Genomic DNA, 54,913 nt, shown 5'->3' with positions numbered 1-54,913 from the left:
CCGACGGCGGGGAGTGCGCGCCGCCGGCGGACCTGTCCTGCTTGGACCGGTCGTCGCTCTTTAGGGGTAATGAGTGGCATATATCGGATAAGTCAGACCATGCTGGGGAATTGGCCAACGGCCTCACCTGGTCCTTTCCGGTCGTCGGTCCACTTCTCCCGAAAGGCGGGTATGACATGACCGCCCCCAACCACCGGCTGTCCACGCGCCACGGCATTCTCGTGGTGACCACCGACGCGGTCTACGGCCGCGCCATCCACCAAGTCCTGGGCCAGGTTCTCGGCATCGCGGCACGGTCGAAGAACCCTTACGGCGAAGGTTTCGTCTCCCTGCGCACGGGCGGCAGCAACGGGGCGGACGTGCGCCGGGATCTGCTCGTCGCCTGCCGGTGGGAGGCCGTCGACGACATGACGGCCGCCGCCGCGCAGTTCGGGGCGGACGCGGTCGTCGCCATGCGCTTCGACCATCGGCAAGTCACCGAGAGCTGGTTCGAGGTGTGCGCGTACGGGACCGCCGTCGTGCTCGCCCCGGCGTCGTCGGAGATTCCGGCTGCTCGCCGGGCGCCCGCGTACGCCGACGCCACCCGTCCGGCGTGATTCGTTCCGCCTTTTCGCCAAGTGCGGTTTGCCGCGAAACCGCATGGGGTACCCGCGCTCGCGTTCGGGCTCACGGTTCCGCACGGATCGTGACCCGATTGTCATGGAAAGTAGTACCTCGACCGGCATATGAGAAAGCCGTAGATCGCCGCTATTGTCGGCATGCGGCGGCCTACGCGTCATGGCGGTGGCGCGTTCATCGGGGGTGAACGGGAGGAGCGGGCGACCATGTCTGACCGAGCGGACGGTGGCTCCACAGCCGACCGCGAAGCAGGAGCGCGTCTGGTGCCCGAGCAGGCCGAAAGCCTCCTCGACACTGGATTCTCGGCGGGCCAGCTGTACCAGGTACGGCAGACCGTCGTCGCGCACGCCCAGTCGGGCGGGGCCGGGCCGACGACGGTCGAGGCGATTCTGCTGATCGCGAGCGAACTGGCGGTCAACGTGATCCGGCACGGTGGCGGACGCGGGCGGCTACGGCTATGGCGTACCGGTGACGCGGTCTACTGCCAAGTCCAGGATTACGGCCCCGGCATCGCCGAGCCGGAGACGGCCGGAGCCGATCCGTCCGCCGCCGACGACGGTGCGGTGGACCGGCCCGGCCGTCGCGGACTGTGGATCGTCCGCATGGTCGCCGACGACCTCGACATCGAGACCGGCTCGGCGGGCACCACGGTCACCACCCGCGTACGCCTGCGGGGGCCCGGCGATCGCAATCACGGGCGCGGCGGGATGCGTACGGCGATGCTGGACTCGCGCGCCCGAGCCTGAACCCTCAGTCCTTGCCCTTCCCGCCCTTGCCTTTGCCCTTGCCGTTGGTCACCTTCGACGGCGGCTGCACCAGCTGGGTCTGCGCCGGCGTCGTCACGGTCGGCGACGGTGCCACGACTCCGAGCACGGTGGGTACACAGTTCGCCTCGGCGGACGCGTCCTGCAGTGTGAACGCGATCGGCAGCTGGTTGCCGCCGGTGTAGCGACCGGTCACGGACAGCTTCGCGGTCGCTCCGGCCGCCAATGCCTGCGTCTGAACGCGTGAACTGACCGTCGTGCCGTCCTGCTCCCACCACTGGGCGAGCGCCTCGTCCACCTGCTGCCGCCCAGGTAGCTGGAAGCTCAGCCGCCAGTCGCGTACCGGCTGGGCCCCCGTGTTGGTCACGGCGACCGCGGCGGTGAAGCGGTCGCCGGTGTCGTCGAGCACCCGGTAGGTGACCTGGCAGGCCGGGATCTCGGGCGGTGCCGTCCACTCCGGACCTCCGGCGGCCTGTGGGCCGGTCGCGGGCAGCCGGGCGGCGGCGAACCAGACGAGCGCGGCCACCGCGACGGCGGCGACTGATCCAACGACCGTCCGCCCGGGACGCCGCGCCGATCGGGTCCGCACCAGCGTCGGCCACGCCAGCACTCGGGTGACGGTCTCGGCCGGCTCGCCGACCGGATGAGTGTCCAGGAGGGCGAGTCCGTCCGGCGGCGCCGCGTCGCTCAAGACGCGCGCCAGGTCGGCAGCGGCCGGACGGTCGGCGGGGTCTTTCGCGAGGCACGCCCGGCACACGTCAGCCACCGATTCCGGCAGCCCGTCGATGTCGGGCAACGGCTCGGGCGCCCGGCTCCGGTGCGCCGACAGCAGATCCAGCAGCGACGAGGGCTGCCACGGCAGCCGCCCGGCGAGCATCAGATGGAGCATGATGCCGACGGCGTACACGTCGGCCGAGGGGTGCACGGGTGCGCCGTCGAGCCGCTCCGGGGCGGTGTAGGCGGGGGTACCGACGACCTCCGCGCCCGGCTGCCCGTCCGGTTCGTCCTGGAAGGCGCTGATGCCGAAGTCGATCACCTTGACGCCGCCGGACGTCAGCAGCACGTTGCGCGGGCTGACATCGCGATGCACCACACCGCGGGAATGGGCGGCCGCGAGCGCCTCGGCCATCTGCGCGGCCACCGTCACCGCCGACGGCCAGGGCAGCGACCGCCCGGCGAGGAGGTCGGCCAGCGGCACGCCGTCGACGACCTCCATCACGAGGAACGGCACGGCCTGACCGGTCCGGGTCGACGCGGCCACGCCGTAGTCGTGGATCACCGCGATGGCGGGATGGGACAGCCGCGCCAGCACCCGGGCCTCCGCGCCCAGCCGCGCCCGCGACACCGGGTCGCTGAGCAGCTTGCGGTCGAGGGCCTTCACCGCCACGACCCGGCCCAGCCGCTCGTCGCGCGCCCGCCAGACGGTCGCCATGCCGCCGGACGCGATCGGCTCGATCAGCCGGTAGCGGTCCTCCAGCAGATCGCCCGCCTCGAAGATCTCCTCTGGTACGCCGGACATCGCGCTCCTCCACCGAATCGTGCCACCCGGCGCGCCAAGTACCCGGTGATCGGCGTGGTACACGATTCGGTGGAGGATTCGTCCGAACGACCTGACGCCTTGCCCCGGGCGCAGCCGGCTGTAGCGTCCCGGGCAGCTCGGACCGGATGGTCAGAAGACCGGGCCGTGACCGATCGCTCCGGTGATCGTGATGATCATGATGGTGCGGCGGCGACGCCGGGTCATCACGGCGAACACGGCGGTGAGCACCACCAGTTCGAGGTCCGGCCAGTCACCGGTGACCTCGACCTCGGCCTCGCCCCGGGAGAACGCCGGCAGCCGCAGGGCGATGCTCCGGCCGTCGCGCTCCAAGCGGGCGCCCCGGCGGCCGATCTGCCACCGGACCGGGCCGCCGGGACCGGGCACGTGCGACTTCTGCGGATGCAGCCGCACGGCCGGGCCGCTGCCCGCCTGCGCCGCCACGCCGATCCGATAGCGGTCGGTGGGATGGACTGTCCATTCGCGCTCACCGAGCCGGATGACGGCCCGCCGCCACCCCACTCCCGTACGCAGCGTCGCCGCGCCGAAGTGATACACCCCGTGGCTCTTGCGTACCTGGTTCATCGGGCGCTCCACGTTCATCGGGCGCTCCACCGCAGGCCCGGGATCACCACAGCGCCGACCGCGAGGTGCAGCGCGGCCAGGCCGAGCTTCGCCGAACCGGACACCCCCGCGGTCGGCCCGAGCAGGACCGACAGCGCAAGGAATCCGGCGGCGATGACCGTCCAGATCGTCAAAGCCTTGGCAGTCAGGCGTTCCAGCAGCGCGAGAAGCCCCCAGCCGGCGAGAGCGGTGACAGCGGCCGCGCCCAACGCCCAGGCGAGCGTCACCTCCTGCGTCGAAGTGCCGGTTCGAGCGGCGAGGTGGATTCCGGCCGGTCCGGACAGCAGGGCGTACCCGGCTCCGGCGACGGCGACAGCGGCGGCGGTGATGGTGAGGCGGCGTACTGATTTCGTCATGGCGGCAGCTTGGCCCGAGCACCGCCGACGGGTCATCGGTCCGCGGGCCGCCCGATCCACTGCTTTAGTCGCGCGCCTACTTCTTTAGTAGGTGGTCGGCCGGCTGCGTCCCTGGTTAGCCTGCCTGCGTGAACGCCCGAAAAGCCGGCCTGACGATCACCCTCGTGGTGATCGGCGGCCTGATCGCGTACGCCCTCTATGGTGCGCGCCAATCCGACCCCGACAGCTTCCCGCTCGACACGATCGTCGCGCTCATGTCCCTCGGGGTCACGGCGTGGGTTTACCGACAGCCGTTCGCCGGTGGCGTGGTCGCCGCGATACTCGCCGCGGTCTCGCCGGTCGCGACGCCGGTCGCCAGCTTCGCCGCGTTCCACACTGCCCGGCGACGCCCGTTCCGCGAGGCGCTCGTCGTCACCGTGCTCGGCGTCCTCGCGCAGGCCGTGCAGGGGATCTGGCGTACTCCGGCGGGGGTGTCCTACCGCTGGTGGCTGCTGCTGATGGCGGCGGCGTACGCGGCCCTGCTCGGCTGGGGAACCTGGGCGCAGGCTCGCGCCAACCTGCTCAAGGAGTTAAGGGACCGGGCTCAGCGGGCCGAGGAGGAACAGGAACGCCGCATCCTCGAAGCGCGCCGGGCCGAACGCAACCGCATCGCTCGCGAGATGCACGACGTCCTCGCTCACCGCCTGTCGCTGCTGGCCACTTACGCGGGCGCGGTGGAGTACCGCCCGGACGCGCCGCCCGAGCGGCTGACCGAGGCCGCCCGGGTCATCCGGGCGGGCGCCCACCAAGCCCTCGAAGACCTGCGCGAGGTCATCACCCTCATGCGCTCGGACGACGACGGCGATCCGGACGCGCCCGCCGGGCAGACCCTCGCCGACCTGCCCGGCCTGCTCGCCGAGGCGCGGGCGGCCGGCCAGCGCGTCGACCTGGACGACGGGCCCGACCTGGCCGACCTCCCACCGGCGCTCGGGCGGTGTGCGTATCGCGTGGTCCAGGAAGGACTGACGAACGCGCGCAAGCACGCCCCCGGGCAGGCGGTGAGGCTCCGGCTCGCGTCCCACCCGGCGACCATCGTGGTACGCAATCAGACGGTCCCGGGTGAGCCGGGACCGGGCGCCGGAACCGGGCTCGCGGGCCTGGCCGAGCGGGTTTCCCTCGTCGGCGGCGAGCTGGAGCACGAGATCGACGCCGACGGCGAATTCCGGCTGACCGTGCGACTACCGTGGCCCTCATGATCCGAGTGGTGATCGTCGACGACGATCCGTTGGTTCGCGGCGCGCTGACGATGATGCTCGACGGGGCGGACGGGATCGCGGTCGTCGGTGAGGCCGCCGACGGCGCGCAGGCGCTGCTGGCGGTCGAGCGGCACGGCCCGGACGTGGTGCTGATGGACATCCGCATGCCGGGGGTGAGCGGCATCGCGGCGACCGAGCGGATTCGGCGGCGGGCCCGGCCGCCGGAGATCATCATGCTGACCACGTTCGACTCCGACGACCACATCGTGCGGGCGCTGCGCGCGGGCGCGAGCGGCTTCCTGCTCAAGGACACCCCGCCGGAGCGCATCGCAGCCGCCGTACGAAGCGTCGCGGCGGGGGAGCCGATCCTCTCGCCGAGCGTGACGCGCCGGCTGGTCGACCAGGTGACGAGCGGAGCGGCGAGCGGGGAACGCGCCCGGACGGCGCTGAGCGCCCTCACACCCCGCGAGCGGGACGTCGTCGTCGCCGTCGCGCAGGGGCGCTCGAACGCCGAGATCGCCGAGGATCTGCTGATGAGTCTGACGACGGTGAAGGCGCACGTGTCGCACATCCTGACCAAACTGGATCTGACCAACCGTACGCAGATCGCGTTGCTCGCTCATGACGCCGGACTGATCTGAGGAGGAACGTCGTGGAGGACCGAGCGGCCCAGCTGGCCCAGGCGTGGACCGACGCGGCCCGCGGCTACGAGGAGTACTTCGTGCCCCGGTTCGCGCCTTGGGTCGAGCTGGCGGTGAACGCTCTGGGTGGGGATCTTCCGGACGGCCCGATCCTCGTCCCGTGTTGCGGAACCTTCCCCGAGCTGCCGTTGCTCGGGGCGGCCTACCCGGGTCGCGCCATCGTGGGCGTCGACCTGTCACCCGGCATGGTGACCCTCGCGGCCGGTCGTGCCGCCTCGTGGCCTCAGGCTCAGGCGATCGTCGGCGACGCCTGCGCGGTCGGGCCGGAGTGGACCGGACGCTGTGCGGCCGTGCTGTCGGTCTTCGGGCTGCAGCAACTGCCTGATCCGGCGGCGACGCTGGCGTCCTGGGCCGGCCTGCTCCGTCCCGGCGGCCGGCTGTCGGTGGTGTTCTGGCCGGAGATCGTGGAGGAGGAGGGCCCGTTCGCGCTCAGCCGGCGTGCCTTGGATCGCCCTGCTCCCCTCGGCGACGAGGAGGATCGGCTGGCCGAAGCGATCACGGCGGCGGGCGCGGTGGTGACGGCCGACCGGGAAGTCTCCTACGTGATGGAGCACCCCGACGCTGCCACGGTTTGGGCGGCTATGGTCGATAGTGGGCCGTTACGGGCGGTAGCGTTGTCCAGTGGGGAGGCTGTGCTGGCGGAGGCGGGCCGCCGCTTCCTGGCCGCCGCGCCCAGCGATCGGCCCTGGCGGCATACGCCGCGCGCCCGGCTGCTGACCGCGATCTTTCCGCCGAAACCGTCTCGGCCGCCAGCCTGATGATCTAGCGTCGGATGCATGCTAGGCACGATTCTGTGGGGGATCATCGGCGGCGCCATCGTGGGCATCCTCGCCCGCCTGCTGCTGCCCGGCAAGCAGCATATATCCATGCTCGTCACAGTGATCGTCGGTATCATCGCGGCGACGCTGGGCGGCCTGATCGCCGACTGGCTCGGGGTAGGCGACACCAAGGGCATCGACTGGATCCGGCACTTCATCCAGATCGCCCTGGCCATCCTGTTCGTCTGGCTGGCCGACCGCATGTTCGGCCGGCGTACGCCACCGGCCGTGCCCGCCCGCTGACTCCGGTGCGGGCAGATCACGATTCGTGACCTGCCCGAAGACGCGTTCACCAGGTCTTGCCGGCCTGCTCCCGGATCGTTCGGTTGATCCGGTTGAAGAAGTTGGTCAGCGCGATGTTCATGATGATCGCCGACAGCTGCCTGTCCTCGAAATGGGCGGCGGCGTCCGCCCAGATCTCGTCGGTCACGCCCGCGGCGCCGTCCTGAATCCGGGTGGCGGCCTCGGTCAACGCCAGCGCCGCCCGCTCCTGGTCGGTGAAGAACGGCGTCTCCCGCCACGTGACCACGTTGTGCAGCCGCTCGTCGGTCTCCCCGTTCTTCTTCGCCGTCGCGACCGCCGCGTACACGCACGGGCTGCACCCGTTGATCTGACTGGCCCGCAGATGCACCAGCTCCAGGACGCGCGGATCGACGCCGCCCGCGTGAATCGCCTTGTACAGGTGCTGGATGGCAGTCATCACATCCGGATTCGCCGCGCTCTTCAGCCGTGCTTCCATCGAACCTGCTCCTCATCGGTTACCTGAGCCCCTCGGGGCACGTCATCACCCATGACGGAGCGGTTCCGAGGAAGGTAACAACATGTCCGACAACACCCCGGCCGATCTGGTCGTGACGGCGTTCGAAGCCAACCGAGACCGGATGCACGCGGTCGCGTACCGGATGCTCGGGTCGCACGCCGACGCCGACGACGTCGTGCAGGAAGCGTGGCTGCGGCTGTCCCGCCAGGACCCGGCGGCCATTCAGAACCTGGCGGCCTGGCTGACCACCGTGGTGGGCCGGATCAGCCTCGACGTTCTGCGTACGCGGCAGGCCCGGCCCGAGGCGTCCTTCGACGGGCTGCCGGATCTCGTGGTGACCGCCGACGATCACGACCCCGAAGGCGACGCGGCGCTGGCCGATTCGGTCGGGCTGGCGCTGCTGGTGGTCCTCGAATCCCTCGGGCCGAGCGAGCGGCTGGCGTTCGTGCTGCACGACCTGTTCGGGGTGCCGTTCGACGAGATCGCCCAGATCCTCGGCAAGTCCGTCGACGCCGCCAAGATGATGGCCAGCCGGGCCCGCAAGAAGGTTCGCACGACCGAGCGTCCACAGGCGGCTGGACGGCACCAGCGTGAGGTGGTTCAGGCCTTCCTCGCGGCGGCCCGCCGGGGCGACTTCGATGAACTGCTCCGCGTTCTCGATCCCGAGGTGAAGCTGACCATCGACGGTCCCGACGGCGAGATCGTCGTCCTCGGCGCGACCAAGGTGGCCGGCGGCGCCAGGATCGGCGGGGGAGCCGCGACGCTCGCCCGGACCGTGCTCGTCAACGGCCTGCCCGGCCTCGTGGCCTGGCGCCCGGACGGCACACCGCTGTCGCTGCTCGCGTTCACCGTCGTCGGCGACCGGATCGCTGGCATCCTCGCCGTCACCGATCCGGTGCGACTGGCCCGGCTGGACCTCCCGGATCGGAGCAGCTAGGACTACCGTGCGCGTTCATGGGCTACGTCTTCCTGCTCGGCGCGATCGCCGCCGAGGTCGTCGCGACCAGTCTGCTGAAGGCGACCGAGGGCTTCTCCAAGCTGTGGCCGACCGTCGCGGTCATGGTCGGCTACATCCTTGCCTTCATCGCACTGTCCCAAGTGGTCAAATCGGTCCCGGTCGGCGTCGCGTACGCGGTCTGGTCGGGCCTGGGCACGGCGGCGATCGTCGCCATCGGCGCGGTCTTCCTCGGTGAGCCGATCACCGTCGTGAAGGTGCTCGGCATCGGCCTGATCGTGGCCGGAGTCGTGATCCTCAACGTGGGTGGCGCGACGGCCCACTGAGTATCAGGGTCCTGGCCTGCGCAAATCGGGGATGCGAACGCCGTGTGGCCGATACCGTGAGGGCATGCGGGCTTTGCAGCTGGTCTCACCCGGCAAGATCGAGGTACGCGACGTCGACGTGCCGGAGATCGCCTCCGACGAGGTGCTCGTGAAGGTGGCTGGAGCCGGGCTGTGCCACTCCGACATCCACGTGCTGCACGCGCCGGAGTGGCCGATCCCGAACATGACCTTGGGTCATGAGACGTCCGGGCACGTCGAGCAGCTCGGCGACACGGTCACGGGGTTCGCCCGGGGCGACGCCGTGCTCGTCTACCTGATCTGGGCCTGCGGCGTCTGCCGGCCGTGCATCGAGGGGCGCGACAACGTCTGCGTGAACCAGGGCGGCCGGTACGCGTACCCGCCGTGCCCGGGGCTGGGGCCGAACGGCGGCATGGCGGAGTACATGCGGGTCAAGGCGCGCTACCTCGAACCGCTCGGCGACCTCGATCCGGTGCAGGCGGCTCCGCTGGCCGACGCCGGGCTCACCCCGATGCACGCGATCAACGGGGCACGGCACCGGCTCGGGCCGGGCTCGACGGCGGTCGTCATCGCGGTCGGCGGTCTGGGCCATGTCGGGCTGCAGATCCTCGCGGCGACCACGTCGGCGCGCATCATCGCCGTCGACTCCAGCGAGCAGAAGCTGGAGATCGCCAAGGAGCATGGGGCGGACCTCGTCCTCTCCAGCGACGAGTCGGCGGTGAAGCGGATCCTGGAGGAGACCGGCGGCTACGGGGCCGACGCCGTCTTCGACTTCGTGGGCGTCCAGCCGACGATCGACCTGGCCACGCACACGATCGCCCCGGACGGCGCGCTGCGGTTCGTCGGGCTCGGCGGCGGCTCGTTCACCTACGAGGCCAACGGGGCGGCCGAACCGCTGCCCTGGGGTGTCGACGTACGCCGCTCGTTCGGCGGTACGCGTACCGACCAGCGGCAGGTCATCTCGCTCGCGCAGGAGGGCAAGATCACCGTCGACGTGAAGACGTATCCGCTGGCCGACGGGTTGCAGGCGTTCGCCGACCTGGAGGCGGGCACGGTGCCGGGCCGGGCCGTCCTCGTGCCCTGACGAGCGCATAGGAAGCGAGTGAGCCCGGTCACGCGGGCTTAACAAACCGTACGTCCGTACTGTTACGCTCCCGGCGTGCTGCTCCCACCCCGCGGCAACGCCCGCATCCTCATCGGCGCCCACTTCGTCAACACCCTCGGCAACGGGGCGTACCTGACGACGAGCACGCTCTTCCTGACGCGCTCGATCGGGCTGAGCCCGGCCGAGGTCGCGCTCGGCCTGGCGATCGCGGCCGGCGCGGGCATGGCGCTGAGCACCCCGATGGGCTACGTCGCCGACAAGTACGGCCCGAAGCGCGTCATGCTCGGCCTGCTGATCCTGCAGGCGGCGTGCTTCGCCGGGCTCATCGGCGTACGCGGGCTGTGGTCGTTCGCCCCGATCGCCTGCCTGATCGCGATCGGCGAGGCGGGCGCGAAGGCGGCGAACGGCGCCATGATCGCCGCGGCCGTCGAACCCGGGCAGCGGCTACGCGTACGCGCGTTCCTGCGCTCGGCGAACAACGCCGGGATCGGCCTGGGGGCGTTGATCGGCAGCATCCCGCTGATGCTGGACACGCGATCGGCGTACGCGGTGATGCTGCTAGGCAACGCGATCACGTTCCTGCTGGCGGCAGTGGTCCTCACCCGGGTGCACCTGGAACAGCCGGTCGTCGAGCGGCCGGCCGAGCAGCCGCGCCTGGTCGCGTTGCGAGATCGCCCGTTCCTCAGCTTCGCCCTGGTCGACGGGCTCGTCGCCGCGCTCTACAACGAACTGCTGACGATCGGGCTGCCGTTGTGGCTGACCGTGCACACCAGCGGTCCACTGTGGCTGGTCTCGGCGGCGTTGCTCATCAACACGACCGGCTGCGTCCTGCTGCAGGTGTGGGCGTCCGGCGGCACCGACGGCCTGGCGAGCGCCGCGCGTACGGGCCGTCGCGGTGCGCTGATCATCGCCGTCGCCTGTGTCCTGTTCGGAGCGTCCACCGGTATGCCCACCTGGGCGGTCTGTGTCGGAGTGCTGGCCGCGGCGTGCGTACACGTGCTGGGTGAGCTGTTCAGCTCCACAGCCACGTGGGCAGTCATCTTCGGGCTGGCCCCGGACTGGGCGCAGGGCCAGTACCAAGGCGCCTACCTGACCGGGCGGCAGATCGGCAACATGGTCACGCCACCGCTCCTCACGGCCCTCGTCGTGGGCGGTGGCGGACCCGGCTGGCTCGCTGTCGCCGTCGTCTTCGCGGCCGCTGGTATGGCGTACCCCTCGCTCGTGCGGTGGGGCGTGCGGACCCGCAGCGAGCCGATTCCGGCCTGACGGCTAAGCGTGATCATCGCGTCAGCGATGCTGTTTCAACGGACATTTCGCCGCCTGAAACAGCATGGCTGACGCGATGATCACGCCGAGCGGGCCGCAATGAGCAGAGCGGGCGCGCAAGGGGCGGTGTGCGATCATGGGGGACCGGCGAGGCGAGAGGGGCTGATCGAGGTGGAGGTCGAGCGGACGGCGCTTCCGGGCATCGGGCTGCGGCACGAGTTCCGGACGGCGCGCGGGCAGCACGCCGCGGTCGTCTCCCACCACAACGGTCGCCGGGACCTGGTCGTCTACGACCCGCGAGATCCCGATACCACCCTGGCGACCCTCGCGCTGACGGGCGAGGAAGCCAACGGAGTCGCCGAGTTGCTCGGCACGGCCCGGCTCGTCGAGCGGCTGGCGGACCTGCAGCGGCAGGTGACCGGTCTGGTCACGATCCAGGTGCAGGTGGCCGACGGCTCGCCTTACGCCGGTCGCTTCATGGGCGACGCCCGGGTGCGGACCCGCACCGGCGCGTCGATCGTCGCGATCGTGCGGGACGCGGAGGTCGTCGCGAGCCCCGGCCCGGACACCCGCCTGCGCGGCGGCGATCTCGTGGTGCTGGTCGGCACGGCCGACGGCACCGCGGCCGCCGCCGAGATCTTCACGCGCGGATAGGGCCGCCTATGCACGCCGCCTTCACGCTGATCGAGATCGGCGCCATCATCCTTGCCCTCGGGCTGCTCGGCGCGTTGTCGCTGCGCTTCAGCATCTCTCCGATCCCGCTCTATCTGCTGGCCGGTCTGGCCTTCGGCCACGGCGGCATCCTGCCGCTCACGACGAGCGAGGAGTTCACCGCGACCGGCGCCGAGATCGGCGTCATCCTCCTGCTGTTCACCCTGGGCCTGGAGTACACCGCGCCCGAACTCGTGGGCACGTTGCGCACCAACGCACCGGCCGGTCTGGTCGACCTCGTGCTCAACTCGCTGCCCGGCGTCGCCGTCGCGCTGCTCATGGGCTGGGGTCCCGTCGCGGCCGTTGCGCTCGGCGGCATCACCTATGTGACGTCGTCCGGCATCACCGCCAAGGTGATGGCCGACCTGGACTGGCTGGGCAACCGCGAAGTCCCGGTCGTGCTGTCGCTGCTGGTCTTCGAAGACCTCACGATGGCCGTCTACCTGCCGATCCTGACCGCCATGCTGGCCGGGGCCGGGTTCCTCACCGGCGCGATCACCCTCGGCATCGCCGCGGCCACCATCACCGTGATCCTCATCGTGGCGCTGCGGTTCGGCCACATCGTGGAGAAGCTGGTCGCCTCGCCCAGCCAGGAAGTGCTGCTGCTCAAGGTGCTCGGCCTGACCGTCCTGGTCGCCGGGGTCGCGCAGATGCTGCAGGTCTCGGCGGCGGTCGGCGCGTTCCTGGTCGGCATCGCGCTGTCCGGGCCGCTCGCGCACCAGGCCCGCGAACTGCTCACACCGCTGCGGGACCTGTTCGCGGCGGTGTTCTTCGTCTTCTTCGGCCTGCACACCGATCCGGGCGATCTGCCGCCGGTGGCCGGCATAGCGATCGCGCTCGCGGTCGTGGGCATGCTGACGAAGATGGCCACCGGCTGGTGGGCCGCGCGCCGGGCCGGCGTCTCGACGCTCGGCCGCTTGCGTGCCGGGGCGGCGTTGCTGCCGCGCGGGGAGTTCAACATCGTCATCGCCGGGCTGGCGGTCACCGCCGGGGTCAATTCCGAACTCGGCCCGCTGGCGGCGGCGTACGTGCTGGTGCTCGCGGTCACCGGCCCGCTCACTGCCCGCGCCATCGTTCCGCTTGCCAAGCGGTACGCCGTCCGGCGTGGCCCGGTTCAGCCGAGTCTGCCGGTGCCACACCAGGCCGCTGCCCCCGAGGAGTTGACGCCGGATCGCAGCCCGAGCTAGGTCGTGTACGCTTTTGTATACGATTTGCCCCTCTGGCAGGAATGGGACCTGAATGGCCGCGCGCAGCACCGAGTTCGTGGCGGACGTCGTGCACGAGCGGCTCCGTGAGGCGATCCTGTCCGCGCAGTTCCGCCCGAACCACCGCCTCGTCGAGGAGGAGCTGGCGGACTGGCTGAAGGTCAGCCGCACCCCCGTCCGCGAGGCACTGCTGCGGCTGCGCCAGGAGGGGCTGGTCGAACAGCGCCGGGGCTGGATCGTGCGCGATCACGCCCCGGAGGAGATGCTGGAGATCATCGAGGCGCGGGCCGGCGTCGAGGCGCACGCGGCGTACCTGGCCGCCGGTCGCCTCAAGCAGGACGACTTCGCCCGGCTCGACGAGCTGATCGAGCTGATGGAGGACCCGGCGGCGTCCCGGGCCCGGCTGACCGAGCTGAACAACGAGTTCCACGACCTCGTCACCAAGGCGGCCGGTAACAGCCTGGTGAGCCAGTTCTTCCGGCGCACCAAGGTGAACTACTGGAACTTCCACCAGCCGGTCGTCTTCACCCCGGCCGACGACGAGATCGTGAACCGGCAGCACCGGGACCTCGTGGCGGCGTTGCGGGCGCAGGACGCCGAGACCGCCGCCAAGATCGCCCGCGAGCACGTCGAGAACACGGCCCGCATCATCATGTCGGCCCTCGGGCGCTGACACCGTTTTAACGTCGGCGTCGGTACGCTCGGCCCGGTGAACCGCCGCCGCATGATCTGGACGATCGCCATCGCCGCCGCCACCACGGTGCTGACCGCCGCCGCGTTCGTGGTCGTCCCGATGCTGTTGCCGCCCGGGCCACGCCCGCTGTTCCAGCTGCCGGTCGCCTGTGGCGAGACCTGGGAGCTCGGCACCTACCCCGGCCACGACGACTTCGACCTCGACATGTTCCCCGCCAAGGGATCGGCCTGGGGCCGTCCGGTGTTCGCCTCCTACGGCGGCACCGTCATCGAGTCCGGGATCAACGGCGAACTGGGCGGGCGTACGCCCAAGAACCCGAAGGGGCCGAAGGGCCGCGGCGGCGGCTACTGGGTGAAGATCGACCACGGCCGGAAGTGGACGACGCAGTACCTGCACATGCTCGAACCGCCGCTCGTCGAAGTCGGCGACAAGGTCGTGCAGGGCCAGCAGCTCGGCAAGGTCGGCAGCACCGGCAACTCGGGCGCGCCGCACCTGCATTATGAGCAGCATCGCGGCTGGGAGAAGGTGGAGGCCTACTTCGACGGCCAGCCGTCCGGGATCACCACCGACGATCACGAGTACACGGTCAGGCGTACGAGCAAGAACTGCCCGGCGGTATCCTCCCCGGGTGTCTCTGACTGATCATGGAGTCGCGCTCGCGGCGGCCGAAGCCGGTGCCGCGATCGTCCGGGCGAAGTTCGGCGGTTCGCTGATCCGTCAGGCCAAGGCCCCCGGTGACTTCGCGACCGAGGCCGACCTCGCCGCCGAGCAGGCGATCCTCGGCGTACTGCGGGAGACGCGGCCCGACGACGCCGTGCTCGGTGAGGAGACCGGCGGCACGATCGGCGACCGCACCTGGTTCGTCGATCCGCTGTGCGGCACCCTCAACTACGCCGCCGAGACGACCATGGTCGCCGTCAACGTCGCGCTGCGTACGGGATCGCGGGTCACCGCGGCCGCCAGCGCCGACCCGTTCACCGGCGAAGTCTTCTGGACCGACGGCGAACACGCCTCGGTACGCCGAAACGGCGAAGACCGGCCCGCCGTCCCGTCAGCCGATTCGCGTCTGGTCGACATCAATCTCGATCCGCATCCGGACAGCCCCGAGTTCTCGGCGACCGCCCTGCTGGCCGACGCCGTGTTCAACCAGCGCTTCCGCCCCCGCGTCCTGTCCACCACACTCGCGGTCGCCTGGGTCGGCGCGGGACGGCGGGCGGCGTACCTGACGGCGGGGGACCTGCGCGACAGCGTGCACTTCGCGGCGGGCATCGCGTTCTGCCAGGCAGCCGGCTGCGTGGTCACGGGCATCCAGGGCCAGCCGCTGCACACCGGCGTCGGCGGGCTCCTCGTCGCCGCCGACGAAGCGACCCACGAGGCTCTGCTGTCGCTGCTGCGTTAACCGGCACGCAGCGTGCGTACCAGGAACCCCGCGAGGCTGAGGCTGCCCGGCTTGAGGTCGGCCGCGATCTCGATGTCGTCGACCTCGGTGTCCGTCCAGTGCGGCTCGGCGAACTTCGCCCGCAGGTACGCCTCGGTCACGCCCCAGCCCTGGGCGGCCGTCACCGACATCGCCAGCACGAACACCGTCGCGCCGGGCGCGGCCAACCCGGGCAGCAGCGCCAGATAGCGGTCCGCTTCGGCTTCGCCGACCCGGAGCAGACTATGCAACAAGCCCGAGTCGAAGACGGAGTCGAACGGTGCTGGCGGCAACGACAGCGTGGTCGCGTCCTGAACCTCGAAGTGGACGGCCACCCCCGCGTTCGCCGCCCGCGTACGCGCGATGTCGATCGCCACCGGCGAGACGTCGACCGCCGTCACGTCGAATCCGTGGCGGGCGAGCGCGATCGCGAGATCCCCGGGACCGCAGCCGACGTCGAGCACGCGCGGCCCTCGGACCCGCCCCTCGGCGAGCATCCGCGCCAGGGCCGGCTGCGGCGCGCCGAGGTCCCACGGTGGTGCGACCGGTGCGCGATATACCTCGTCGTACGCGTTGCTCGCCATCGATCAAGCCTAAGCCCATGGAAGGCGGGCCGCCCGGGGTCGGCCGCCCGGTGTCGCGACCATGATCCAGATCCCGTCCTGTGTCGAGATCCGGCCCGCTCGCGACACTTTTGGGGATGCTGATCTTCGTGCGCCCGCCTGCGGAGGCTTGAACGGGATCGATGTCGGCACGTCGGCTTCGGTCTGGCGGTACATTCCGCATTGTGGTGGAGATAAAGCGCATATATGACCCGCCCGCCGACGACGACGGCCGGCGGGTGCTGGCCGACCGGCTCTGGCCGCGCGGGATCAGCAAGGACGAGGCTGACATCGACGAGTGGGTCAAGGACGTCACGCCGTCGACGGAGCTGCGCAAGTGGTATCACGAGGATCCGCAGGCCCGGCACGCCGAGTTCGTCAAACGGTACGAACGGGAACTGACCGGCCCCGAGCAGCGGGCGGCGCTCGAACAGCTCCGCGACCTGGCGGCCAAGGGGCCGGTGACTCTGCTGACGTCGGCGAAGGATCTGTCGCACAGTCATCTCGCGGTGCTCGCCGACCTCCTCAAGCAGTAATGCAGGTGGCATCATCAGCGCATGATCGATGGGGAGGCCCGCGTCGCCGCTTTCTGGGACCCAGGCCGGCCAGGCTGAGCTGGGGGAGGAGCACGCCGACGCGCGTACGGCGTTTCTTGCGTTGGCGCTGACCGACGCGGGGCGGCCGGCGGAAGGCGCGGCGCGGGCGCTGCTGGCGTTGTCGAACCACCTGACGCGATACCGGCGCGCGGTGCGGCACTAAGCGGAGGAGGAGCTGGCCCGCAGGTAGGCCAGCACCGCGAGCACTCGCCGGTGGTCTTCGTCGGAGGCGGAGGCGGCCAGCCCGAGCTTGTTCATGATCGAGCCGATGTGTGTCTCGACGGTGCGATCGGTCAGCCACAGCCGCCGGGCGATCCCGACGTTGGTCCGGCCTTCGGCCATCAGGGCCAGTACTTCGCGTTCGCGGGCGGTCAGGCCGGGCAGCGGTGGTCCGCCGAGCAGGCGGGCGACGACTTCGGGGTCGAGCGCGCAGCCGCCCGCGGCTACCCGGCGCAAGGCTTCCAGGAAGTCGTCGACGTCGAAGACCCGGTCTTTGAGCAGGTAGCCGAAGCCGCCGCGGGCCACCAGCTCGACGCTGTGCCGGGTCTCGATCTGCTGGGACAGCAGCAGAATGCCCAGCTTCGGCCACCGGTCGCGGAGCGTACGCGCGGCGCGGGCGCCGTCGTCGGTGTGGTCCGGCGGCATCCGGATGTCCACAATGGCCAGATCCGGCTCGTGCGCGGCGACCGCCTCGACGAGCGCCACGGCGTCGCCGGTCTTCGCGACGATCTCGTGCCCGGCGTCGGCCAGCAGCCGGGCCAGGCCCTCCCGGAACAGGGCGGAGTCCTCGCCGATCACGATGCGCACGGCAGCACCGCCTGAATCGTGGTGCCGCGCCCGCTCGGACTGTGCACCTGGAGCGCCCCGCCCGCGGCGGCCACCCGATCGGCCAGGCCGGCCAGCCCGGACCCCGGTCGCAGCAGCGCCCCACCCCGGCCGTCGTCGCGTACTTGCACGGACAGGGTGGCGTCCTCCCGGACGAGTCGCAGCCCGATCCAGCCCGCCTCGGCGTGCTTCATCGCGTTCGTCACCGCCTCACTGACCACGTAATAAGCGGTCGTGGCGAGGTCGTCGGCGATCGGCCCGGTCGACACCTCGACCGTGACCGGCAACCGCAGCGATCCGGCGAGCGTGCGCACCGCGACGTCCAGCCCGTCGTCGAGGCTGCTCGGGCGCAGCCCGTGGGCGATCGCACGCAGCTCGGCGACGGCGGTGCCCAGTTCGGCGACGCTCTGGTCGAGCAACCCGTCCACGTCCACTGTGCCGTCCGCGAGGTGCCGTTGGGCCAGCCGCAACGCCAGACCGAGGGAGACGAGCCGTTGCTGCGCGCCGTCGTGCAGGTCGCGTTCGAGCCGCCGCCGCTCGGAGTAGCCCGCCGCCAGCAGTCGCGCCCGGCTCGACGCCACGTCGCGCAACGCCGCCGACAACCCGATCCGCAGCCGGGTCACCTCCACCAGCAGCGCGCTCGCCGCCGCGATCTCGCGGGTCAGCTCGCGGCTCGTGGCGTCGCCGCCCCGGATCACCGCGCCGATCTCCTGGCCGCGCAACACGATCGGTGTCGCCTGCTCCGGGTCCGCGATCGGCTCACCGGCCGCGTCGACGAGCTGTTGTTCGCCAGGCAGCTTGTACGCCAAGAGCAGCGCCCGGTCCGCCAAAGCGGTTCGCAGCACCGCCTGCAACTCCTCCGGCTGACTGTCGCCGGTGTCGATGCGTTGCCGTAACGCGGCGATGGCGTCGAGCGCGGCGCGGCGTTGCGGATACAGCCGCCGGTCGACGAGGCGCTGAACCCGTGATCGCACCGGACTCAGCGCCGCCGCGCAGACGGCGGTCGCACCCGCCGCGACGACCGCGCTGCCGCCGCCGGCCACGAGCCCGCCGGTGAACGAGATCGCGGTGTACAGCCCCAGCAGCACGGTCGTCACGGTGCTGTAGGTGACGGTCGCGGCGATCGCCTTGTCGACGTCGTAGAGGTCGTGCCGCAGCAGGGCGATCGTGGTGCCGACCGGGATCGTGATGAACAGTCCGAACAGGCCGATCATGGCCAGGTCCGGCATTCCCAGCAGCAGGTAGCTCGTCCAGCACAACAGCAGCGACACCGGCAGCCACAGGCCGGCGAGGGCGAACCACTTCAGCTGAGCGCGTTCGCTCGGCCGGCTCGCGCGGCGGAACCGCCCGATCATCGACCCGGCGCTGGCGATCAGGAGCGCGAGCAGCAGGAACGGCAGCACCAGGACGAACGGGAACGCGGCGTCGGGCAGGACGCCGAGCGCGTGCGGGGCGTTCTCGAACGGCGGTGGGTACGCCTCCGGCGTCATCCCGGCCAGGGCGACGAACGCCGGGAGGACGAAACCGAGCCCACCGGCCACCCATCGCCAGCCCGGCCCGGGCAGTCGTCCCTCGGGGAAGTACAGCACCAGCAGGGCGACCGGTACATACATGAGCATCCAGGAGCCCTGGTCCAGCGTCCCGACGAGGCCGGGCAGCGGCAGATCGGTGGCGTACGCCGCGGTCGCGTAGGTCTCGACGGACGGGATCACGGCGATCGACAACCCGACGAGGGCCAGCAGCGCGCCGACCGGGTTCTCCGGCCGTCGTCGTGCGATCACGTGACCGAGCGCGAGCGAGGGCAGGCTGAGCACGACGCCCGTGGCGTACCAGAGGACGACGAACAGTCCGGCGCCGGTGCCGAGCCGGATCAGGGCGACGGCTCCGGCAGCGAGGAACGCGCCGGCTACTGCGGCGATCGCGACGCTCACCCGGCGATACATGCGCTCAGCGTACGGATCGACGGGCTTGGCGACATCCGTGCTAGCCCGGACGAGTCTTCCGGGGTCGCTCCGATGTGCGACGCGGCCCGGTGGCCGGACGCTGTCTCCCAACGATCTCAAGTCGAGGAGGAACTCATGAACAAGGTGTGGGGAAGCGTCGGAATCGCCGCTGCCGTGCTCTGGGCGGCCGGCATCCTGCTCCAGTACGCCGACGCCGACAGCACGCCCGGTGAGCTGCTGATCGACGTCGGCTTCATCGGCATCGCCGCGATGATCGCCGGTATGCTCGCCGCGGGCGTCGCCGGTCGGGGCGTGTTCCCGGCGATCGGGCTGGGCGTGTGGTCGTTCGGGCACTTGAGCATCGCCCTCGGTGGGTTCGTCGAGCTGGCCACGGGCAACGCCGACAACGCGTTCTACCCGCTCGGCGGGCTCTCCCAGATCATCGGCGGCGTTCTGGCGGCGGTCGCGCTGGCTCGGGCGGGCGTGCTGACCGGGTGGCGGCGCTGGACGCCGGTCGCCTGGGTGGTGACGTATCTGGCGGTGTTCGCGACGTTGTTCACCACGACCGACGAGGTGCAGGCGTGGCAGCTCGTGCCGTTCGCCCTGTGGCTGGCCTCGATCGCGCTGACCGGGGCCGCCGTCGCGACCACGGCTCCGCCGGCCGGCGCGGTGGCGCGTACGGCGTGATCGTCGACTGTGGAATCCGACTCCGGGGAGGATGGACGCTCCGTCTTGCGGCGGAGCGTCCTTCGGGTGGAAGTGCGCCCAATCCACATGGGAGTGTCCACTTCCCGCCGGATCAGGGATCCCGGTCGAATCTTGGGCCAAGATTCGACCCGGAACCCTGATCCGGCGCTGCACGGGCGGCCGGCTCCGGGCGGCCGAGGCCGGTCGTTCAGCCGGTGTAGTCGGTGCTGTGCGCCGAGTTCGACGGCCACAGGTACTTGCCGTTGTCGGCCACCTTGAAGTGCGGGTTGTCGTCGCCGGAGCGTACTTGGAGCCGGTTGTTCCGCCAGGTCGAGCCGTGGGATCTGCCGCCCCAGATGCCGCCGTAGTTGAACCCGTAGAGCTGGCTCAGCTCCGCCGAGAAGACGTTCCCGGTGACGGTGATGTTCGTGGCGTTGTTCCGGGTCCCGATGCAGACGGCGTAGCCCCAGCCCGAGACGTAGTTGTTCGTGAACGACACGTGGTCGTAGACGCCGGTGCCCTGCAACGCCAGGCCGTTGGTGTTGCCGAGCGATGCGATCGTGTTGTGGTCGACGATCATCGGCCCGCCGTCACCCTCGCTCTGCGGCCCGATCCCGTCGTGGTGGTACTCGTCGTGCGCGGTGTCGGCCAGATCGTGCAGGTAGTTGTTCGTCCAGCGGGACGGCTTGCCGGGTCGCCCCGTCGTCATCTCCAGACCGGCGTTGCCCCAGATGTCGTTGTGGTCCATCGTGGCCACCGCGCCGTTCATCGTGGTGACGAGCTGCCAGGACTTGTCGAACGGCGTACCGGGTGGGGCGGGGGCCGAGGACACCTTGCCGTTGTTGCCGGGTGGCCGGGCGTACGAGGCGGGTTTGAACGTCGAGTAACGGAACGTGATCGAGGTGTCGGCGTAGATCTGGACGAGGTTGTCGTTCGGGATGGTGCCCTCGAAGAGGCAGCCGACGAAGGTCAGGTTGTCGCCGTAGATGGTGATCTTCAGGGCGAGGAACCGCTGGAAGGCGATCACGCTGTTGTCGGGGAACTCCAGGCGTAACGGCTTCGACGTGCTCATGCCGGCCGCGTGGTCCTTCAGCTTTCCCGGGTACGCGCCCTTGCCGAGCCCGCCCGCGTTCGCGGGGGTGCGGGCGTACCCGGTGTTGGAGAAGTCGGGCCAGTACCCCGTGCCGTCGTTGGGCCGGGACCCCAGCGCGGAGCCCTTCTTCGTCACCGAAGGTGACGGCGAGGCGGACGCCGACGCGGACGCCGAAGGGGTGGCCGACAAGTCGGCCGGCCCTGCCGATCCCGATACGCCGGCGTCCGGCGCAGCCCCAATCCGGATGTCGGACCCGGAGTCGTGCGCGGTGACGTATCCGGCGCCCGCGCCGATCACGACGGCGGCCACCGCCCCCGCGGCCAGCCAGCGCATGGATCGCCGCATAGTGCCTCCGATCAGTCCGAACGCCGCAGACCGGCGTCCGTCGAGGTTGGACAGAGCAGGCTGAGGATACTCGGCCCGACCCGTACGCCGTCCGGCTCGTTCCGCGTCACCCGGTCAGCTCGCCGCGCCCCGGCCGAACGGTTCCGGTCAGCATTCTTACCAACCCGGTTTCTGAAGGTTCTCGCAGCTCAGCGTGGGTGATGATCAAGTAACGGTAAGGAAACTTTACGAGAGCTATTGACAAATATGGCCTGTCAGTAAGAACTTTTACCGCAACAGTTAACAGTCCTTGCCATTATCACGTATGTATACCCGTGAAGGGGCGTGCCAGCGATGGATCGCGAGGTGACCGTCAGCGCGGCGCACGACGACGCCGACGCGCTGCTGCCCCTGATCCAGGTACGCCTGACCGAGTTCACGGGGGCGTTGCGGCGGGTGGCCGATCATGTTTTGGCGGATCCGGCGGCGGCGGCGCGGGCGACGATCGTGGAGTTGGCGGAGCGTAGTGGGACGTCGCCGGCGACGGTGACCCGGTTCTGCCGGGCGTTGGGTTTCGACGGGTACGCGGATCTGCGGTTGGGGATCGCGGGGGAGACCGGGCGGTTGGCTCGGTCGGCCGGGTGGCAGGTCGACATCGGGCGGGAGATTCAGCCGACGGATCCGTTGGAGCGGGTGTTGTCGCAGTTGATGGCGGCGGACACCCTCGCCATGCGGGATACGGCGGCGCGGATCGATCTGGGTGCGGTGGAGCGGGCGGCGGACGCGATCGCGGCGGCGTCGCGGGTGGACATCTACGGGGCGTCGGGTAGTGCCCTGGTGGGTGAGGAGCTGCAGTTCTCGTTGCATCGGATCGGGATCGCGGCGTGGGCGTGGACCGACATTCACAACGGGTTGGCCAGTGCGGCGCTGTTGGGTCCGGGTGATGTGGCGTTGGGGATCTCGCATTCGGGGCAGACCCGGGAGACGATCGAGATGATCGCCGAGGCGGGCAGCCATGGTGCGACGACGATCGCATTGACGAGCTTCCCGCGTTCACCCCTGGCCGACGTCGCCGACGATCTTCTTCTCACCGCCACCCAGGCGACGACCTTCCGCCCGGACGCGTTGTCGGCGCGGCATCCGCAGCTGGTGGTGCTGGACCTGTTGTACATCGCGGTGGCGCAGCGCACGCATGAGCGCTCGCACGCGGCCTTTCAGCGTACGGCGCGTGCGGTGGAGGCCCATCGGATCAAGGAGGTCGCCGAATGAAGACCTCCCTCGTAGAAGCTTCGGCGCGGCGGCCTGCCGAGCCGGGAACCCCCACCAACGAATCCCTTACTGAGGAGACACCATGTCCCACACCAGCCTGAGCCGCCGCACGGTGCTGCGCCGTGCCGCGGCCGCGGGTCTGCTGGCGACGCCGGCCGCCGGGTTCCTCGCGGCCTGCGCCTCCAGCGACACCTCCGGTGACACCGGCAGCGGCACCACCGCCAAGTCGAAGGACAACCCCTTCGGCGTCGACGCCAAGAAGAACGTCGACGCGGTCGTCTTCGACGGCGGCTTCGGCCAGGAGTACGCGAAGGGCTACGCGTCGCTCTACGAGCAGAAGTACAGCGGCTCCAAGGTCGGCATCACCTGGTCCAAGGAGATCCTGACCGACATGCAGCCCCGGTTCACGGGGAACACCGCGCCGGACGTCATCAACAACTCGTCGCCGAAGACGCTCGACCTGGCGACCATCGTCGACCAGCTCACCGACCTCACCGAGCTGTACGACGCGCCGAGCGTCGACGACCCGAACGTGAAGATCCGCGACACCCTGCTCGCCGGCACCATCGAGTCGGGCCTGTTCAACGACAAGCCCTACACGCTGAACGCCGCCTACACGGTGTACGGCTTCTTCCACGACCAGACCCTGTTCGACTCCAAGGGCTGGAAGGTGCCGACCACGTGGGAGGAGTTCCTGGCGCTGGCCGAGAACGCCAAGAAGGAGGGCATCGCCGCCTTCACCCACCAGGGCAAGTACCCGTGGTACATGTACAACGTCATCACCGACTGGATCTGGAAGGTGGGCGGCAAGGAGGCGATCTTCGCGATCGACAACCTGGAGCCGGGCGCCTGGCAGTCCGACGCGGTGAAGACCGTCATCGACCACATCCACGAGATGCTGGGCAAGGGCTACGTCCAGGCCGGTGCGGCCGCCCTCGACCACACCACCACCCAGCAGGCGGTCATCGACCGCAAGGCGCTGTTCATCCCCTGCGGGACCTGGCTCGAGGGTGAGATGGCCAAGACCCTGCGGCCGGACACCAAGCTCGAGGTCAGCGCGCAGTGGAGCCTGACGGCGTCGGACAAGAGCCCCTACGGCACCGTCCGCGCGGCCGCCGGTGAAGGCTGGATCGTCCCGAAGACCGGCAAGAACCCGGCCGGTGGCCTGGAGTTCCTGCGGATCATGCTGTCGAAGGCCGGCGCCCGCAAGTTCGCCGAACTGACCAAGTCGCTGCCGGTCGTCAAGGGCGCGGCCGACGGCCTCACCGGTTCGTCGCAGTTCGTCTCGGCGAACAAGGTCCTGGCCGCCGCCAACGGCAACGTGGTCAGCGTCCGCTTCGACGGCTGGTACAAGGACCTCTACACCGCGCTGGAAGGTGCGATCACCAACCTGATGTCGGGCAAGGGCGGCACCGCCGAGTTCACGACGGCGATGCAGAAGGCGGCCGACAAGATCGCGGCCGACCCCAACATCAAGAAGCAGCCGAAGCGCACGGCTTAGCTCATCGGCTGGATCAGGGTTCCGGGTCGAATCATGGGTCAAGATTCGACCCGGAACCCTGATCCAGCGCCAAAGAAGACCCGACCTAAGGATTCGCCATGAACCACGGCAGAGCCCGCTTCATCGTGGGCTTCCTGTTCTTCCCCGTGCTGCTGTACGTGGTCTATGTGATCTGGCCGTACCTCCAGACCATCGGCTACTCGCTGACGGACTGGAACGGCTTCACGCCGGAGGTGCCGTACGCCGGCTTCGGCAACTACGCCGATCTGCTCAAAGACGAGACCTTCCTGCGGTCGCTCTATCACAACGCCGTGATCCTCGTGGTCTATCCGATCGTCACCATCCTGCTGGCGCTGTTCTTCGCGTTCATGCTCAACGTCGGCGGGCGCGGGGACAAGGCGGGCGTACGCGGAGTGGCCGGATCCGGCCTCTACAAGACCATCTTCTTCTTCCCGCAGCTGCTGTCGATCGCGATCGTGGCGATCCTGTGGAGCCGCGTCTTCGAGAGCTCCACCGACACCGGCTTCCTCAACGCGCTGCTGGCGAAGATCGGCATCGTGGACCCGCAACATCCGCTGCTGTTCCTCGGCGAGACGAACTCGTGGCTGCTGCCCAGCATCCCGTTCGGCGACACCGTCCTGGACGCGCCCGTCGTCCTCTGGTGTCTCATCGCCATCGCCGTCTGGGGCGGCGTCGGGTTCTATCTCGTGCTCTTCTCGGCCGGCATGCAGTCCATCCCGAAGGACATCTTCGAGGCCGCGCTGCTCGACGGCTCCACCCGGGGCCAGACCTTCTTCCGGATCACGCTGCCGCTGCTGTGGGAGCAGATCTCGGTCGCCTGGGTCTACCTGGGCATCGCCGCGCTGGACTTCTTCCTCCTCGCGTACGCGATCGCGCCGCCGAGCATGCAGGCGACCGGGGCCAGCCACGTGATGAGTTCGTGGATCTACCACACCGCCTTCGGCAGCAGCCGGTACGACAAGTTCGGGTACGCCTGCGCGATGGCGGTCGCGATGGCGGCGTTCACCTTCATCTTCGCGCTGATCCAGCTGCGGATCACGCGCCGGGAAAAGATCGAGTTCTAGGGCGGCCGCAGATGACGACGACAACCTCGAAACACGCGCTGCCGACCGCGCCCGCGCCGGCGGCGCCGCCGGAGCGGAGCAAGCGCGAGGGCCGCCTGCTGACCGGGTTCTCCCACGTGTTCCTCGCCGTGTGGGGTCTCATGGTCGGCGTACCGCTGATCTGGGCGACGATCCAGTCGTTCCGGTCCGACGACGAGATCCTGCACCAGCCGCTGAGCCTGCCGAGTTCCTGGCACCTCGGCGCGTTCGGCCGAGCCTGGACGAAGGGGCACATCGGCGAGTACTTCTTCAACACCATCGTCGTGATGGCCTTCAGCGTGACGCTGAGCATGCTGCTCGGCGCGATGGTGGCCTACGTCCTGGCCCGGTATCGCTTTCCCGGCAACCGGATCGTCTACTACCTGTTCTTCACCGGGCTGGTCATGCCGATCTTCCTCGGCCTGATCCCGCTCTACAAGACGGTGCAGAACCTGGCCGCGATGCTCGGCCTGTCCAGCGTCATCGGCCTGAACACCTACGGCGGGCTGATCCTCGTCTACATCGCGTACTCGTTGCCGTTCACGGTGTTCTTCCTGCACTCGTTCTTCCGTACGCTGTCGACCGACGTCGCCGAGGCGGGCCTGATCGACGGAGCGAGCCACACGACGCTGTTCTTCCGCGTGATGCTGCCGATGGCCAAGCCGGGCCTGGTCAGCATCGGCCTGTTCAACATCATCGGCCAGTGGAACCAGTTCATCCTGCCCAACCTGCTCATGAAGCCGCAGAGCGGCTTCGAGGAGGGCAAGTTCGTCCTGACCCAGGGCCTGCTGAACCTCGTGAACAACTCGAAGTACGAGACCGACTGGGCTCGGCTGTTCGCCGGCATGACGCTGGCGATGCTGCCGATCCTGGTGACCTACCTCGTCTTCAACCGCCAGATCCAGGCCGGCCTCACCGGCTCGATCACCAAATAGCGCGGACGCTGTGCCCGGCTCACAGGCTGGGCACAGCTATCCCTTAGCGGGCGCATACGCGACTCCGGGATCGTCGACGGCGTGAAGATGAAGCGCTGGTGGGCCGACGTGGCGGGATTCGCGGCCGGGTCAACCGTGATCGTCGTCGTAGCGCTGTGGGTCGCGCAGGGCGGCGTACAGGAGGTCGCCGGGGGCGGCTGGGGCGCGGTCGCGGCGATCGGGCGGCTGAGCGGGCTGGTCGCCTCGGACCTGATGCTGCTGCAGGTGCTGCTGCTCGCCCGGATTCCGTGGGTCGAGCGGGCTTTCGGGCAGGATCAACTGGCGCGCTGGCATCGCTGGGTCGGGTTCACCTCGTTCCACCTCATGCTGGCGCACATCGTGCTCATCACGCTCGGCTACGCCGGGCCGGTTCACGACAACGTCCTGCACACCTTCTGGGACCTCGTCACGACCTATCCCGGGATGCTGCTGGCGGTGGCGGGTGCGGCGGCGATCGTCATGGTCGTGGTTACGTCGATCAAGGCGGCGCGGCGGCGGCTGCGCTACGAGTCGTGGCACCTGCTGCACCTTTATGCATACCTCGGGGTGGGGCTGGCGTTGCCACATCAGTTGTGGACCGGCGCCGACTTCCTCGCCTCGCCGGTCGCCCGCGTCTACTGGTGGACGTTGTGGGCGGCGACGGCCGCGGCGATCCTTTTCTTCCGCGTCGGGCTCCCGGCCTGGCGTACCGCCCGGCATCGGCTGGAGGTCGCCGAGGTCGTCCCGGAAGGGCCGGGGCTCACCTCGGTCTATCTCAAGGGCCGTTCGCTGGAGCGGCTGCCGGTGCGGGCCGGGCAGTTCTTCCAGTGGCGGTTCCTCGACGGCCCGGGCTGGTCGCGGGCGCATCCGTACTCGTTGTCGGGGCCGCCGCGGAGGGATCGGCTGCGGATCACGGTCAAGGATCTCGGGGACGGCAGCGCGCGCGTCGCCACTCTGCGGCCCGGGACCCGAGTCCTGGTCGAGGGTCCGTACGGCCGGCTCACCGGCGAGGCGTACCACGGTGGCCCGGTCACGATGATCGCCTGCGGCATCGGCATCACGCCGCTCCTCGCGCTGCTGTGGGACCTGCCGTATCGCGACGGCGAGGCGACGCTCGTCTATCGCGCACGGTCCGCGGCGGAGATCGCCTTCCGGTCCGAGATCGAGTGGCTCGCCGCGCGTCGCGGGGTCCGCGTCGTCACGCTCCTCGGCCCGCGCGCCCAGGATTCCTGGTTGCCTCAGGGGTACGCCGAGAGCAGCGGCCGATCCGGTGACTTGGCCGCGCTGCGACGCATCGTCGCGGACCTGCGGGGTCAGCATCTCTACATCTGTGGTCCGGACGACTGGACGGCTCGGGTGCGGCGGACGGCGGCCGAGGCCGGCGTCGCGCCGGACCGGATCCACCTCGAGCACTTCGCCTGGTAGACACACTTCGCCTGGAAAAGAGGAAGACTGATGCGGCGGATCACGTTGTGGCTGCTGTCCACGGTGGCGGCGGTGGTGCTGTTGTTCAGCTACCGCACCAGCACGATGGGCGCGGGCGGCGGTGACACGGTCGCGGTGACGCCCGCGAACAACACGGGCGCCGCCGGATCGGGTTCGGCCGGGCAGCAGCCGACGAACAACGGCAGTACCAACAGCGGCACCACCAACGGCACCACGAGCGGCACGACCACCACCTCCGGGAGCAAGACCTACGACGGTTCGGTGGCGCAGACCCGCTGGGGTCCGGTGCAAGTGCGGATCACCGTCGCGAACGGCAAGATCACCGACGTGGAGGCGGTCGAGTACCCGACCGAGAACCACCGCGACCAGGAGATCAACCAGTACGCCCTGCCCATCCTGCACGATTCGGTGATCTCGCAGCAGAGCGCGAAGATCGACACGGTCTCGGGCGCGACGGTCACCAGCGAGGGCTACATCGAGTCGTTGCAGGCGGCGCTGGACGCCGCCCACCTGTCATGACCGCCCCGGCTGCGGCGTACGCCCAGCGGGCCTGGGTGGAGCAGATCATGGGGCTGCCGATCAGCGTGCACCTGCGGGGACCCGAACCGGCTACGCCGGCTGTCGTGGCCGGGGTGGCGGCGTACTTCGCCGACCTGCGGCGGATCGACGAGATCTTCAGCACCTATCGGCCCGACAGCGAGATCAGCCGCTGGCAGCGGGGCGAGCTGACGCCGGCCGCGGCGGATCCACTGCTCGGCCGGGTGCTGGCGATGTGCGATCACGCCTTTGTGCGTACAAGTGGATTCTTCGACGCGCGATCCCTGCCCGACCCGCTCGGCGGAGCACCGCGGACCGATCCTTCCGGCCTGGTGAAGGGGTGGGCCGTGGAGCGGGCCACGCGGCATCTGCCGACCGGCCACGGCTGGTGCGTCAACGCGGGCGGCGACGTGCGGGTCCACGCGCCCGGCGGTCTGCCCGCGTGGCGGATCGGCATCGAGGACCCGGCGCGGGACGGCCGGATCCTGCGGGCGGTGACCTTGCGGGACGGCGCGGTCGCGACGTCCGGGACCCGCCATCGCGGTACGCACATCGTCGACCCGCGGACCGGGCGTCCCCCGACCGGCCTGGCGCAGGTCAGCGTGCTCGGCCCCGAGCTGCTCTGGGCCGACGTGTACGCCACCGCGGCGTTCGCGCGGGGCCGGAGTGCACTGGAGTGGCTGGCCACGCTGGGCGGATATGAGGGGCTGGTGGTGACGGCGGACGGCCGGATCGCGACGACGCCCGGCTGGCCGATCGCGTGAACCGCGGCGCGAGCGGTGGCGCGGCGCGGCGGACGGGCGCAGACTGAGGTTTGAGCGGCGACGACCGAGGAAAGGGGTCGTCATGACTAGTGTTCTGCCTGCTCCGAGCGCCACTTCGCGGACCGGTTCGACCACCGCCGAGGCCGACGTGCGGGCGATGCTGCGACTGTGGACCACGGCCGAGTACCGCGGTCTGGTCGACGTGGTCGAGGAGATGCTGACCGACGACTTCCTGGGGGTCGACCGGGCCGGACAGGTGCTCGACAAGCCGGCCTGGGTGGCCCGCCGGCGAGACGGCCGGCTGTTCCACACCACGTTCACCGTCGACCATGTCGACCTGCGCCTGCACGGGGACTCGGCGATCGCGATCGGCGACCACGAGTGCGCCGGGCACGACCAGGGCGAGACGTTCGGGCGGCGCTGCCGGATCACCGCGGTCGGCGTACGCGACGGGCGGCTGTGGAAGCTGGCGTCGGTGCACATCAGCGAGGCCCCTGACCAGTCCGGCAGCTCCAGATGAGCGGACGGCTCTCCGCCGGGGACGTGATGACCGGCGATCCGGTGACGATCGAGGCGACCGACTCGATTGTGCACGCGGCGCGGCTGATGCGCGACCACGACATCGGCGATCTCCTCGTGGCCGACCGAGGGCACCTAGTCGGCATAGTCACTGATCGGGACATCGTCATCCGGGGCATCGCGGAGTCGCGGGGCGTCGAGACCACTCACGTCGGCGAGGTGTGCAGCCGAGACGTGGTGACCGTGGCTCCCGACGACGATCTGGAGCAGGTCGTCGCGATCATGTGCGAACACGCCGTACGCCGGATGCCGGTGGTCGAGGCAGGCCGCGTCGTCGGCGTGATCTCCCTCGGCGATCTCGCTCAGGAAGACGGCGAACTCGCACTGACCGACGCGAAGTCCGTCCTCACGGAGATCAGCCTGGCCCGCCCCAATCACTGATCACCAATCACTGATCAACAGTGTCGGGTCCCTGCTGGGCGGGTACAGCCGTGGGGAACGGAGGCCCGAAACAATGGAAGAGATCCTGATGACCGGACCGCCGGCGATCGATTCCCGGCCCGCGATCGCCACGACCGGTCTCACGCGTTACCTGACACTCGACGGCCACGGCGCGCCGGACGCCTTTCCCGCGTACGCCGACGCGTTGCGCCGGGTCGCCGTCGCCCTGAGACTCGCGGTGCACCCGACCGAGGCGTTGTGGTGGTCGGCCGACGGCGGCCCGATGCGCCCGGAGCGGATGCATGCCTGGCGCTGGACGTTGCTGCAACAGGTGCCGCTGGAAACCGGGACCGCCGATGTCGCCAAGGCCTCGGCCACCCTGCGGGGCATCGTTCCCGAGGGACTGCTGTCGGACATGGGGGTGACCAGTCTCGACGAAGGCACGGTGGCCCAGGTCCTCTACACCGGGTCGCTGCGCGACAAGGCGCCCGCGTTGCGGATGCTGCGCGATTTCGCCCGTACGCACGGCTATGCGGTCAAAGGGAAGTATCACGAGATCTATCTGGACGATCCGGGACCACATTCGCCGCCGGACGCCCGGACGATTCTCCGGCTGCCCCTCGTCCGGACGGCCTGATTCGCGGCACGGCTCCCACCTGCCCCTCGTTGACAAGGGGAAGGCTGCCCACCCCGGGCAGCGTGGATGAGCAGTGCGAATGCGAACAGGGAGGGCCGTGATGGCTCGCAAACGACGGACGGCGGTGGCGGCCGCCGTCCCACCACCACCGGTGGAGCGCAGTCCGGTCGTGGCACCGGACAGTCCACTGGCGGTGACCGCCCGCGAACTGCTGGCGGCGCACACTCCGCCGGAAGGAAGCACTACCTGCCCGAGGTGTGAGGTGCCGGACCCGTGCGCGATCGCGCGGCACGCCAGCATCGTGTGCCTGGCGGCGCGGGATCCGGCGGAGGAGACCGCACTGGCTCCGGCCGGGTGACCGACGGCCGGCCCCGGTCGCTGGGCGACGCGCTTCGCGTGGTCGCTCAGCGGCCGGGGCGTTTCAGCTCTTTCGCCTCACGAGCCGCCTTCGCCTCCTGGTCGACTCGGGCGCGGAACTCCGGGTCGGCGCAGTAGACCGCCAGCATCGCGCGCAAGCGGGAGGCGGGGGAGACGCCGTCGCCGAGCCGGAAGCTCTTCAGCGCGAGATCCTCCTCGACGGTCAGCGTGACGCTGACCCGCTCGGGGCGCCGGGCCATCGGCCGCGGTTCGCGCAGCGACCGCCGGATCTGCGTCGCGTCGAGGAAACCGCGTTGGTAGTCCCGCCCGTGCCGGGCGGACAGGGCACGCATCGCGTCCCGCAGCGAGGACGTGCCCCCACCTAGTCCGTGCCGCCAGCGCTGCCCGTCGTCGGTCTGCAGCCAGGCTCGTCCCATCCGGCTGCCGGCGTCGTACTCGTCGGTCGTCACGGAGTCCGCCGCTACCCGGGACGCACGCGGCTGAAACGTGCTGACACTCGAAAGTGGGACGACGCGGGATTACAGTCAGGACATCCATCGCCGTCCACTCCCGCCGGACGGGCCCGGCTCCGCCCAGAGCCGAGGACGGCGCGACCGGAAAGGAAGTCCCCGTGCGCGTGCCTCGATCGAGGCGCGTGACCCTGCTGCGCTCCACGGTTCTCGCGGCTGTCCTGCTCGTCGTCGGCTACGCCGGCGCCGCGCTCGCGCTGCCCGATCCGCCTGCGCCGGTCACCGCCAACGCCACCTGGTTCGACGCCCTCGGTTCGCCCTACGGCGGCTGCGGGATGCCTCAGGCCAATTTGGACAGTCAAGACTTCGTCGCGCTCAACGTGTTCAACACCCCGGGCGACTACGCGTACTCGACGCGGCCGGTGCCCGACGCCGCCAAGACCGGCATGTGGGAGAACGGACGCAACTGCGGACGCTGGGTCCAGGTCTCAGTCGCCGACTACTGCACGGGCGTCAACGACGGCGCGCCGAACCAGGCGTTCTGCCGCAATGGGTCCTGGGTCGCCGACGCGTACAACGGCGGCACGCTGACCATGCTGGTCGCCGACAGCTGCGGCGACGGCAACGCCTGGTGCCGCGACGATCCGTACCACCTCGACCTCTCCAAGGGATCGCTGAACAAGTTCGTCAAGAACGGCGCCACCCTGACCGACCTCTACCCGGACCACTGGAACAACCGGCACATCAGCTGGCAGTTCGTGCCCGCGCCCAACTACAGCGGCGACATCAAGATCGGTTTCCTGCAGGGGGCGCAGCAGTGGTGGCCGGCCATCGCGGTGTCCCACCTCGCCAACGGCATCCACGGCGTCGAGTACCTCGCCGACGGGACCTGGCACGCCGCCGCCATGAACAGCGACATGGGCCAGTCCTACATCATCGGCGGGCTCACCTCGGGCGCGACCACCTTCCAGATTCGCGTACGCGACGTCAACGACGCGCTGATCAACGGCGGCCGGGTGTACTCGTTCAGCCTGCCGTGCCCGTCGCAGTGCTCGGTGCCGTATACGGCGGCCGCGTACACGACCTCCGGCGGCTCGACCGGATCGCCCTCGGCTTCGGTTTCCCCCTCGGTCTCGCCGTCCGTTTCCCCGTCCGTTTCGCCGTCGGTCTCTCCGTCGACGTCGCCGTCGTCCACGGGCGCGTGCTCGGCGGCGTACCGGATCACGAGTTCCTGGCCGGGCGGCTTCGGCGGTGAGGTCACCGTGACCGCGGGCAGCGCCCCGATCACGGGCTGGACCGTGAAGTGGACGTACGCCGACGGGCAGACGATCACGCAGTTGTGGAACGGCACGCTGACGACGAGCGGATCGGCCGTCACGGTGAAGAACGTGTCGTACAACGGCTCGCTCGGCGCGCGCGGGACGGCGACGTTCGGCTTCAACGGCACGTCGGGCGGCACGAACAGCATCCCGACCCTGTCCTGTACCAGTCCCTGATTTTCCGTGCGGATCACGGTTGTGCATGCTTCCCCGCCTCGCGGAAGCAAGCACAACCGTGATCCGCCGCTGACGGGATGCATTGACGGAGGCACGTCCGCAAATATTTAATAAAGCTTCCTTATAGGTTCCTCGGTTCTCTGCTGGAGGAGCAACGATGAAGCTTTCGCGTATCACGGCGCTGGTCGCGGCCGCCGTCCTCTTACTGACTGCCCCGCCCGCCCCGGCGACCGGGGCCGAACTGCTGTCCAACGGCGGCTACGAGACGGGCGTACTCAGTCCGTGGAGCTGCTCGGGTGGGCTGGGCAGCGTCGTCACGACCCCGGTGCGGACGGGGACGAAGGCGTTGCGGGGAGCCGCGTCCAGTTCGGACAACGCCAACTGCACGCAGACCGTGTCCGTCGTGTCCGGCACCTCGTACACGCTGACCGCGTGGGTTCGGGGCAGCTATGTCTACCTCGGCGTCACCGGCGGCACGTCGACCTGGACGCCGAGCGCCACGAACTGGACGCAGCTGACCGTCACGTTCACCGCGTCGAGCAGCAGCGCGCAGGTGTTCCTGCACGGCTGGTACGGCACGGGCGATTACTACGCCGACGACGTCTCGCTGCAGGGCACGGCCGGCGCGGGAGTGCCCAGCGTTCCGGGTACGCCGGTCGCCGGCACGATCAGCAACACCTCGGCCGCGCTGAGCTGGACGGCGTCCACCGGGACGGTCACCGGCTACCGGGTGTACGAAGGTGCGACCCTCAAGAGCACCGTGACGGGCACGAGCGCGACGATCTCCGGGCTGACCGCCTGCACGAGTCACACGTACGACGTGACGGCGTACAACAGCGTGGGGGAGTCGGCGCATTCGGGCAGCGTCAGGATCACCACGACCGGCTGCGGCACCGGCGTCCCCGGTACGCCCGGCAACGCGCGCATCACGTCCACAGCGGACACTTCGCTCGGCCTGGCGTGGGACGCCTCGACCGGGACGGTCACGGGTTACCGGGTGTACGAGGGCGCCACCCTCAAGACGACGGTGACGGGTACGACGGCGACGATCTCCGGGCTGACCGCCTGCACGAGCCACACGTACGCCGTTCGCGCGTACAACAGCAGTGGTGAGTCGGGCTCGGCGAGCGTGACCGGCACGACGACCGGATGCACCACGGGCACCCTGCCGAAACACCTGCTCACGGGCTATTGGCAGAACTTCACCAACGGCGCTGCGCCGCTGCGGCTGTCGGCGGTCCCGACGACCTACGACATCGTGGCGATCGCGTTCGCCAACGCCGACCCCAGCTCGGCCGGCGGCGTGACCTTCGGCGTCGACCCCGGCCTATCGAGCGCGCTCGGCGGCTACACCGACGCCCAGTTCAAGGCGGACGTCGCGACCCTCCACTCGCGCAACCAGAAGGTCATCCTGTCGGTCGGCGGCGAGAAGGGCACCGTCTCGGTGTCCAGCGCGACCGCCGCGACCAACTTCGCCAACAGCGTGTACGCGATCATGACGAGCTACGGCTTCGACGGCGTCGACATCGACCTGGAGAACGGGCTCAACGCGACCTACATGGAGCAGGCGTTGCGGTCGCTGCGGTCGAAGGCGGGCGACGGCCTGCTCATCACGATGGCGCCGCAGACCATCGACATGCAGTCGACGGGGACGGCGTACTTCTCGTTGGCGCTGAACATCCGCGACATCCTGACCATTGTGCACACGCAGTTCTACAACTCGGGCGGCATGCTCGGCTGCGACCAGATGTTCGCGTACGGGCAGGGGACGATCAACTTCCTGACCGCGCTGGCCTGCATCCAGCTGCAGAGCGCGTTGCGGCCGGACCAGATCGCGCTCGGCCTGCCGTCGTCGACCTCGGCGGCGGGCGGCGGCTACGTCAGCCCGAGTGTCGTCAACAACGCGCTCGACTGCCTGGCCGCCGGGACCAGCTGCGGCAGCTTCGTGCCGCCGGCGAAGTGGCCGAGCATCCGGGGCGCGATGACGTGGTCGATCAACTGGGACGCGAGCAACGGGTACGCGTTCGCCAACAGCGTCCACGGTCACCTGGCCGCGATGCCGTGACCCGGTAGGTCGCAACGCGTTCGCGGGACAAGTCGTGCGGTGGTCGTCGGGAGTCCGGCGGCCACCGCACGTGTCTCAGGTGGTGGCCGCCCGTTGGAGTCCAGCGTTCTCGGTCGCCAGCGCCTTGGCGAAAGTCTTGCCCAGCAACGCTCCGACGAGTTTCGCGCCCGGTCCGGTCACCTCCAGGACGAGCGTGTTGCGACAGCCGTCGCCGTCGTCGGCGAGCAGATGCCGCCCGGTCATCGTCACGCCGAGCCGCCGCGTCTGCCAGCTGAACTCGCGCGACGGGTCGAGCTTGGTGACCGTCCAGATCGCCGGGGTCTGCGCCGGCTGCCAGATCTTGGCTTGACTGCCCTCGTGGATCGGCCCGTCGTCGAGGCGTACGACGCGGCGCATGGTCGGCGTCACCGACGGCAGGTTCTCGACATCAGTGGTGAGGTCCCAGACGCGGCCGGTCGGCGCGTCGATCGTGACCGTGTTCTCCCAACGCATGAGGTCAATGTACCATTCGGTACATGTCGAGTGCGCGGACGGAGATGCTGGATCGGGTGACGGCGTACGCGGCCGCCAACGGCATCGGCGGCAAGAGCCTTCGGGAGATCGCCGACGGCATCGGCAGCAGCCACCGGATGCTCCTCTACCACTTCGGTACGCACGAGGGCCTCCTCGCGGCGATCGTCGAGGCGGTGGAACGGCAGCAGCGGGAGCTGATGAGGGAGTTGGCCGCGCGTCACGAGTCGGCCCAGGAGTTGATGCTCGCCCTGTGGGAGCGCGTCAGCAGTCCCGAGGTACGCCCGTTCGTCCGGCTGTTCTTCGAGGTCCTCGGCCTGGCGGCGCAAGGGGCGGCGGGCACGGACCGGTTGCTGGGCGGGCTCACCGAACCCTGGCTGGACAGCGGTGCCGCGCTGGCGCCGGGCGTACCCCGGGAGGCGGTCCGGGTGGGTGTCGCAGTCGTGCGGGGGCTGCTGCTCGACTTGGTCGCGGGAGCGGATCCGGCCGATGTGGACCGAGCCTATCGGCTGTTCGCGGGGTCCTTCGAAGGCCTGACCCGGAACGGATGACGTCGATGCCAGTCAATTAGGTGACGGAGCGCAGTCACTCACTCACTCCGGGCGTACGGTGCTTGCAACCCCATCGCCTCTCCCGAATCGAGGGTGACATGAGCAACGTTCAGAAGTGGGGCTACGCCTGCGCCGGCGTCGGCCTCGTCCTCGCGGTCGGTACTTTCATCGGCTTCGCCGCCGCCGACGGTGAAGGCGTCAAGACCACCCTTCTCGTCGCGGCGACCGTCTTCACCGTCGCCGCGGCCAACGGCCTGGGTGCCGGCATCGCCGACAACGTCAAGACCGGCAAGTGGGTCGGCATGATCGTCGGCGCCCTGGGCTTCGTGGGCTGGGGCATCGCCTGGCTCTCCGACAGCAGTGCGCTGAAGACCTCCTTCGGCTGGGCGGCCGTCTTCGCCGCGATCGCGGCGGTCGCCTCGATGGTCCCCGAACTGTTCGGCGGCAGTAGCGCGCCGGCCGCCACCAACTGACAACCGTCCGACGCCCGGCCGGTCCCCGAGAAATCGGGTGACCGGCCGGGCGTACGCGCGTATCGTGGCCGCGTCTGTGAAGCCACGACCTGATGAGGTGCATTGGATGACGGTTCAGGCAGCGTCGGCCCCTGTGGCCGGCCGACCCCATGGTTCTGTCCTGATCCCAGCCAATCCAAGGAGCATCCATCGTGGATCTTCCACGTCACTTCGTCATCCGCGAAAGCGGTCACCGCATCCACAATCCGTTCAGTCCTGAGAAGCTCGGCATCCTCGGTCGGGCCCTGCGCCTGACGCCCGGGACGAGCGCCCTCGATCTCGCCTCCGGTAGCGGCGAAATGCTGTGCACCTGGGCCCGAGACCACGGACTCACCGGCACCGGCGTCGACATCAGCACCGCGTTCACCGCCGCCGCCCAAGCCCGCGTCGCCGAATTGGGCGTCGCCGACCGCGTACGCTTCGTCCACGGTGACGCGGCGGGCCATGTCGCCGACGAACCGGTCGACCTCGCCGCCTGCATCGGGGCGACCTGGATCGGCAACGGTGTCGCCGGCACGGTGGAGCTGCTGCAACGCAGCCTCCGCCCGGGTGGCCTGATGCTGATCGGCGAGCCCTACTGGCGGCTCGACCCGCCGGATCAGCAGACCGTCGAGGCCAATCACACGTCCAACAAGGACGACTTCCGGGCGTTGCCGGAGTTGCTCGAGCAGTTCGGCGACCTCGGCTACGACGTCGTCGAGATGGTGCTGGCCGACCAGGACAGCTGGGACCGCTATGCGGGGGCGCAATGGCTGTCCATCCGCCGCTGGCTCGACGAGAACCCCGACGACGAGCTGGCCGAGTCGATGCGGGCCGAACTCCGCGAGGGACCGGCGAGGTACGCCCGTTTCCGGCGTGAGTACCTCGGGTGGGGTGTGTTCGCCTTGATGCGCCGCTAACACGGGGAACGCCGGGCTCGTCGTTCGGGCGAGCCCGGCGTACTCCCGCGCGACAACGCCGCGACACCTACGCGGCGACCGCGCGGCATGACGAGCCGGTGCTGCGTACGGGGTTACGGTGGGGCGATGACCGACCGGATCACGGCAGGGCAGTTTCACGACGCCGAGGGGGTCGGGGACTGGCGGGTGCTGTTCGGCGGGGCGTGCGCCTACTTCGCGACCGGGTCGTTCGCCACCGGGGTCGCCCTGGTCGCGGAGATCGGCCGGCTGGCCGACGAGGCGGATCATCATCCCGACGTCGACCTGCGCTATCCCGGCGTGACGGTACGCCTCTGGACGCACGACGTCGACGGGCTGAGCCAGCGGGACGTGGTGTTGGCCCGGCGTATCTCGGCGGCCGCCCGCGACCTCGGCATCGCGGCCGACCCGGACCCGTTGCAGGGGTACAACCTCACGATCGACGCCCTCGTCCCGGCCAACGTGCTGCCGTTCTGGGCGGCGTTGCTGGGCTACCGGATCGTCGGCGAGGAGGATCTGGCCGACCCCCGCGACCGGGGTCCCTCGATCCGGTTCCAGGTCATGGACACCGCCCGTACGCAGCGCAATCGCGTACACCTGGATGTCTGGGTGCCCCATGATCAGGCCGAGGCGCGGATCGCGGCCGCGCTCGTCGCGGGCGGGCGGCTCGTGTCGGACGAGCACGCGCCGGCCTGGTGGGTCCTCGCGGACATGGAGGGCAACGAGGCGTGCGTCGCCACGTGGCAGCGGCGTGATTGATCCGCCAGACGGGTGATTTCGCCGATGCGCGGCGACCGGCCGGTCTAAAACAATCGCATCTGTCAATGTTCTCGGCTCGTTCCACTGTCGCTCCCCCCAGCGGTGGACGCGCCACTTTCCCCGGGAGGACAGATGCACCTTCGCAGATCCCGGCTGCTGGCCATGTTGTCGCTGGCGCTGACTCTCGCGGTCGGCGCGGCCGTGGCGAGCCCGGCGCACGCGCTCAACCCGTACCAGCGGGGACCGAACCCGACGGACGCGATCCTCGAGGCGAGCAGCGGACCGTACGCGACCTCGTCGATCAGCGTGTCGTCGCTCGTGACCGGATTCGGCGGCGGCCGGATCTACTACCCGACGACCACGGCCGACGGCACGTTCGGCGGCATCGCCATCTCGCCCGGCTTCACCGCGACCTGGTCCAGCCTCGCCTGGCTCGGCCCGCGCCTGGCCTCGCACGGGTTCGTGGTGATCGGCATCGAGACCAACACCATCTACGACCAGCCGACCAGTCGCGGCCAGCAGTTGCTCGCCGCGCTGGACTACCTGGTCAACTCCAGCTCGGTGCGGACCCGCGTCGATCGCACCCGGCTCGCGGTGGCCGGGCACTCGATGGGCGGCGGCGGTACGCTCTGGGCCGCGAACGCCCGGCCCTCGTTGCAGGCGGCGATCCCGCTCGCACCGTGGAACACGGACAAGACGTGGAGCGGCGTGCAGGTCCCGACCATGATCATCGGCGGCCAGGCGGACACGGTCGCGCCGGTCGCGACCCACTCGATCCCGTTCTACACCAGCATCCCGGCGTCGTCGGAGAAGGCGTACCTGGAGCTGCGCAGCGCCAGCCACTTCTTCCCGCAGACGGTCAACACGACCGTGGCGGTGTCGATGGTGTCCTGGCTGAAGCGGTACGTCGACGACGACACCCGCTACGACCCCTGGCTCTGCCCGGCTCCGTCCGGGCTGGCCATCTCGGACTATCGAGACACCTGCCCGGCCTGATCCACAGGCGAAGTTGAGGGGCGGCCGTTCGCGGCCGCCCCTTCCCTTGGCGTTACCTGTGGGTAACACTGGACCGCATGGTATTTGCATCGGCAGTGCATGTATCTCGGTTGCGGGGCCGGACGCGGGAGGTCGACGCCATCGCCGGCCTCCTCGCGGGCGCCGCCGCCGGCCGGGGCGGCGCCCTGACGATCGCCGGTGACCTCGGGCTCGGCAAGTCGGCGCTGCTCGACCTGGCCGCGCGTACGGCGACGGGGTTCACGGTTCTGCGGACCGCAGGGGTGGCGGCCGAGGCGCATCTGGCGTACGCCGGGCTCATCCGGCTGCTGGAACCGCTGGCCGACGGCGTCCACCGGCTGACCGGCGACCACCAGCGGGCGGTACGCCGAGTGCTGGACGGCCAGGGCAGCCCGGAAGGCGAACGGCTCCCGCTTCGCCTGGGGGTGCTGGCCCTGCTCGGCTCGGCGGAACGCCCGGTGCTGTGCTGTGTGGACGATGCCGATCTGGTCGATCCCGCGACCGCCGACGTCGTCGCGTTCGCCGCCCGGCGGCTCAGCGGCCGGCGGGTCGCGGCGTTGCTGACGACAAGCCAGTCCGTCGAAGGCGTCCGCGCGCTGCGGCTCGCCGCGCTGGACTTCGCCGACAGTCAGGCCTTGGTCGCCGACCGGCTGGACCTGGTGGACGAGGCCGTCGCCGCACACCTGGCCGAGATCGGCCACGGCAATCCGCAGGCCCTGGTCGACCTGGCCGAGTCGCTCACCGCCGCGCAACGGGCCGGGACAGCGCCGCTGCCGCGTGGCCTGCCCGGCACCAGCACGCTGCGGCAGGCGTACCGGGCGCGGCTGGTGGCGTTGCCGCCGGAGACCCGGGAACTTCTGCTCCTCGCGGCGACCGAGGAGACCATGCACACGGCGACGCTCGCGCAGGCGGCCGAGGCAGTCGGCCTTGGTCTCGGCGCGCTCACCCCAGCGGAGCTGTCCGGAGTGGTACGCGTGGCGGACGGCGTGGTGAGCTTCCCGCAGCCGTTGGTTCGGCTGACCGCGTACGAGCTGGCCCCGTCGGCCCGGCGACGAGCGGCGCACCGGCTGCTGGCGGATCTGCTCGACGGTACGCCGGACCGGCTGCGCCGCGCCCTGCATCGCGCCGCCGCCGGTGACGCGCCCGATCCGGCGTTGGCCGTGGAACTGGCCGACGCGGCGGCCGGCAGCGCCCGCCCCGATCAGGCCGCTGTCGCCCTGGAACGAGCGGCCGACCTCGCCGGGGATCCGCAGACCGCCGCCGCCCATCTCGTCGCCGCGGCCCGATCCGGTTGGCTCGCCGGGCGGCCCGCGTACGCCCGAAGCCTCATCACCCGGGTGCGGCGGACGCTGGCCGACGCCGCGCGTACGCCGGAGGCCGATCGCGTTCTGGGCCAGACCGACCTGCTTCTCGGCGAGATCGAGCTGCGCTCCGGTGCGACGGCGGCCGCCCTCGACGCCCTGCTCGCGGCGGCTGATCGGCTCGCGGCCGGGCATCGGGCGCTGGCCGTGAGCGTCCTGATGCGAGCGTCGGAGGCGGCCTGTTTCTCCGGAGAGTATCCGCGCGTCGCCGAAGTCCGTGCTCGTGCCGAGGCACTACGGCGGCCGGACGACTCCGTGCGCCTGCGGTTCGTGTTCGCCCAGATCGACGGGTTCGCCGCCACTTTCACCGGCCGCCTGGACCAGGCGAAGCCGTCGTTGCGGGACGCGATCGCCCTCAGCGAGCGGCTCGGCGAACCCGGCGCGCTGACCGCTGCGGGTGCGGCGGCGTTGCTGCTCGGCGACGACCACACCGCGCTCCGGGTGACCGAGCGGGCCTGTGCGTCGGCCGACGCCGCCGGAGACCGAGCGGTGCTGCCGGTGACGCTCGAACTCATGGCGTACGCCCAGTTCTGGCTCGGCCGGCACGACGCCGTCCAGCAGAGCTGCCTGGCCGGACTCCGGACGGCCCGCGCCGGGGGACAGGAGAACTACGTCGGCGACCACCTCGGACTGCTCGCCGTGCTGGCCGCCGTACGCGGTGACGCCGACGGGTGCCGTCGGCGGCTCGCCCAACTCCGGGCGCCGATCGAGGCCGGCCGCGTCAGCCGTCCACGCGTCCTGCGGGACTGGGCACTGGCCGTGCTCGACTTGGCCGCCGGACGGTCGGCCGAGGCGCTGAGCCGGTTGTCCGGCATCGCCGACCCGGCCACCGGGCACGGCCACATCGTCGTGCAGGTGCTCGCCACCCCGTGGCTGGTGGAGGCGGCCGCCCGATGCGGTGCGGCCGCCCTCGCCCGGCCCGCTTGGCAGGCGTACGACCACTGGGCGGAGCAGACCGGCGATCCCGCGCGCCGGGCGCTGGCCCGGCGCTGCCATGCTCTGCTCGCCGAGCGGGGCAGCGCCGCGGCCGAGGACGAGTTCCGGGCGGCGTTGGACCTGCACGCCCTGTCCGACGCCGACTTCGAGCACGCGCGTACGCATCTGTTGTTCGGACAGGAACTACGGCGTACGCGGCGGCCCCGGGATGCTCGTGAGCACCTGCATCGCGCCTGGGACTTGTTCCAGTCGGCCGGGGCGGACTACTGGACCGATCAGGTACGCGCCGAGCTGCGGGCGGCCGGCGAGCCCGTCGCGGCTCCCGCCCTCGACGCGACGGCGGCACTGACGGCGCAACAGTTGCAGATCGCGCACCTGGTGGCCGACGGGGCGACGAACCGGGAGGTCGCGGCCCAGCTGTTCATCAGTACGCGCACCGTCGACCATCACATGCGCAACATCTTCCACCGCCTCGGGATCCGCTCCCGAACTGAACTGGTGCGGGCATTGCGCTAAAGCATGCCGTGCGGAACGTCGGAGTCGTCGGGGATCGGCTGGACGACGTCCCAGTGCTCGACGATCTTGCCGTCGGCCAGCCGCCAGATGTCGACGACCGCGACCTCCTCGGCGGGGGTGCTCATCCGATAATGCAGGACGACCAGGTCGTCTTCGGCGATCACGCGCTTCAGGTCGAGTTTCGCCCCGGCCACCGGCGCGGTCGCGATGTACGCGATGAACGCGTCGCGGCCGGAGGGGTTGCCCGGGCTGTGCTCGACGAAGTCCTCGTGCAGCAGGGTCTGGAGGATGTCGATGTTGCCGGCCGCGAACTCGGCGAAGCCGGCGAGGACGAGGTCCTTGTTGTGCGTCATGCGGATCACGCTCGCAGTCGCCGTCGGCCGGGTCGATTACCTCACAGGTAGCGGGGAATAGGTCGCCGCCGATCGGCGTTGCAGCGCACGTTCCACGATGAAGGAGGAGTGCGATGAAGGTTCGCAGCTCACTGCGGTCGCTCAAGCAGAAGCCGGGCTCGGCGGTCGTCCGCCGCCACGGCAAGCTGCTGGTGATCAACAAGCGGGACCCCCGGCTGAAGGCCCGCCAGGGGTGACACCCGCTCAGGGGCGGATGATCACCGCCTCGCGGAGCGTACGCAGAAACGCGGCCGCCTCCGCGTGCGACGGCTTGCCGTAGAACACGCCGACACCCATGCTGCCGTGGTCGATCCATGCGCACAGCACGACGGCCTGCTTCTTGTCGTCCTTGCCGTCGCCGCACTTGAGCAGGCCGCCGAGCGGTCCGGCCGGGTAGTCGGCCACGTTGCGCAGATCCGGTCCGGCGCCCTGAATCACGGCTGTCAGGGTGCCTGCCGGATCCCAGATCAACCCGGTGCCGCCGAACGCGATCACGGACCGGCCGGAGTTCCGGGGATCGACGAATCGGTCGGCGAAGCCGTCGTCGACGTACTCACTGGCCCGGATGCGGAACTTCGCCTCCTCGGCGAGGAGGCGTACCAGGCCGTTGTCGTCCCGCTGCAATCCGGCCACTGTGGATGGTGTGGCGGCGATCCGGGACGGATACTCGCCGCGCAAGGGCGCTGTGATGACGGCGCAGGCCCCGCAGCAGACGAGGCTCAGCAGCCCGAACACCGCCAGCACCCACGGCCACCGGCGGCGTGGGCGTACCTGGACGACGATGACCTGCGGCGGCATCGCCGGTGGAGTAATCGGTGAGGGTGGCAAGGGTGGCGCGGCCGCCGCCGGGGGCAGGGCGATCGTCGGCGGCGGGGGAACGGGGGCCGAACCGTGCCAAGGGTCGGCGGCCGGTGGCAACGGTTTGGTGGGATCGACCACCGCCACATTAAACCGCTGCCGGCCGCGGACACTCCAGTCAGGCATCGAGTTCGGTGAGCACCTCTCGTTCATATGCGGCCAGCGTGTCCACGAACAGCTTCCGTTGCGCCGGGGTCAACGGCTGGAGAGTCTTCCGCCAGGCCCGAGCTCCCCGCGAAAGCCAGGCGTCAATCGACGGCCGCCGGTGTTCGGTGATGCTGACGATGGTGCGGCGGCGATCGGCGGGATCGTCGCTCCGTACGACGACTTCGCGACGGCTGAGCTCGGCGATCATCAGGCTCACCGTCGTCGGCGCGACCTCCAGCCGGCGCGCCAGTTCGCTGACCGTGAGTGGCCCGTCGAACAGCAGGTACGACAGCAGCGACAGGTGCCGGGGGGCGAGCGCGAGCGTCTGCAGCTCCGCAGGGACCGGGATGCGCTTCACCCGGCCCACCATCCGGGGCATGAGCAGCAACAACATCCGAACGCCGTCGTCGACGCTCAGCCCGTCGGCTGCGGTGGCCGCCTTCGCCGTTGACATAGCTTTGTCTCCAAAGTATTTTTGCTTGCAAAGCTAATTCTTTCGCCCAGCTGAGCGTAGCGGCCCGCCGCCGCTCGCTTCGGAGAGGCAGTCATGTCCACGCCCTTCGGTCAGGTCGACCCGGTGGCCGCCACCCGCATTCGCGCGGCGGCACGACAGCTCGCAGACATCCATCGAGGCCTCCGCGAAGACCTCGCTCAGGTCCGTGCGGCCGCCCAGGCGTACGCGGACGGCGATCGGGCTGAGCCGCTGCCCCTGCCCAAGCGCCTCGCCGATCACTGCGTCGCCTTCTGCGAAGCCCTGCACGCCCACCACACGGGTGAGGACTCGCTGGCCTTTCCCTATCTCGACGCCACGGTGCCGGAGCTGCGGCCGGTGCTGTCCCGTCTCCGGCAAGAACACATCGTCGTCGCGGATCAGCTGCGGACGATGCGGGAGTGGCTCGACATCGGACACGCAGATCCGGACGAGGTGCTTCGCCGCATCGACCGGCTGACCGCTGACCTCGACGAGCACTTCCGCTACGAGGAGGAGCAACTCGTCCCCGCCATACGAGCGCTCGACGCGTGAGACAGTGGGGGCATGCCTCTCGCGGAGACGGCGGACCGGCTCGCCCCGACGCCCTTACGGCAGGCCGTCGGGGTGTACCGGGGATATCACTACAGTGGCCAGCCCCCGGGCGTACATCGTGGGCTGCCGTCGCTGGGCATCACCGTGGTGCTCAGCCTCGCCGCCCCGACCCTGGTCGCCCTGGATGCCACGGAACCTCCGCGCGGCTACGCGTCGCTGGCCTCGGGAATGACGGTCGGCCCCGCGTACATTCCGCACGACGGCGAGCAGTACGGCGTACAACTTGAGCTGACTCCAGCCGGCGCCCGCGACCTGCTGGGGTTGCCCGCGGCCCCGCTCGCCGCGCTGGTCGTGCCGCTGCCGGAGCTGCTGGGCCGGGACGCGCGCGAGCTCATCGAGCGAATGGCCGACGCGCCCGGCTGGCCGCAGCGGTTCGACGTGCTGGACGAGATCCTGACCCGCCGTCTCGTCAGCGCCCGAGTACGCGAGCCCGCGCCCGAGGTGGCGCACGCCTGGAACGTCATCGTCGCCCGAGCCGGTGCGGTACGCGTCGACGCGCTGGCCACCGAGGTCGGCTGGAGCCGGCGGCACCTGTCGGCCCGATTCGCCGCCGAGTTCGGGGTGTCGCCGAAGGACGCGGCCCGGATCGCCCGGTTCGGTCGGTCGCATCGGCTGCTGCGTGGCGATCGGAAGCTGTCCCTGGCGGAGATCGCCGCGCGGTGCGGCTATTACGACCAGCCGCATCTGGACCGGGAGTGGCGCGCGCTCGCCGGTGCCGCGCCGACCGGCTGGCTGGCCGAGGAGAACCTGCCGCTGCGCCCGCTCGACTGAGCAGCCCGCTCGACTGAGCAGCCCACTGCACTGAGCAGCCTGCTCGGCTGAGAAGCCCGCTGGGCTGAGTTCCCATTCGTCCAAGCCTCGCCCGGCCTGGGTGCGGCAGGGTGGACGCATGAGTGAGATCAAGACGGCCGTCTGGCCGGTGCTGCGCTACCAGGACGGGACCGCCGCGATCCGATTCCTCGTCGAGGCGTTCGGCTTCGTCGAGAAGGCGGTGTACCCCGGCGACGGCGGCGTGATCGACCATGCCGAGCTGACCTGGCCGCGCGGCGGTGGAGTGATGCTGTCGAGCCGGTCGGGGGCCGGCGACGAGGTGCGGAGGTCACCCGGAATCGGATCCGTGTACCTGGTGACCGACACACCTGACGATCTGCACGATCGAGCGGTCGCGGCCGGGGCGACGATCGTGCGCGGACTCCGCGACGAGGACTACGGCTCCCGCGGATTCACCGCCCGCGATCCCGAAGGCGTTCTCTGGAGCTTCGGGACCTATGCCGGCGAACCGGACTGACCCGTCGCCCGGTTCCACCTCGGTTCCACCCAGGTTCCACCCGTGGGTTGGAGCCTTCCGGCCCGCGGATTTCTAGCGTCGAGGGCATGAATTACGCGCAGATCCTGCTCATCGCCGCCCTCATCGTCTGGACCATGGTCCGCCGGATGGCCGGGCAGCCCGTCCAGAGCCGCCGGATGGTCCTCATTCCGCTCGGCGTGACGATCGCGGGAGTGGCCCAGCTCGACGGCGCATCGCTGCCCGCGATGGACGTTCTGCTGCTGGTGGTGCAGGCGGCGCTGTCGATCGGCCTCGGCCTCGCCCGGGGCGCGTCGGTCCTGGTGTACCTGCGAGACGGGGTGGCCTGGTGCCGCTACCGCTGGCTCACCATCGGGCTGTGGGTGGCGACCATCGGCGTACGCGTCGTCTTCGCCGTCCTCACCGGCGCGTTCCGGCCGGACGCGGCCGGTGGCACGATGGCGTCCCTGCTGATCGGGCTCGGCGTCGGACTGCTCGCCGAGGCGGCGATCGTGCTGTTCCGAGTCACCTCCAGCGACCTGCCACTGGCCTCGGACGGCCGGGTGGGGCGGGCCGGCCGTCGTCAGCCCATCCTGTAGAACAAAGATCATGGACTGGCGGTACGCCCAGCGACCACGATGGCTCACGACCGTCCGCGGTCTCGTGATCTTCGGGCTGATCACCGCGGGCACCGTCAGCAACGCGCCGGCCGGGAGCCTGCCCCTCACCTTCGCGGTCCTGACCGTCGTGGTGCTGGGCTGGCTCGGCTGGCTCTTCGGGCCGGGCACCGACCGGTGGCTGATCACGGGAGCGGTGACCGTCGGCGTGGGCGGCGTCGTGCTGTCGGTCACACCCAACGGAGTGGCCTTCGCCTTCGTGGTCGCCGCCTGCGTCCGCGTCGCCCGGCGGCTGCGCTCCGCACAGTCGCTCCTGGTCACGACCGGTCTAGCGGTGATCTTCGCGGCGGCCTGGCTGATCGCCGGGCGCGAACCGATCCTCCTGTCCGGCGGACTCGGCGTCCTGGCGATCTGTGAGCTGGCCGGGCTGGCTCGCCGCCAGACCGACCAGTTGCGCGAACAGAGCCAGCTCGCCCAGGCCGAACAGGCGCGGGCCGAGGCGCTGGCCCAGCGGGCGCAGCTCGCCCGCGAGGTGCACGACGTGCTCGCGCATTCCCTCGGGGCGCTGAGCGTCCAGCTCGAATCGGCCGACGCGCTGCTCGAACACGGCCGCGCCGAGCAGGCGCGCGATGCGATCGGCAAGGCCGGGCGGCTGGCCCGCGACGGGCTCGCCGAGACCCGCCGCGCGATCGGCGTCCTGCGCGGCGACTCGGTCCCGCTCTCCCAGCTGGTACGCGATCTCGCCGCCGGCCACGACGATCCGGTGGACGTGACGGTCGACGGCGAGGAGGTGCCCCTGCCTCCGCAGACGTCCCTCGCGCTCTACCGGGCGGCGCAGGAGTCGCTGACCAACGCCCGCAAATACGCCCCGGGCGCGACGGTCCAGATTCGGCTGACCTATACGCCGAAGCAGGTCGACCTGGCGGTGACCGACACCGGGCCGGGCCGGCCGACCGGGACGCTCGCCACGACCGGCGGCGGTTACGGGCTGACCGGCCTGCGAGAACGCGCCGAGCTGCTCGGCGGAGCGTTCACGGCGGGACCGGCTCGGTCGGCGGGTCCCGGCGGTGGCTGGGCAGTGGATGTCAGGATTCCCCTGTGATCAAGGTGGTGGTGGCCGACGACCAGACGACGATCCGGGAGGCGCTCGCGCTGATGCTGGACCTGTTCGACGACTTCGAAGTCGTCGGCGCGGCCGCCGACGGCGCGGAAGCCGTCCGGCTGGTCGCCGAGCACGGGGCCGACGTGGTCCTGATGGATCTGCGGATGCCGGGCACCGACGGTGTCGCGGCGACCGTCCGCCTGCGGCAGGAACATCCGGAGACCCGGGTCGTGGTGCTGACGACCTACTCCGACGACGCCGACGTCCTCGCCGGGCTGCGGGCGGGCGCCATCGGCTACCTCACCAAGGACGCCACCCGCAACCAGATCGCACAGGCGATCCGGGCCGCCGCCGAGGGCACGTCCGTCCTCGACCCCGAGGTCAGCCGAAAGCTGCTCGCCGCGGCCGGAGAGGCGCCGGCGGCGTACGCGGGGGAGCTGCCCGACGGGCTGAGCACGCGAGAGGCCGAGGTGCTGACGCTGATCGCGGCCGGCCTGGCGAACCGCGAGATCGCCGCCCGGCTGTTCGTCACCGAGGCGACCGTGAAGTCGCACATCAACCGCCTCTTCGCCAAGATCGGGGTCACCGATCGCGCCCAGGCCGTCCGGTACGCGTACCGGCACGGGCTGGCCGCCCCGGAGTGAGTGCAACCGGATCGCGGTCTGGGGCGTGTCGTGTTGGTATGGACTTCGGGGACTTCTACCAAGCGACTTCTCGCCGGACGCTGCGGTACGCGTACGGGCTGACCGGGAACCTGCACCAGGCCCAGGACGTGACGCAGGAGGCGTACGCCCGGGCGTGGCAGCGGTGGCGGCAGGTCAGCGGCTACGACGACGCCGAGGCGTGGCTGCGCGTGGTCGTCACCCGGCTCGTCCAGGACTGGTGGCGGCATCTGGGCGTACGCCGGCGCACCAGATTGGAGCCGGTGCTGCCCCAGCCCGCGCCGTCGGAGGACACCGTCCTGCTCACCACGGCGCTCAAGCAACTGCCGCCGGCGCAGCGACAGGCGTTGGCGTTGCACTACCTGCTCGACCTGTCCGTCGCGCAGATCGCCGCGGAGACCGGGGTCAGCGAAGGCACCGTGAAGTCCTGGCTGTCTCGGGGACGGGCCGGGCTGGCCGACAGCCTCCGGGAGGAGGCCGACGCCGCCGGCCTGCACGACGCCGGGAAGATCGCTGAGGCCGGGCGCCGCCGACGGCGTACCAAGGCGATCGCGACGGTGACCGCCGCGGGACTGGCCGTGATCGCGGTCGTGAGTCTCGCGGTGGCCGTCGTCCGCGGCGCGCGTCACGACCAGCCGGTCCACCCGAACCCCAGCACCACCGCCCACACGCTGCGACGGCTCGGTGAGCCGCTGCCCGGGTCGGCGCACGCTGCGGTGGAGGCGGACATGACCGGGGGACGGTTCTTCGTGGCGGTGGCCGACGCGAACGCCTTGACGGTGACCGCCCTGGACAGCGCGACCGGACGGCGCGTATGGCAGCGGCAGGTGCCGGGCCGGCACGACTCGATCGGCGGCATCGTGGCGACCGACGGTTTCGTCGTGATGTACACCTCGACGACGGCCGACGACGGGAACGGCGTGATCAGCAACCAGATGAGCGTCCTCGACCCCGGCACCGGTGAGGTCTGGTGGCAACGGCCGTTCGCGAATCCCGACGGCAACGGCCCCGCGATCGGCGAGGTCCCGATGGGCACGTCCCGTGAGGTGGCGCTCATCGGTGACCTGGACACCGGGAAGCTGACCGCGGTGAACTGGCGCACGGGAACGGTTCGCTGGACCTTGCCCGGCGACGGATCGCGGACGATTCCTGAAATCGCCCGGCGGGAGGACGGCTACTCGGGCTTCGGCGGTGTCGAGTACGACGCCACCGCCGCGAAGTCGATGCTTCGGTTGAGCCCGTCCGGTGAGCTGCGGCGGTACTCGCTGGCGAACGGCCAGTGGACCGAAGGCTGGAAGTCGGTGCCCTACTCGAAGTCGACCACCTATCTGGCCTACGGCGGCCGGCTGTATTTCACGACGGACACCCAACTGACGACCTTTCCCTTGTGGGACAACGGAAGCGGGCCGGTCGTGAGCTACACCGCGAACCCGGTCGCCCCAGGTACGCGGGAGACGCGCAGGCTGTGGAACCTGACGCCGTGTGGCGGGGACGCCATGTGCCTGATCGACGGCGGCAACCCGGAGGAGGAGCGCGGCCGCAATCCGTACGAGCTGGTCGCGGTCCACCCGTGGACCACAGCGAATCGCGTGGCGCTCGACCGGGACACGTTCATCAACACGGCGGGTCCGTACGTGCTGCTGTCGAGTGGAGGTGTCTTCGACACCGCGCTGCGCCCGATCGCGCCGCAGGGTCAGCGGACGGCTTGGCCGGTGCCGACCGGCACGGGCGAGGTGCTGCTGGTGGACCGCCGGACCACCGACCAGGGACGCTGGGAGCAGACGGCGTTGACCCTGTTCGACCCGGTCACTGCGCGGGCGGCGTCGCTGGGCACGATCGCCATGAACCCCAGCTGGGTGGCGACCGCGCCGGGCCGGCTTCTGGTCGAAACCGAAGCCGGCATCGAGCTGTACGCGTACTAGCCCCGTCGCTTCTGGCGGATGGGAGTCGCGGGCGTGTGGGCTGGGATTGGCTGCCTATGCTGAGGCGATGGTCACCGAGACCGTCCTCTCGCTACCGTTCGACGGCCGCTGGCTGGTGCAGAACAGCCCGGCCCGGCGTGTGCCCAGCCACGGAACCGATCTGCTGGGTGAGCGGTACGCCATCGACTTCGTCGGCGTCGACGATCGTCGTCGCACAGCGGATCGCACCGATTGGCGTACGGTGCTCAGCACCGAACCTCCGGAAAGATTCGTGTCCTTCGGCCGCCCGATCCTGGCCCCGGTGGACGGCATCGTCGTCGCGACGCACGACGGCGAAGCCGACCACGAGGCCCGGCGATCGCAACTGACCCTGATCCCGTACGCGTTGAGCCAGGCCCGCCGGCTACGCGAGGGCGTCGCAGCGATCGCCGGCAACCACGTGATCCTCGAACTTCGCGGGGGCGGCCTCTACGCGGCACTGGTGCACCTGCGGGCCGGCTCCTTCCGCGTCGCGCCCGGTGATCGCGTCACCACCGGGCAACCGCTCGCGGAGTGCGGAAACTCCGGCAACTCGACTCAGCCGCACGTGCACATCCAACTGATGGACGACCTCGATCTGAGCCGGGCGCGGGGTGTGCCGATGGTCTTCCGGGACTTCCGCGAGTGGCCACGCCGAGGTGAGCCGGTTGTCCGCGATCGCGGTATACCCGCAGAAGGCTCCGTCGTCGCGCCGGCCCGGGCAGACTCCGGCTAGCGACGTCCGCGCCACGAGGGCGGGGCGGCCGCCCCTGGGTTCGAGCCAGATCAGGGATGTGGGTCGAATCTTGGCCCAAGATTCGGCCGAGAACCCTGATCCAGCGCCTAACGGGAAGGAGAGGGGCGCCCCGCTGGCAGGCGGGACGCCCCCGGGAAACGGACCGTCAGCTCCCGGTGATCTGGAACGACGATCCCGGCTGGATGACGATGTTGCCGTCGGCGTTGCCGGTGCAGGTGACATTGCTGAGCACGGCGTTGCCGCGTGCCCCGCCCATCGCGTAGATCCCGGCGCCGTTGACCGATCCCTGTACGCGTACGTTGGTGATCTTCACGTTGGGCATGCTGCCGCCGCCCGTCTTGAACTGGATCCCGTCGTACGTCGAGTCGTAGATCTCGGTGTCGCGGATGGTCACTCCGACGATGTCGGTGGTCGACGCGAACAGGGTGATCGCGCCGAATTCCTGGGCTTCGCCCCAGAACACGCCGCCGGCCCGGTAGAGGGCGTTGTTGGCGACGGTCGTCGTTCCCGAGAACGGCAGCGGGCTGTGGTCGGTCGCCAGCATGATGCCCGGGTAGTTCATGGTGTCGAAGATCAGGTTGTTCTCGATCGTGTTGCCGTAGCCGCCGTAGATCGCCGCGCCGTTGGCCCGCCACGGCAGCTGGATCGTGTTGTTGGTGAAGTGGTTGTCGTGGCCGATGTCGACCGACTGGTCCTTGACGTACTGGTTGGCCCAGACCGCCAGGGAGTCGTCGCCGGTGGTGCGGAACGACGAGTTGAACACCGTCGAGTTGCGCGTGCCGTTGGAGAAGTTGATCCCGTCGGCGTACGTGTCGCGGATGCGCATCCCGCTGAACTGGAGCCCGTCACCGGGATTCCAGTACGCCGGGGTGTCGGAGTAGTCGCGGCCGACCCAGGCGCCGACGTTGACGTGTTCGATCCAGAGGTTGGCGACCTTGGTGTTCTTGCCGAACCGGCCGTTGAGGCCGTGGCCGCGGTTGGCCCGGTTCGTCGTCATCCCGAAGATCGCCAGGTCGGACAGCTGCACGTTGTCGTCGATGTCGAAGCCGACGTTGCCTTCGTGCGGGTGGTTGATGTTGCCGACCACGTTCTGCGGTTCGGTGTTGGTGTAGAGCGTGGTGTACCACATGCCCGCGCCCTTGATCACCGCGTTGCGGATGCCCTTCTGGTTGTACTGGTTGCGGGTCGGGTCGGGCGACAGGATCTTCTGCTCCTGCCGCCACTGCCCGGCCGGGATCCACACGCAGCTGATCACGCCGTTCTCGTCGTCGGTCACCGCTCGCTGGATCGCGCTGGTGTCGTCGAGCCCGTCGTTGGGGATCGCGCCGTACTGGGTGATCGAGGTGCATTCGGCCGGCTTGGTCAGCTCCGGCGCGACCTGCTCGAGGTCGATGAAGTCGACGATGTAGAAGGTCGCGGTGTCGCCCGAGTCCCGCTGGAGCCGGAACTTCGTCCCCGGCGGGTAGCTCGCCGACAGCAGCGCGTGCGATTCGTCGAACAGCCGGCGGGCGTTGGCCTGCGGCGAGTTCGACAGGCTCTCGGTGTCGTCTGTGGTGCCGTAGAGCCAGCTGTTGCGGGACGAGAGGGTGATCTTCTGGGCGAAGGTCCCGTTGATGTAGAGGCTGAGCGTCCGGTCGATGCCGCCGCCGCTAGGGGCGTCCGGGATCGAGTTGCGGACGACGATCGAGTTCGCCTGGTTCGTGGCGGTGAACTCGACGTACTGCCCGGTGTTGTCCAGGCGTACCGACTGCCGGCCGGAGGACTCGGTGGCGAAGTTGGTGTGCCCGAAGGTCCGCAGTGGATCGGCCGTCAGCAGGGTGCCCGAGTAGGACGCCGATTCGGCCTCGTACTCGGTGTAGGGCAGGGCAGCGCCCCGGCCGACCACGATGGCCTGGGCGAACGAGTTGTTGGTCTCGTTCGTCTCGGCCACCACGTCGGTGGCGTCCGCGGTCGCCGTGATCGTCGCGCCGCCCGCAGCCGCCGTCCAGGTGCCGGTCACCGGCACGGCGACGGTCGCGCCGGCCCCGACCGACGCGGTGTTCGTGTTCAGCGTCGTCCCGGCGACGGTCAGCCGGGTCACGCTCGTGACGCCGGTCGCGGTGGTGCCGCGGTTCTTCAGCGTGACGGTGAAGGAGACCGCCTGCCCGGCCGCAGGGTTCGCCGGGTTCGGGGCGATCCCGAGCACCTGCAGATCCGGGCCGGGCGCCTGAGCCACCACCATGCTGGTCGCGTTGGCGGCGCTGTTGTTGCCCTCATTCTTCTCGAACACGGTGTTCGTCGGATCGACCGTGGCGCTGACGGCGTACGTGCCCATCGCCAGGGTGCCGACGCTGACGCTGACCGGTGCGGAACCGCCGGCTGCGATAGCCGGAACGGTGACCGTCGCCTTCTGCGTACCGTTGAGGCCGAAGGCCAAGGTTGTGGCGGTCGAGGCCAGGTCACCCGCGTTGGTCACCGTCGCCGACAGGCTCACGCTGCTCGTCTCGTCCGGCGACGCGGGGCTCCAGGCCACGTTCGACACCGTCAGGTCCGGGTTCGGCGATGGCGTACCGCACACCTCCAGCTCCGCGACCTGGCCGGAGGGCGCCCCGGTGTTCGCGGTGAAGCGCAGCCGGATGTCCGCGGTGGTCGCGGTCACCGGCACGGTCACGGTGTTCGTTCCTTGCACGAAGGTGTACGCCGCCGCAGCGACCAGCGAGGTGTAGGTGGCCGACGCCTGATCGCGGCCGAACACCTGGAACGTCTGGGAGCGGGTGCCCCAGGCCGAGTCCGGGTTGAGTTTGACGGTGACGGACGAGACGGCGTGGTTGGCGCCGAGTGCGACGGTCAGATCCTGCGGGTAGGACGCGGCGCCCTCCCAGTAGGTCGTGACGTTGCCGTCGGTGGCCTTGTCCGGGGTGAACGTGAAGACCGAACCGGTCGCGGTCACCGGCTTGTTCAGTGCGACGTTCGAGCACGCCGGTGGCTGATGCCCGGTACGCGTGACGGTGTTGCTGTTGCCGGAGAGGTTTCCGGCGCCGTCCCGCGCGCGGACGTAGTAGGAGACGGTGGCGGTCGTCGGCTGGGTGTCCTGATAGGTCAGAACGGTGCCGAGCGTGGCGATCGCGGTGCCGCCCCGATACACGGTGTACCCGGCCAAGCCGCTGCCGCCGGTGTCGGTGGCCGCGCCCCAGGTCAGGGTGATCGTCGTGGCTGCCTCGGTGTAGGACAGGGTGCCCGGCACCGTCGGCGGCGTGGTGTCCGGGCTCGTCCCGGTACGCGTGACGGTGTTGCTGTTCGCCGAGACGTTCCCGGCGTTGTCCCGCGCCCGCACGTAGTACGACACCGTGGCCGTCGTCGGCTGGGTGTCCTGCCAGGTCGTGACTTGTCCGACGGTGGCGGCGAGGCTGCCGTCGCGGAAGACGTCGTATCCGGCGAGGCCGCTGCCGATGTCGGTGGACGCGCCCCAGGCCAGGGTGATCGTCGCGCCGGACTGTGTGAAGGAGAGCGTCCCGGGGACGGTCGGGGGCGCGTCGTCGACGACACCGGCGCTGTAGACCTCCAGCTCCGACAACTGCCCGGCCGGCCAGCCGGTGTTGGCGGTGATCCGCACCCGGACGTAACGGGCCGACACGGCGGTGAGGCTGATCGTGACCGAGTTCCCGGCGACCGACGGGTCGAAGGCGTACGCCGCCGACGCTTTCGCGGTGGTGTAGGTCGTGCCGTCCGTGCTCGTCTCGATCGACAGGGTCTGCGTACGCGTACCCCAGGTCGGCGGGAGCTTGAGCACGACCTTGCCGACCGAGACGGCCGAACCGAGGTCGACGCCGAGCCACTGCGGGAAGGCGTTGTTCGGGCTCTCCCAGTAGGTGGCCGGGTTGCCGTCGACGGCGTTGCCGGAGCCGTAGACGTCGGCGTGGCCGCTCTCGGTCGTCGGCCGGCCCTGCGCCAGGTTGCTCGCCGACGTGGTCGTCCCGTAGACCTCCAGTTCGGACAGTTGAGCGGCCGACCAGCCGGTGTTGGCCGTGACGACCACGCGTACGTAGCGGGTGGACGCGACCGCGAAGGACAGGGTCACCGTGTTGCCGCTCGCCGGGTCGAAGGTGTACGCCGCCGACGTCTTGAGGTCGGCGAAGCTCGTCCCGTTCGTGCTGCCCTGCACGGCCAGCGTCTGGGACCGGGCGCCCCAGCCGCTGGGCAGTTTGAGGACGATCTGGTCGACGCTGGTGACACTGCCGAGGTCGAGCTGGGCCCATTGCGGGAACGCGCCGCTGCT

The 54,913-nt window shown here is 70.2% G+C and carries 59 protein-coding genes and 2 pseudogenes (1 of these 61 only partly in view); 47 read left to right on the top strand and 14 right to left on the bottom strand.

The window, feature by feature from the left end; genetic code table 11:
* Positions 1–176 precede the first annotated feature (176 nt).
* Complete coding sequence (locus AB0H43_RS05475; protein WP_359996894.1) at positions 177–596, top strand: heavy metal-binding domain-containing protein; 420 nt, start codon at positions 177–179, stop codon at positions 594–596.
* A 228-nt stretch (positions 597–824) separates the two neighbouring features.
* Entirely contained in the window at positions 825–1,364 is a 540-nt protein-coding gene (locus AB0H43_RS05470) for an ATP-binding protein (protein ID WP_359996892.1), read from the top strand.
* A gap of 4 nt (positions 1,365–1,368) precedes the next feature.
* On the opposite strand, the gene AB0H43_RS05465 is transcribed toward AB0H43_RS05470, so the two are convergent.
* The 3 genes from AB0H43_RS05465 to AB0H43_RS05455 form a co-directional block, all read right to left on the bottom strand.
* Positions 1,369–2,901, bottom strand: a complete 1,533-nt coding sequence (locus AB0H43_RS05465; RefSeq protein ID WP_359996889.1) for a serine/threonine-protein kinase — start codon at positions 2,899–2,901, stop codon at positions 1,369–1,371.
* 150 nt (positions 2,902–3,051) lie between these two features.
* Entirely contained in the window at positions 3,052–3,522 is a 471-nt protein-coding gene (locus AB0H43_RS05460) for a hypothetical protein (RefSeq protein WP_359996886.1), read from the bottom strand.
* Entirely contained in the window at positions 3,519–3,899 is a 381-nt protein-coding gene (locus AB0H43_RS05455; protein ID WP_359996884.1) for a DUF6069 family protein, read from the bottom strand. Before AB0H43_RS05455 ends, AB0H43_RS05460 begins: the two co-directional genes overlap by 4 nt.
* Before the next feature lie 128 nt (positions 3,900–4,027).
* Between AB0H43_RS05455 and AB0H43_RS05450 the strand changes: the two genes are divergently transcribed.
* The 4 genes from AB0H43_RS05450 to AB0H43_RS05435 are packed head-to-tail and all read left to right on the top strand — an operon-like array spanning position 4,028 to position 6,896.
* Positions 4,028–5,134 (top strand): histidine kinase, encoded by a 1,107-nt coding sequence (locus AB0H43_RS05450; RefSeq protein WP_359996881.1) that lies wholly within the window; start codon positions 4,028–4,030, stop codon positions 5,132–5,134.
* Complete coding sequence (locus AB0H43_RS05445; protein WP_359996879.1) at positions 5,131–5,775, top strand: response regulator transcription factor; 645 nt, start codon at positions 5,131–5,133, stop codon at positions 5,773–5,775. Before AB0H43_RS05450 ends, AB0H43_RS05445 begins: the two co-directional genes overlap by 4 nt.
* An 11-nt stretch (positions 5,776–5,786) precedes the next feature.
* On the top strand, positions 5,787–6,593 hold the full coding sequence (locus AB0H43_RS05440; protein ID WP_359996876.1) for a class I SAM-dependent methyltransferase: 807 nt from the start codon (positions 5,787–5,789) through the stop codon (positions 6,591–6,593).
* Between the two features lie 18 nt (positions 6,594–6,611).
* Positions 6,612–6,896, top strand: a complete 285-nt coding sequence (locus tag AB0H43_RS05435; protein ID WP_359996874.1) for a GlsB/YeaQ/YmgE family stress response membrane protein — start codon at positions 6,612–6,614, stop codon at positions 6,894–6,896.
* 46 nt (positions 6,897–6,942) lie between these two features.
* Here the strand turns inward: AB0H43_RS05435 and AB0H43_RS05430 are convergent, their stop codons facing one another.
* Complete coding sequence (locus tag AB0H43_RS05430) at positions 6,943–7,392, bottom strand: carboxymuconolactone decarboxylase family protein (protein WP_359996871.1); 450 nt, start codon at positions 7,390–7,392, stop codon at positions 6,943–6,945.
* A gap of 82 nt (positions 7,393–7,474) precedes the next feature.
* Here AB0H43_RS05430 and AB0H43_RS05425 point away from each other — a divergent pair, with 82 nt between their 5' ends.
* The 9 genes from AB0H43_RS05425 to AB0H43_RS05385 all read left to right on the top strand — a co-directional run bounded on the left by AB0H43_RS05425 (position 7,475) and on the right by AB0H43_RS05385 (position 15,092).
* Positions 7,475–8,350 carry a sigma-70 family RNA polymerase sigma factor gene (locus AB0H43_RS05425; protein ID WP_359996868.1) on the top strand — a complete coding sequence of 292 codons (876 nt, stop codon included), beginning with the start codon at positions 7,475–7,477 and terminating at the stop codon, positions 8,348–8,350.
* A 17-nt stretch (positions 8,351–8,367) separates the two neighbouring features.
* Positions 8,368–8,694, top strand: coding sequence for a multidrug efflux SMR transporter (locus tag AB0H43_RS05420; RefSeq protein ID WP_359996865.1), 327 nt, complete (start codon positions 8,368–8,370; stop codon positions 8,692–8,694).
* A 64-nt stretch (positions 8,695–8,758) separates the two neighbouring features.
* Entirely contained in the window at positions 8,759–9,796 is a 1,038-nt protein-coding gene (locus tag AB0H43_RS05415; RefSeq protein WP_359996862.1) for an NAD(P)-dependent alcohol dehydrogenase, read from the top strand.
* A gap of 75 nt (positions 9,797–9,871) precedes the next feature.
* Positions 9,872–11,083: an MFS transporter gene (locus tag AB0H43_RS05410; protein ID WP_359996860.1), complete on the top strand. Its 1,212-nt coding sequence runs from the start codon at positions 9,872–9,874 to the stop codon at positions 11,081–11,083.
* A 165-nt stretch (positions 11,084–11,248) separates the two neighbouring features.
* The gene (locus AB0H43_RS05405) at positions 11,249–11,737 is read left to right on the top strand and encodes a TrkA C-terminal domain-containing protein (RefSeq protein WP_359997424.1); all 489 of its coding nucleotides are present in this window, start codon (positions 11,249–11,251) and stop codon (positions 11,735–11,737) included.
* A gap of 8 nt (positions 11,738–11,745) precedes the next feature.
* Positions 11,746–12,981, top strand: coding sequence for a cation:proton antiporter (locus tag AB0H43_RS05400; protein WP_359996858.1), 1,236 nt, complete (start codon positions 11,746–11,748; stop codon positions 12,979–12,981).
* A gap of 52 nt (positions 12,982–13,033) precedes the next feature.
* Positions 13,034–13,672: a GntR family transcriptional regulator gene (locus AB0H43_RS05395; protein WP_359996855.1), complete on the top strand. Its 639-nt coding sequence runs from the start codon at positions 13,034–13,036 to the stop codon at positions 13,670–13,672.
* Positions 13,673–13,723: 51 nt separating this feature from the next.
* Positions 13,724–14,335 carry a M23 family metallopeptidase gene (locus tag AB0H43_RS05390; protein ID WP_359997421.1) on the top strand — a complete coding sequence of 204 codons (612 nt, stop codon included), beginning with the start codon at positions 13,724–13,726 and terminating at the stop codon, positions 14,333–14,335.
* Entirely contained in the window at positions 14,322–15,092 is a 771-nt protein-coding gene (locus AB0H43_RS05385; protein ID WP_359996852.1) for an inositol monophosphatase family protein, read from the top strand. Before AB0H43_RS05390 ends, AB0H43_RS05385 begins: the two co-directional genes overlap by 14 nt.
* Here the strand turns inward: AB0H43_RS05385 and AB0H43_RS05380 are convergent.
* Complete coding sequence (locus AB0H43_RS05380) at positions 15,089–15,694, bottom strand: class I SAM-dependent methyltransferase (protein ID WP_359996849.1); 606 nt, start codon at positions 15,692–15,694, stop codon at positions 15,089–15,091. The two genes, AB0H43_RS05385 and AB0H43_RS05380, sit on opposite strands and share 4 nt — an antisense overlap.
* A gap of 203 nt (positions 15,695–15,897) precedes the next feature.
* On the opposite strand from AB0H43_RS05380, the gene AB0H43_RS05375 reads away from it, so the two are divergent.
* Both AB0H43_RS05375 and AB0H43_RS05370 read left to right on the top strand, forming a co-directional pair.
* Positions 15,898–16,248 carry a DUF488 family protein gene (locus AB0H43_RS05375; RefSeq protein ID WP_359996846.1) on the top strand — a complete coding sequence of 117 codons (351 nt, stop codon included), beginning with the start codon at positions 15,898–15,900 and terminating at the stop codon, positions 16,246–16,248.
* A gap of 28 nt (positions 16,249–16,276) precedes the next feature.
* Positions 16,277–16,471 carry a tetratricopeptide repeat protein gene (locus AB0H43_RS05370; RefSeq protein ID WP_359996844.1) on the top strand — a complete coding sequence of 65 codons (195 nt, stop codon included), beginning with the start codon at positions 16,277–16,279 and terminating at the stop codon, positions 16,469–16,471.
* Here the strand turns inward: AB0H43_RS05370 and AB0H43_RS05365 are convergent.
* Both AB0H43_RS05365 and AB0H43_RS05360 read right to left on the bottom strand, forming a co-directional pair.
* Positions 16,468–17,115, bottom strand: coding sequence for a response regulator transcription factor (locus AB0H43_RS05365; protein WP_359996841.1), 648 nt, complete (start codon positions 17,113–17,115; stop codon positions 16,468–16,470). The two genes, AB0H43_RS05370 and AB0H43_RS05365, sit on opposite strands and share 4 nt — an antisense overlap.
* Positions 17,103–19,076, bottom strand: a complete 1,974-nt coding sequence (locus AB0H43_RS05360) for a histidine kinase (RefSeq protein WP_359996838.1) — start codon at positions 19,074–19,076, stop codon at positions 17,103–17,105. Before AB0H43_RS05360 ends, AB0H43_RS05365 begins: the two co-directional genes overlap by 13 nt.
* Positions 19,077–19,211: 135 nt before the next feature.
* Between AB0H43_RS05360 and AB0H43_RS05355 the strand changes: the two genes are divergently transcribed.
* Positions 19,212–19,763, top strand: a complete 552-nt coding sequence (locus AB0H43_RS05355; RefSeq protein ID WP_359996835.1) for a hypothetical protein — start codon at positions 19,212–19,214, stop codon at positions 19,761–19,763.
* A gap of 208 nt (positions 19,764–19,971) precedes the next feature.
* On the opposite strand, the gene AB0H43_RS05350 is transcribed toward AB0H43_RS05355, so the two are convergent.
* Positions 19,972–21,201, bottom strand: coding sequence for a hypothetical protein (locus AB0H43_RS05350; protein WP_359996832.1), 1,230 nt, complete (start codon positions 21,199–21,201; stop codon positions 19,972–19,974).
* Positions 21,202–21,534: 333 nt separating this feature from the next.
* Here AB0H43_RS05350 and AB0H43_RS05345 point away from each other — a divergent pair, with 333 nt between their 5' ends.
* The 11 genes from AB0H43_RS05345 to AB0H43_RS05295 all read left to right on the top strand — a co-directional run bounded on the left by AB0H43_RS05345 (position 21,535) and on the right by AB0H43_RS05295 (position 30,708).
* A complete protein-coding gene (locus AB0H43_RS05345) occupies positions 21,535–22,449 on the top strand; it encodes a MurR/RpiR family transcriptional regulator (RefSeq protein WP_359996829.1) in 915 nt (304 codons plus the stop codon).
* A gap of 82 nt (positions 22,450–22,531) precedes the next feature.
* Positions 22,532–23,950: an N-acetylglucosamine/diacetylchitobiose ABC transporter substrate-binding protein gene (gene ngcE, locus AB0H43_RS05340; RefSeq protein ID WP_359996826.1), complete on the top strand. Its 1,419-nt coding sequence runs from the start codon at positions 22,532–22,534 to the stop codon at positions 23,948–23,950.
* A 98-nt stretch (positions 23,951–24,048) separates the two neighbouring features.
* Entirely contained in the window at positions 24,049–25,035 is a 987-nt protein-coding gene (locus AB0H43_RS05335; RefSeq protein ID WP_359996823.1) for a sugar ABC transporter permease, read from the top strand.
* Between the two features lie 11 nt (positions 25,036–25,046).
* Complete coding sequence (locus AB0H43_RS05330; RefSeq protein WP_359996820.1) at positions 25,047–25,988, top strand: carbohydrate ABC transporter permease; 942 nt, start codon at positions 25,047–25,049, stop codon at positions 25,986–25,988.
* A gap of 87 nt (positions 25,989–26,075) precedes the next feature.
* Positions 26,076–27,431, top strand: coding sequence for a ferredoxin reductase family protein (locus AB0H43_RS05325; RefSeq protein WP_359997418.1), 1,356 nt, complete (start codon positions 26,076–26,078; stop codon positions 27,429–27,431).
* 30 nt (positions 27,432–27,461) lie between these two features.
* The gene (locus AB0H43_RS05320; protein WP_359996817.1) at positions 27,462–27,971 is read left to right on the top strand and encodes an FMN-binding protein; all 510 of its coding nucleotides are present in this window, start codon (positions 27,462–27,464) and stop codon (positions 27,969–27,971) included.
* Positions 27,968–28,753, top strand: coding sequence for an FAD:protein FMN transferase (locus AB0H43_RS05315; RefSeq protein ID WP_359996814.1), 786 nt, complete (start codon positions 27,968–27,970; stop codon positions 28,751–28,753). Before AB0H43_RS05320 ends, AB0H43_RS05315 begins: the two co-directional genes overlap by 4 nt.
* 82 nt (positions 28,754–28,835) lie before the next feature.
* On the top strand, positions 28,836–29,273 hold the full coding sequence (locus AB0H43_RS05310) for a nuclear transport factor 2 family protein (protein ID WP_359996811.1): 438 nt from the start codon (positions 28,836–28,838) through the stop codon (positions 29,271–29,273).
* Positions 29,270–29,713: a CBS domain-containing protein gene (locus AB0H43_RS05305; protein WP_359996809.1), complete on the top strand. Its 444-nt coding sequence runs from the start codon at positions 29,270–29,272 to the stop codon at positions 29,711–29,713. The genes AB0H43_RS05310 and AB0H43_RS05305 overlap by 4 nt, the downstream gene beginning before the upstream one ends.
* Before the next feature lie 73 nt (positions 29,714–29,786).
* Entirely contained in the window at positions 29,787–30,350 is a 564-nt protein-coding gene (locus AB0H43_RS05300; RefSeq protein WP_359996806.1) for a GyrI-like domain-containing protein, read from the top strand.
* Positions 30,351–30,450: 100 nt separating this feature from the next.
* The gene (locus tag AB0H43_RS05295) at positions 30,451–30,708 is read left to right on the top strand and encodes a hypothetical protein (RefSeq protein WP_359996803.1); all 258 of its coding nucleotides are present in this window, start codon (positions 30,451–30,453) and stop codon (positions 30,706–30,708) included.
* Between the two features lie 46 nt (positions 30,709–30,754).
* Here AB0H43_RS05295 and AB0H43_RS05290 read toward each other — a convergent pair whose 3' ends face one another.
* Positions 30,755–31,177, bottom strand: coding sequence for a hypothetical protein (locus AB0H43_RS05290; RefSeq protein ID WP_359996800.1), 423 nt, complete (start codon positions 31,175–31,177; stop codon positions 30,755–30,757).
* A 185-nt stretch (positions 31,178–31,362) separates the two neighbouring features.
* Between AB0H43_RS05290 and AB0H43_RS05285 the strand changes: the two genes are divergently transcribed.
* The 3 genes and pseudogenes from AB0H43_RS05285 to AB0H43_RS05275 form a co-directional block, all read left to right on the top strand.
* Positions 31,363–32,673 (top strand): cellulose binding domain-containing protein, encoded by a 1,311-nt coding sequence (locus AB0H43_RS05285; RefSeq protein ID WP_359996797.1) that lies wholly within the window; start codon positions 31,363–31,365, stop codon positions 32,671–32,673.
* 157 nt (positions 32,674–32,830) lie between these two features.
* A pseudogene (locus AB0H43_RS05280) lies at positions 32,831–33,778 on the top strand (fibronectin type III domain-containing protein); the annotation flags it as partial.
* Positions 33,779–33,838: 60 nt separating this feature from the next.
* Positions 33,839–34,738: pseudogene (locus AB0H43_RS05275) on the top strand (chitinase); the annotation flags it as partial.
* Positions 34,739–34,813: 75 nt separating this feature from the next.
* Here AB0H43_RS05275 and AB0H43_RS05270 read toward each other — a convergent pair.
* Positions 34,814–35,230, bottom strand: coding sequence for an SRPBCC family protein (locus AB0H43_RS05270; RefSeq protein ID WP_359996794.1), 417 nt, complete (start codon positions 35,228–35,230; stop codon positions 34,814–34,816).
* Positions 35,231–35,253: 23 nt separating this feature from the next.
* Here AB0H43_RS05270 and AB0H43_RS05265 point away from each other — a divergent pair, with 23 nt between their 5' ends.
* The 6 genes from AB0H43_RS05265 (at position 35,254) to AB0H43_RS05240 (ending at position 41,814) form a co-directional block, all read left to right on the top strand.
* Positions 35,254–35,799: a TetR/AcrR family transcriptional regulator gene (locus AB0H43_RS05265; protein ID WP_359996792.1), complete on the top strand. Its 546-nt coding sequence runs from the start codon at positions 35,254–35,256 to the stop codon at positions 35,797–35,799.
* A 98-nt stretch (positions 35,800–35,897) separates the two neighbouring features.
* Positions 35,898–36,272: a hypothetical protein gene (locus AB0H43_RS05260; RefSeq protein ID WP_359996789.1), complete on the top strand. Its 375-nt coding sequence runs from the start codon at positions 35,898–35,900 to the stop codon at positions 36,270–36,272.
* 191 nt (positions 36,273–36,463) lie between these two features.
* Complete coding sequence (locus AB0H43_RS05255) at positions 36,464–37,210, top strand: methyltransferase domain-containing protein (RefSeq protein WP_359996786.1); 747 nt, start codon at positions 36,464–36,466, stop codon at positions 37,208–37,210.
* A 126-nt stretch (positions 37,211–37,336) separates the two neighbouring features.
* Positions 37,337–37,987: a VOC family protein gene (locus AB0H43_RS05250; protein ID WP_359996783.1), complete on the top strand. Its 651-nt coding sequence runs from the start codon at positions 37,337–37,339 to the stop codon at positions 37,985–37,987.
* Between the two features lie 132 nt (positions 37,988–38,119).
* Complete coding sequence (locus tag AB0H43_RS05245) at positions 38,120–38,983, top strand: alpha/beta hydrolase (RefSeq protein WP_359996780.1); 864 nt, start codon at positions 38,120–38,122, stop codon at positions 38,981–38,983.
* A gap of 95 nt (positions 38,984–39,078) precedes the next feature.
* Complete coding sequence (locus tag AB0H43_RS05240; RefSeq protein ID WP_359996777.1) at positions 39,079–41,814, top strand: LuxR C-terminal-related transcriptional regulator; 2,736 nt, start codon at positions 39,079–39,081, stop codon at positions 41,812–41,814.
* Here AB0H43_RS05240 and AB0H43_RS05235 read toward each other — a convergent pair.
* Positions 41,811–42,167: a nuclear transport factor 2 family protein gene (locus AB0H43_RS05235; RefSeq protein ID WP_359996775.1), complete on the bottom strand. Its 357-nt coding sequence runs from the start codon at positions 42,165–42,167 to the stop codon at positions 41,811–41,813. The genes AB0H43_RS05240 and AB0H43_RS05235 overlap by 4 nt on opposite strands.
* A 113-nt stretch (positions 42,168–42,280) precedes the next feature.
* Between AB0H43_RS05235 and AB0H43_RS05230 the strand changes: the two genes are divergently transcribed.
* Positions 42,281–42,403 (top strand): ribosomal protein bL36, encoded by a 123-nt coding sequence (locus tag AB0H43_RS05230; RefSeq protein WP_253762843.1) that lies wholly within the window; start codon positions 42,281–42,283, stop codon positions 42,401–42,403.
* A gap of 7 nt (positions 42,404–42,410) precedes the next feature.
* Here the strand turns inward: AB0H43_RS05230 and AB0H43_RS05225 are convergent, their stop codons facing one another.
* Positions 42,411–43,145: a hypothetical protein gene (locus AB0H43_RS05225; RefSeq protein ID WP_359996772.1), complete on the bottom strand. Its 735-nt coding sequence runs from the start codon at positions 43,143–43,145 to the stop codon at positions 42,411–42,413.
* Between the two features lie 37 nt (positions 43,146–43,182).
* Positions 43,183–43,665 carry a MarR family transcriptional regulator gene (locus AB0H43_RS05220; protein ID WP_359996769.1) on the bottom strand — a complete coding sequence of 161 codons (483 nt, stop codon included), beginning with the start codon at positions 43,663–43,665 and terminating at the stop codon, positions 43,183–43,185.
* Between the two features lie 93 nt (positions 43,666–43,758).
* On the opposite strand from AB0H43_RS05220, the gene AB0H43_RS05215 reads away from it, so the two are divergent.
* From AB0H43_RS05215 to AB0H43_RS05180, 8 genes are all read left to right on the top strand, one after another.
* Complete coding sequence (locus tag AB0H43_RS05215) at positions 43,759–44,235, top strand: hemerythrin domain-containing protein (protein ID WP_359996767.1); 477 nt, start codon at positions 43,759–43,761, stop codon at positions 44,233–44,235.
* A 12-nt stretch (positions 44,236–44,247) separates the two neighbouring features.
* Positions 44,248–45,066 (top strand): helix-turn-helix domain-containing protein, encoded by an 819-nt coding sequence (locus AB0H43_RS05210; protein ID WP_359996764.1) that lies wholly within the window; start codon positions 44,248–44,250, stop codon positions 45,064–45,066.
* Between the two features lie 118 nt (positions 45,067–45,184).
* A complete protein-coding gene (locus AB0H43_RS05205) occupies positions 45,185–45,583 on the top strand; it encodes a VOC family protein (protein ID WP_359996762.1) in 399 nt (132 codons plus the stop codon).
* An 86-nt stretch (positions 45,584–45,669) separates the two neighbouring features.
* Entirely contained in the window at positions 45,670–46,179 is a 510-nt protein-coding gene (locus AB0H43_RS05200) for a DUF1453 domain-containing protein (RefSeq protein WP_359996759.1), read from the top strand.
* Positions 46,180–46,189: 10 nt separating this feature from the next.
* Positions 46,190–47,299: a histidine kinase gene (locus AB0H43_RS05195; protein ID WP_359996756.1), complete on the top strand. Its 1,110-nt coding sequence runs from the start codon at positions 46,190–46,192 to the stop codon at positions 47,297–47,299.
* Entirely contained in the window at positions 47,296–47,943 is a 648-nt protein-coding gene (locus tag AB0H43_RS05190) for a response regulator transcription factor (RefSeq protein WP_359996753.1), read from the top strand. The genes AB0H43_RS05195 and AB0H43_RS05190 overlap by 4 nt, the downstream gene beginning before the upstream one ends.
* 38 nt (positions 47,944–47,981) lie before the next feature.
* Positions 47,982–49,883: a sigma-70 family RNA polymerase sigma factor gene (locus AB0H43_RS05185; RefSeq protein WP_359996750.1), complete on the top strand. Its 1,902-nt coding sequence runs from the start codon at positions 47,982–47,984 to the stop codon at positions 49,881–49,883.
* Positions 49,884–49,950: 67 nt separating this feature from the next.
* Positions 49,951–50,637, top strand: coding sequence for a M23 family metallopeptidase (locus AB0H43_RS05180; protein ID WP_359996749.1), 687 nt, complete (start codon positions 49,951–49,953; stop codon positions 50,635–50,637).
* Positions 50,638–50,803: 166 nt separating this feature from the next.
* On the opposite strand, the gene AB0H43_RS05175 is transcribed toward AB0H43_RS05180, so the two are convergent.
* Positions 50,804–54,913, bottom strand: partial view of a discoidin domain-containing protein gene (locus AB0H43_RS05175; protein ID WP_359996746.1) — the 3' portion only. Its footprint extends 195 nt past the window's final position; only the last 4,110 of its 4,305 coding nucleotides appear in the window; its start codon lies beyond the right edge, outside the window — the gene reads right to left on this strand; its stop codon occupies positions 50,804–50,806.

This window comes from Hamadaea sp. NPDC050747 (assembly GCF_040654195.1).
Classification (GTDB): Bacteria; Actinomycetota; Actinomycetes; order Mycobacteriales; family Micromonosporaceae; genus Hamadaea.
This window is presented reverse-complemented; position numbering and strand designations above follow the sequence as displayed.

Coding starts and splice junctions, on each gene's coding strand:
- AB0H43_RS05475 (WP_359996894.1), top strand. CDS start 177: ATGACCGCCCCCAACCACCGGCTGTCCACGCGCCACGGCATTCTCGTG.
- AB0H43_RS05470 (WP_359996892.1), top strand. CDS start 825: ATGTCTGACCGAGCGGACGGTGGCTCCACAGCCGACCGCGAAGCAGGA.
- AB0H43_RS05465 (WP_359996889.1), bottom strand. CDS start 2,901: ATGTCCGGCGTACCAGAGGAGATCTTCGAGGCGGGCGATCTGCTGGAG.
- AB0H43_RS05460 (WP_359996886.1), bottom strand. CDS start 3,522: ATGAACGTGGAGCGCCCGATGAACCAGGTACGCAAGAGCCACGGGGTG.
- AB0H43_RS05455 (WP_359996884.1), bottom strand. CDS start 3,899: ATGACGAAATCAGTACGCCGCCTCACCATCACCGCCGCCGCTGTCGCC.
- AB0H43_RS05445 (WP_359996879.1), top strand. CDS start 5,131: ATGATCCGAGTGGTGATCGTCGACGACGATCCGTTGGTTCGCGGCGCG.
- AB0H43_RS05435 (WP_359996874.1), top strand. CDS start 6,612: ATGCTAGGCACGATTCTGTGGGGGATCATCGGCGGCGCCATCGTGGGC.
- AB0H43_RS05430 (WP_359996871.1), bottom strand. CDS start 7,392: ATGGAAGCACGGCTGAAGAGCGCGGCGAATCCGGATGTGATGACTGCC.
- AB0H43_RS05425 (WP_359996868.1), top strand. CDS start 7,475: ATGTCCGACAACACCCCGGCCGATCTGGTCGTGACGGCGTTCGAAGCC.
- AB0H43_RS05420 (WP_359996865.1), top strand. CDS start 8,368: ATGGGCTACGTCTTCCTGCTCGGCGCGATCGCCGCCGAGGTCGTCGCG.
- AB0H43_RS05415 (WP_359996862.1), top strand. CDS start 8,759: ATGCGGGCTTTGCAGCTGGTCTCACCCGGCAAGATCGAGGTACGCGAC.
- AB0H43_RS05400 (WP_359996858.1), top strand. CDS start 11,746: ATGCACGCCGCCTTCACGCTGATCGAGATCGGCGCCATCATCCTTGCC.
- AB0H43_RS05395 (WP_359996855.1), top strand. CDS start 13,034: ATGGCCGCGCGCAGCACCGAGTTCGTGGCGGACGTCGTGCACGAGCGG.
- AB0H43_RS05390 (WP_359997421.1), top strand. CDS start 13,724: ATGATCTGGACGATCGCCATCGCCGCCGCCACCACGGTGCTGACCGCC.
- AB0H43_RS05380 (WP_359996849.1), bottom strand. CDS start 15,694: ATGGCGAGCAACGCGTACGACGAGGTATATCGCGCACCGGTCGCACCA.
- AB0H43_RS05370 (WP_359996844.1), top strand. CDS start 16,277: ATGGGGAGGCCCGCGTCGCCGCTTTCTGGGACCCAGGCCGGCCAGGCT.
- AB0H43_RS05360 (WP_359996838.1), bottom strand. CDS start 19,076: ATGTATCGCCGGGTGAGCGTCGCGATCGCCGCAGTAGCCGGCGCGTTC.
- AB0H43_RS05355 (WP_359996835.1), top strand. CDS start 19,212: ATGAACAAGGTGTGGGGAAGCGTCGGAATCGCCGCTGCCGTGCTCTGG.
- AB0H43_RS05350 (WP_359996832.1), bottom strand. CDS start 21,201: ATGCGGCGATCCATGCGCTGGCTGGCCGCGGGGGCGGTGGCCGCCGTC.
- AB0H43_RS05345 (WP_359996829.1), top strand. CDS start 21,535: ATGGATCGCGAGGTGACCGTCAGCGCGGCGCACGACGACGCCGACGCG.
- ngcE (WP_359996826.1), top strand. CDS start 22,532: ATGTCCCACACCAGCCTGAGCCGCCGCACGGTGCTGCGCCGTGCCGCG.
- AB0H43_RS05335 (WP_359996823.1), top strand. CDS start 24,049: ATGAACCACGGCAGAGCCCGCTTCATCGTGGGCTTCCTGTTCTTCCCC.
- AB0H43_RS05330 (WP_359996820.1), top strand. CDS start 25,047: ATGACGACGACAACCTCGAAACACGCGCTGCCGACCGCGCCCGCGCCG.
- AB0H43_RS05325 (WP_359997418.1), top strand. CDS start 26,076: ATGAAGCGCTGGTGGGCCGACGTGGCGGGATTCGCGGCCGGGTCAACC.
- AB0H43_RS05320 (WP_359996817.1), top strand. CDS start 27,462: ATGCGGCGGATCACGTTGTGGCTGCTGTCCACGGTGGCGGCGGTGGTG.
- AB0H43_RS05315 (WP_359996814.1), top strand. CDS start 27,968: ATGACCGCCCCGGCTGCGGCGTACGCCCAGCGGGCCTGGGTGGAGCAG.
- AB0H43_RS05310 (WP_359996811.1), top strand. CDS start 28,836: ATGACTAGTGTTCTGCCTGCTCCGAGCGCCACTTCGCGGACCGGTTCG.
- AB0H43_RS05305 (WP_359996809.1), top strand. CDS start 29,270: ATGAGCGGACGGCTCTCCGCCGGGGACGTGATGACCGGCGATCCGGTG.
- AB0H43_RS05300 (WP_359996806.1), top strand. CDS start 29,787: ATGGAAGAGATCCTGATGACCGGACCGCCGGCGATCGATTCCCGGCCC.
- AB0H43_RS05295 (WP_359996803.1), top strand. CDS start 30,451: ATGGCTCGCAAACGACGGACGGCGGTGGCGGCCGCCGTCCCACCACCA.
- AB0H43_RS05270 (WP_359996794.1), bottom strand. CDS start 35,230: ATGCGTTGGGAGAACACGGTCACGATCGACGCGCCGACCGGCCGCGTC.
- AB0H43_RS05265 (WP_359996792.1), top strand. CDS start 35,254: ATGTCGAGTGCGCGGACGGAGATGCTGGATCGGGTGACGGCGTACGCG.
- AB0H43_RS05260 (WP_359996789.1), top strand. CDS start 35,898: ATGAGCAACGTTCAGAAGTGGGGCTACGCCTGCGCCGGCGTCGGCCTC.
- AB0H43_RS05250 (WP_359996783.1), top strand. CDS start 37,337: ATGACCGACCGGATCACGGCAGGGCAGTTTCACGACGCCGAGGGGGTC.
- AB0H43_RS05245 (WP_359996780.1), top strand. CDS start 38,120: ATGCACCTTCGCAGATCCCGGCTGCTGGCCATGTTGTCGCTGGCGCTG.
- AB0H43_RS05235 (WP_359996775.1), bottom strand. CDS start 42,167: ATGACGCACAACAAGGACCTCGTCCTCGCCGGCTTCGCCGAGTTCGCG.
- AB0H43_RS05230 (WP_253762843.1), top strand. CDS start 42,281: ATGAAGGTTCGCAGCTCACTGCGGTCGCTCAAGCAGAAGCCGGGCTCG.
- AB0H43_RS05220 (WP_359996769.1), bottom strand. CDS start 43,665: ATGTCAACGGCGAAGGCGGCCACCGCAGCCGACGGGCTGAGCGTCGAC.
- AB0H43_RS05215 (WP_359996767.1), top strand. CDS start 43,759: ATGTCCACGCCCTTCGGTCAGGTCGACCCGGTGGCCGCCACCCGCATT.
- AB0H43_RS05210 (WP_359996764.1), top strand. CDS start 44,248: ATGCCTCTCGCGGAGACGGCGGACCGGCTCGCCCCGACGCCCTTACGG.
- AB0H43_RS05205 (WP_359996762.1), top strand. CDS start 45,185: ATGAGTGAGATCAAGACGGCCGTCTGGCCGGTGCTGCGCTACCAGGAC.
- AB0H43_RS05200 (WP_359996759.1), top strand. CDS start 45,670: ATGAATTACGCGCAGATCCTGCTCATCGCCGCCCTCATCGTCTGGACC.
- AB0H43_RS05195 (WP_359996756.1), top strand. CDS start 46,190: ATGGACTGGCGGTACGCCCAGCGACCACGATGGCTCACGACCGTCCGC.
- AB0H43_RS05185 (WP_359996750.1), top strand. CDS start 47,982: ATGGACTTCGGGGACTTCTACCAAGCGACTTCTCGCCGGACGCTGCGG.
- AB0H43_RS05180 (WP_359996749.1), top strand. CDS start 49,951: ATGGTCACCGAGACCGTCCTCTCGCTACCGTTCGACGGCCGCTGGCTG.